Source organism: Clavibacter zhangzhiyongii, assembly GCF_014775655.1.
Taxonomy (GTDB): Bacteria; Actinomycetota; Actinomycetes; order Actinomycetales; family Microbacteriaceae; genus Clavibacter; species Clavibacter zhangzhiyongii.
The window spans coordinates 665,749-722,751 of record NZ_CP061274.1; the positions used below are offsets into that span (position 1 = coordinate 665,749).

Annotated in this window: 51 protein-coding genes (2 of these 51 cut by a window edge); 26 read left to right on the forward strand and 25 right to left on the reverse strand. The window is 74.2% G+C overall.

The window, feature by feature from the left end; all coding sequences use genetic code 11:
* Both H9X71_RS03375 and H9X71_RS03380 read right to left on the reverse strand, forming a co-directional pair.
* On the reverse strand, positions 1–1,030 hold the 5' portion of the coding sequence (locus H9X71_RS03375; RefSeq protein ID WP_191148324.1) for a hemolysin family protein. Its footprint begins 293 nt before the window's first position; the window shows 1,030 of its 1,323 coding nt (coding positions 1–1,030); its start codon is at positions 1,028–1,030; its stop codon lies off the left edge, out of view.
* Positions 1,027–1,170, reverse strand: coding sequence for a hypothetical protein (locus H9X71_RS03380; RefSeq protein ID WP_191148325.1), 144 nt, complete (start codon positions 1,168–1,170; stop codon positions 1,027–1,029). Before H9X71_RS03380 ends, H9X71_RS03375 begins: the two co-directional genes overlap by 4 nt.
* Before the next feature lie 67 nt (positions 1,171–1,237).
* Here H9X71_RS03380 and H9X71_RS03385 point away from each other — a divergent pair, with 67 nt between their 5' ends.
* Positions 1,238–1,636, forward strand: a complete 399-nt coding sequence (locus H9X71_RS03385; protein ID WP_191148326.1) for a hypothetical protein — start codon at positions 1,238–1,240, stop codon at positions 1,634–1,636.
* Between the two features lie 86 nt (positions 1,637–1,722).
* Here H9X71_RS03385 and H9X71_RS03390 read toward each other — a convergent pair whose 3' ends face one another.
* The gene (locus tag H9X71_RS03390; RefSeq protein WP_191148327.1) at positions 1,723–2,952 is read right to left on the reverse strand and encodes an FAD-dependent monooxygenase; all 1,230 of its coding nucleotides are present in this window, start codon (positions 2,950–2,952) and stop codon (positions 1,723–1,725) included.
* Positions 2,953–3,061: 109 nt separating this feature from the next.
* On the opposite strand from H9X71_RS03390, the gene H9X71_RS03395 reads away from it, so the two are divergent.
* Entirely contained in the window at positions 3,062–3,556 is a 495-nt protein-coding gene (locus H9X71_RS03395) for a MarR family winged helix-turn-helix transcriptional regulator (RefSeq protein WP_191148328.1), read from the forward strand.
* A gap of 15 nt (positions 3,557–3,571) precedes the next feature.
* Here H9X71_RS03395 and H9X71_RS03400 read toward each other — a convergent pair whose 3' ends face one another.
* Positions 3,572–4,351, reverse strand: a complete 780-nt coding sequence (locus H9X71_RS03400) for a glycosyltransferase family 2 protein (RefSeq protein WP_191148329.1) — start codon at positions 4,349–4,351, stop codon at positions 3,572–3,574.
* Complete coding sequence (locus H9X71_RS03405) at positions 4,348–6,993, reverse strand: PIG-L family deacetylase (protein WP_244961752.1); 2,646 nt, start codon at positions 6,991–6,993, stop codon at positions 4,348–4,350. Before H9X71_RS03405 ends, H9X71_RS03400 begins: the two co-directional genes overlap by 4 nt.
* Positions 6,994–7,233: 240 nt before the next feature.
* On the opposite strand from H9X71_RS03405, the gene H9X71_RS03410 reads away from it, so the two are divergent.
* Positions 7,234–7,506, forward strand: a complete 273-nt coding sequence (locus tag H9X71_RS03410) for a hypothetical protein (protein ID WP_191148331.1) — start codon at positions 7,234–7,236, stop codon at positions 7,504–7,506.
* 127 nt (positions 7,507–7,633) lie between these two features.
* Here the strand turns inward: H9X71_RS03410 and H9X71_RS03415 are convergent, their stop codons facing one another.
* Together H9X71_RS03415 and purD are read right to left on the reverse strand one after the other, a co-directional pair.
* Positions 7,634–8,566: a phosphoribosylaminoimidazolesuccinocarboxamide synthase gene (locus H9X71_RS03415; RefSeq protein ID WP_191148332.1), complete on the reverse strand. Its 933-nt coding sequence runs from the start codon at positions 8,564–8,566 to the stop codon at positions 7,634–7,636.
* Positions 8,563–9,813 carry a phosphoribosylamine--glycine ligase gene (purD, locus tag H9X71_RS03420; RefSeq protein ID WP_191148333.1) on the reverse strand — a complete coding sequence of 417 codons (1,251 nt, stop codon included), beginning with the start codon at positions 9,811–9,813 and terminating at the stop codon, positions 8,563–8,565. The genes H9X71_RS03415 and purD overlap by 4 nt, the downstream gene beginning before the upstream one ends.
* A gap of 379 nt (positions 9,814–10,192) precedes the next feature.
* Between purD and H9X71_RS03425 the strand changes: the two genes are divergently transcribed.
* Both H9X71_RS03425 and H9X71_RS03430 read left to right on the forward strand, forming a co-directional pair.
* Positions 10,193–10,573 carry a sterol carrier family protein gene (locus H9X71_RS03425; protein ID WP_191148334.1) on the forward strand — a complete coding sequence of 127 codons (381 nt, stop codon included), beginning with the start codon at positions 10,193–10,195 and terminating at the stop codon, positions 10,571–10,573.
* Between the two features lie 79 nt (positions 10,574–10,652).
* On the forward strand, positions 10,653–10,961 hold the full coding sequence (locus tag H9X71_RS03430) for a hypothetical protein (RefSeq protein ID WP_191148335.1): 309 nt from the start codon (positions 10,653–10,655) through the stop codon (positions 10,959–10,961).
* A 60-nt stretch (positions 10,962–11,021) separates the two neighbouring features.
* On the opposite strand, the gene purF is transcribed toward H9X71_RS03430, so the two are convergent.
* Positions 11,022–12,482: an amidophosphoribosyltransferase gene (gene purF, locus H9X71_RS03435; protein ID WP_191148336.1), complete on the reverse strand. Its 1,461-nt coding sequence runs from the start codon at positions 12,480–12,482 to the stop codon at positions 11,022–11,024.
* A gap of 89 nt (positions 12,483–12,571) precedes the next feature.
* Here purF and purM point away from each other — a divergent pair, with 89 nt between their 5' ends.
* Complete coding sequence (gene purM / locus H9X71_RS03440) at positions 12,572–13,681, forward strand: phosphoribosylformylglycinamidine cyclo-ligase (RefSeq protein ID WP_191148337.1); 1,110 nt, start codon at positions 12,572–12,574, stop codon at positions 13,679–13,681.
* Positions 13,682–13,818: 137 nt separating this feature from the next.
* On the opposite strand, the gene H9X71_RS03445 is transcribed toward purM, so the two are convergent.
* Positions 13,819–14,028, reverse strand: a complete 210-nt coding sequence (locus H9X71_RS03445; protein WP_012037444.1) for a DUF3073 domain-containing protein — start codon at positions 14,026–14,028, stop codon at positions 13,819–13,821.
* A gap of 207 nt (positions 14,029–14,235) precedes the next feature.
* Between H9X71_RS03445 and H9X71_RS03450 the strand changes: the two genes are divergently transcribed.
* The gene (locus tag H9X71_RS03450; protein WP_191148338.1) at positions 14,236–15,366 is read left to right on the forward strand and encodes an FAD-dependent oxidoreductase; all 1,131 of its coding nucleotides are present in this window, start codon (positions 14,236–14,238) and stop codon (positions 15,364–15,366) included.
* A gap of 296 nt (positions 15,367–15,662) precedes the next feature.
* On the opposite strand, the gene H9X71_RS03455 is transcribed toward H9X71_RS03450, so the two are convergent.
* The 5 genes from H9X71_RS03455 to yczE form a co-directional block, all read right to left on the reverse strand.
* A complete protein-coding gene (locus H9X71_RS03455) occupies positions 15,663–16,226 on the reverse strand; it encodes a DUF3618 domain-containing protein (protein WP_191148339.1) in 564 nt (187 codons plus the stop codon).
* The gene (locus tag H9X71_RS03460; RefSeq protein WP_119402485.1) at positions 16,223–16,642 is read right to left on the reverse strand and encodes a phage holin family protein; all 420 of its coding nucleotides are present in this window, start codon (positions 16,640–16,642) and stop codon (positions 16,223–16,225) included. The genes H9X71_RS03455 and H9X71_RS03460 overlap by 4 nt, the downstream gene beginning before the upstream one ends.
* The gene (locus H9X71_RS03465) at positions 16,639–17,514 is read right to left on the reverse strand and encodes a hypothetical protein (protein ID WP_191148340.1); all 876 of its coding nucleotides are present in this window, start codon (positions 17,512–17,514) and stop codon (positions 16,639–16,641) included. Before H9X71_RS03465 ends, H9X71_RS03460 begins: the two co-directional genes overlap by 4 nt.
* A 154-nt stretch (positions 17,515–17,668) precedes the next feature.
* On the reverse strand, positions 17,669–19,729 hold the full coding sequence (locus H9X71_RS03470; RefSeq protein WP_191148341.1) for an APC family permease: 2,061 nt from the start codon (positions 19,727–19,729) through the stop codon (positions 17,669–17,671).
* Between the two features lie 88 nt (positions 19,730–19,817).
* Positions 19,818–20,483, reverse strand: a complete 666-nt coding sequence (gene yczE / locus H9X71_RS03475) for a membrane protein YczE (RefSeq protein WP_191148342.1) — start codon at positions 20,481–20,483, stop codon at positions 19,818–19,820.
* Between the two features lie 62 nt (positions 20,484–20,545).
* Between yczE and yczR the strand changes: the two genes are divergently transcribed.
* The 4 genes from yczR to H9X71_RS03495 all read left to right on the forward strand — a co-directional run bounded on the left by yczR (position 20,546) and on the right by H9X71_RS03495 (position 26,538).
* Positions 20,546–21,991 (forward strand): MocR-like transcription factor YczR, encoded by a 1,446-nt coding sequence (gene yczR, locus H9X71_RS03480; RefSeq protein WP_191148343.1) that lies wholly within the window; start codon positions 20,546–20,548, stop codon positions 21,989–21,991.
* 169 nt (positions 21,992–22,160) lie between these two features.
* Positions 22,161–23,138 carry a trypsin-like serine peptidase gene (locus H9X71_RS03485; RefSeq protein ID WP_191148344.1) on the forward strand — a complete coding sequence of 326 codons (978 nt, stop codon included), beginning with the start codon at positions 22,161–22,163 and terminating at the stop codon, positions 23,136–23,138.
* A 123-nt stretch (positions 23,139–23,261) separates the two neighbouring features.
* Entirely contained in the window at positions 23,262–25,343 is a 2,082-nt protein-coding gene (gene glgX / locus H9X71_RS03490; protein ID WP_191148345.1) for a glycogen debranching protein GlgX, read from the forward strand.
* Positions 25,344–25,470: 127 nt separating this feature from the next.
* Positions 25,471–26,538, forward strand: coding sequence for an FUSC family protein (locus H9X71_RS03495; protein ID WP_191148346.1), 1,068 nt, complete (start codon positions 25,471–25,473; stop codon positions 26,536–26,538).
* On the opposite strand, the gene H9X71_RS03500 is transcribed toward H9X71_RS03495, so the two are convergent.
* From H9X71_RS03500 to H9X71_RS03510, 3 genes are read right to left on the reverse strand one after another with little or no spacing between them, the layout of a single operon-like run.
* On the reverse strand, positions 26,505–26,789 hold the full coding sequence (locus H9X71_RS03500) for a hypothetical protein (RefSeq protein WP_191148347.1): 285 nt from the start codon (positions 26,787–26,789) through the stop codon (positions 26,505–26,507). The genes H9X71_RS03495 and H9X71_RS03500 overlap by 34 nt on opposite strands.
* A gap of 21 nt (positions 26,790–26,810) precedes the next feature.
* On the reverse strand, positions 26,811–27,209 hold the full coding sequence (locus H9X71_RS03505) for a hypothetical protein (protein WP_191148348.1): 399 nt from the start codon (positions 27,207–27,209) through the stop codon (positions 26,811–26,813).
* A 17-nt stretch (positions 27,210–27,226) separates the two neighbouring features.
* Positions 27,227–27,625 (reverse strand): DUF2256 and DUF3253 domain-containing protein, encoded by a 399-nt coding sequence (locus H9X71_RS03510; protein WP_191148349.1) that lies wholly within the window; start codon positions 27,623–27,625, stop codon positions 27,227–27,229.
* Positions 27,626–27,813: 188 nt separating this feature from the next.
* Between H9X71_RS03510 and H9X71_RS03515 the strand changes: the two genes are divergently transcribed.
* The 3 genes from H9X71_RS03515 to H9X71_RS03525 all read left to right on the forward strand — a co-directional run bounded on the left by H9X71_RS03515 (position 27,814) and on the right by H9X71_RS03525 (position 34,295).
* Positions 27,814–31,095, forward strand: coding sequence for an efflux RND transporter permease subunit (locus H9X71_RS03515; RefSeq protein ID WP_191149067.1), 3,282 nt, complete (start codon positions 27,814–27,816; stop codon positions 31,093–31,095).
* A gap of 338 nt (positions 31,096–31,433) precedes the next feature.
* Positions 31,434–33,671, forward strand: coding sequence for a DEAD/DEAH box helicase (locus H9X71_RS03520; RefSeq protein WP_191148350.1), 2,238 nt, complete (start codon positions 31,434–31,436; stop codon positions 33,669–33,671).
* 93 nt (positions 33,672–33,764) lie between these two features.
* A complete protein-coding gene (locus H9X71_RS03525) occupies positions 33,765–34,295 on the forward strand; it encodes a GNAT family N-acetyltransferase (RefSeq protein WP_342355636.1) in 531 nt (176 codons plus the stop codon).
* Between the two features lie 6 nt (positions 34,296–34,301).
* On the opposite strand, the gene H9X71_RS03530 is transcribed toward H9X71_RS03525, so the two are convergent.
* Positions 34,302–35,024: an SDR family oxidoreductase gene (locus H9X71_RS03530; RefSeq protein ID WP_191148352.1), complete on the reverse strand. Its 723-nt coding sequence runs from the start codon at positions 35,022–35,024 to the stop codon at positions 34,302–34,304.
* Positions 35,025–35,114: 90 nt separating this feature from the next.
* On the opposite strand from H9X71_RS03530, the gene H9X71_RS03535 reads away from it, so the two are divergent.
* The 4 genes from H9X71_RS03535 (at position 35,115) to H9X71_RS03550 (ending at position 38,279) form a co-directional block, all read left to right on the forward strand.
* The gene (locus H9X71_RS03535) at positions 35,115–35,729 is read left to right on the forward strand and encodes a TetR/AcrR family transcriptional regulator (protein WP_191148353.1); all 615 of its coding nucleotides are present in this window, start codon (positions 35,115–35,117) and stop codon (positions 35,727–35,729) included.
* A gap of 37 nt (positions 35,730–35,766) precedes the next feature.
* On the forward strand, positions 35,767–36,258 hold the full coding sequence (locus H9X71_RS03540) for a GNAT family N-acetyltransferase (RefSeq protein ID WP_191148354.1): 492 nt from the start codon (positions 35,767–35,769) through the stop codon (positions 36,256–36,258).
* Positions 36,259–36,353: 95 nt separating this feature from the next.
* Positions 36,354–37,313, forward strand: a complete 960-nt coding sequence (locus H9X71_RS03545; protein WP_191148355.1) for a sugar phosphate isomerase/epimerase family protein — start codon at positions 36,354–36,356, stop codon at positions 37,311–37,313.
* A gap of 12 nt (positions 37,314–37,325) precedes the next feature.
* Positions 37,326–38,279 carry a 3-hydroxyacyl-CoA dehydrogenase family protein gene (locus H9X71_RS03550; RefSeq protein WP_191148356.1) on the forward strand — a complete coding sequence of 318 codons (954 nt, stop codon included), beginning with the start codon at positions 37,326–37,328 and terminating at the stop codon, positions 38,277–38,279.
* Positions 38,280–38,286: 7 nt separating this feature from the next.
* On the opposite strand, the gene H9X71_RS03555 is transcribed toward H9X71_RS03550, so the two are convergent.
* The 7 genes from H9X71_RS03555 to H9X71_RS03585 form a co-directional block, all read right to left on the reverse strand.
* Positions 38,287–39,018, reverse strand: a complete 732-nt coding sequence (locus tag H9X71_RS03555; RefSeq protein ID WP_244961753.1) for a GntR family transcriptional regulator — start codon at positions 39,016–39,018, stop codon at positions 38,287–38,289.
* 15 nt (positions 39,019–39,033) lie between these two features.
* Positions 39,034–39,867, reverse strand: coding sequence for a triose-phosphate isomerase family protein (locus H9X71_RS03560; protein ID WP_191148357.1), 834 nt, complete (start codon positions 39,865–39,867; stop codon positions 39,034–39,036).
* A 4-nt stretch (positions 39,868–39,871) separates the two neighbouring features.
* Entirely contained in the window at positions 39,872–40,333 is a 462-nt protein-coding gene (locus tag H9X71_RS03565) for a ribose-5-phosphate isomerase (protein WP_191148358.1), read from the reverse strand.
* Positions 40,334–40,379: 46 nt separating this feature from the next.
* Positions 40,380–42,116, reverse strand: a complete 1,737-nt coding sequence (locus H9X71_RS03570) for a dihydroxyacetone kinase family protein (protein ID WP_191148359.1) — start codon at positions 42,114–42,116, stop codon at positions 40,380–40,382.
* A gap of 107 nt (positions 42,117–42,223) precedes the next feature.
* Entirely contained in the window at positions 42,224–43,036 is an 813-nt protein-coding gene (locus H9X71_RS03575) for an ATP-binding cassette domain-containing protein (protein ID WP_191148360.1), read from the reverse strand.
* The gene (locus H9X71_RS03580) at positions 43,033–44,073 is read right to left on the reverse strand and encodes an ABC transporter permease (RefSeq protein ID WP_191148361.1); all 1,041 of its coding nucleotides are present in this window, start codon (positions 44,071–44,073) and stop codon (positions 43,033–43,035) included. The genes H9X71_RS03575 and H9X71_RS03580 overlap by 4 nt, the downstream gene beginning before the upstream one ends.
* A gap of 64 nt (positions 44,074–44,137) precedes the next feature.
* Positions 44,138–45,109 carry a sugar ABC transporter substrate-binding protein gene (locus tag H9X71_RS03585; protein ID WP_191148362.1) on the reverse strand — a complete coding sequence of 324 codons (972 nt, stop codon included), beginning with the start codon at positions 45,107–45,109 and terminating at the stop codon, positions 44,138–44,140.
* Between the two features lie 277 nt (positions 45,110–45,386).
* On the opposite strand from H9X71_RS03585, the gene H9X71_RS03590 reads away from it, so the two are divergent.
* The 8 genes from H9X71_RS03590 to H9X71_RS03625 all read left to right on the forward strand — a co-directional run.
* Positions 45,387–47,528, forward strand: a complete 2,142-nt coding sequence (locus H9X71_RS03590; RefSeq protein WP_191148363.1) for an ExeM/NucH family extracellular endonuclease — start codon at positions 45,387–45,389, stop codon at positions 47,526–47,528.
* Positions 47,529–47,623: 95 nt separating this feature from the next.
* Positions 47,624–48,025 (forward strand): thioredoxin, encoded by a 402-nt coding sequence (gene trxA, locus H9X71_RS03595; RefSeq protein ID WP_191148364.1) that lies wholly within the window; start codon positions 47,624–47,626, stop codon positions 48,023–48,025.
* 111 nt (positions 48,026–48,136) lie between these two features.
* Positions 48,137–50,023: a DNA helicase RecQ gene (recQ, locus tag H9X71_RS03600; protein WP_191148365.1), complete on the forward strand. Its 1,887-nt coding sequence runs from the start codon at positions 48,137–48,139 to the stop codon at positions 50,021–50,023.
* A gap of 386 nt (positions 50,024–50,409) precedes the next feature.
* A complete protein-coding gene (locus H9X71_RS03605) occupies positions 50,410–52,416 on the forward strand; it encodes a glycoside hydrolase family 127 protein (RefSeq protein ID WP_191148366.1) in 2,007 nt (668 codons plus the stop codon).
* Between the two features lie 139 nt (positions 52,417–52,555).
* Positions 52,556–54,238 carry an ABC transporter substrate-binding protein gene (locus H9X71_RS03610; RefSeq protein ID WP_191148367.1) on the forward strand — a complete coding sequence of 561 codons (1,683 nt, stop codon included), beginning with the start codon at positions 52,556–52,558 and terminating at the stop codon, positions 54,236–54,238.
* Between the two features lie 3 nt (positions 54,239–54,241).
* Positions 54,242–55,204: an ABC transporter permease gene (locus H9X71_RS03615; RefSeq protein WP_191148368.1), complete on the forward strand. Its 963-nt coding sequence runs from the start codon at positions 54,242–54,244 to the stop codon at positions 55,202–55,204.
* Entirely contained in the window at positions 55,201–56,193 is a 993-nt protein-coding gene (locus tag H9X71_RS03620; protein ID WP_191148369.1) for an ABC transporter permease, read from the forward strand. Before H9X71_RS03615 ends, H9X71_RS03620 begins: the two co-directional genes overlap by 4 nt.
* Positions 56,190–57,003: the 5' portion of an ABC transporter ATP-binding protein gene (locus H9X71_RS03625; RefSeq protein ID WP_191148370.1), read on the forward strand. The gene runs 53 nt beyond the window's last position; 814 of the gene's 867 nt are visible here — the first part of the coding sequence; its start codon is at positions 56,190–56,192; its stop codon lies beyond the right edge, outside the window. The genes H9X71_RS03620 and H9X71_RS03625 overlap by 4 nt, the downstream gene beginning before the upstream one ends.

The window sequence follows — 57,003 nt, forward strand, 5'->3', positions numbered from 1 at the left end:
TGTCGGTGTCGTACTCGTCGAAGATCTCGCCCACGACCTCCTCCACGAGGTCCTCGAGCGTGACGATGCCGTCGGTGCCGCCGTACTCGTCCACGATCACGGCGATCTGGTGGCCCTCGGCGCGCATCATCGTGAGCGTCGGAAGGACGCGCGCGGTCGCCGGGAGGTAGGGGATCGGGCGGAGGATCTCGGACACGGGCCGCTCCGGGTCCGCCGCGATGGCCTGGTACAGGTCGCGCACGTGGACGAAGCCGATGACGTCGTCGATGCTCTTGTCCATGACCGGGTAGCGCGAGTACGGCCGGTCCTGCACGTCGATGCCGGCGTCGCGGACGGTGCCGGTGCCGTCGAGCGCGGCGATCTCCGGCCGCGGCTTCATCACCTCGCTGAGCTGGCGGTGGCGGAGGGAGAGCACGTCGTCGAGGATCCGGCGCTCGTCGTCCGGGAGGCCCTCGTGGCTGGAGACGATGTCGCGGAGCTCCTCCTCGCTCATCTCCTCGCCGGTCTTGTGCGGGTCGCCGCCGAGGAGGCGCACGACGAGGTCGGTCGAGACGGAGAGCAGCCAGATGACGGGCCGCATGAGGATCGCGAAGCCGTTGAGCACGGGCGCGACGCCGTACGCGAAGCCGGCGTTCCGCTGGATGGCGAGGCGCTTGGGCGCGAGCTCGCCGAGCACGAGCGAGAGGTAGGCGATCATCAGCGTCAGCAGGAGCGTGGCGAGCGTGGAGGCGAAGCCGGACTCGAGGCCCCATGACTCCAGCAGCGGCACGACGGACGGCGCGATGGACGAGGCGCCGTAGGCGGCTGACGCGAACCCGGCGACGGTCACGCCGATCTGCACCGCCGCGAGGAAGGTGTTGGGGTTCCGGGCGAGGGCGGCGACCTTCTCGCCGCGGCGGCCGCGGGCGGCGAGGGCGTTGAGCTGGCCCTCGCGGAGCGTGACGAGCGCCATCTCCGTGGCGGCGAACACGCCGCCGACGAGGACGAAGACCACGACCAGGACGATGTTGAGGAGGAGGTCGCCGTTCACGAGCGGGTGCCGGACGTGCGGGCAGCGATGGGGCGGGCGGCCGGGAGGCGGGTGGCGCGGAGGGTGCGGGGCGTGCCCGGGGTCGTCCGGGCGCCGGGACTGTGGCTGTCGGGAGCGGGCTCCCGCGCGGTTCTGTGCATGGATCGAGGGTAGTGGAGCAGGTGGGGAGATAGCCGGGGCGGGTGCCCGTGCCCTAGCGTCGAGGCCATGGATCAGCAGTGGATCGGCTCCTGGGGCTGGCTCGCCCTCGCGCTCGTCAACGCCGGCCTCGCGGAGCAGAAGGGCCGGTCGAGGTGGACCTGGTTCCTCGTCTCGCTGTTCCTCGGGCCCATCGCGACCTTCTTCATCGTGACGTGGGAGCGGGCCCCGGCGCGTGCCGTCGGCGCCCCGCAGGAGGGCCCGACGAACGGGCTCCTCGCGGTGGGCGTCGGGCTGGCGGTCCTGGCGGTGGTCAGCGCGGTGGTCGCGGCGGTCGGCGGTGACGCCGGCATGTGGATCCTCGCGGGCGCCCTCGCGGTCGTGGCCGTGGTCTCGCTGGTGCTGCACGTGCTCGCGCACCGGCGTTGGGCGACGCTGCAGCGAGCGGGATCCGTCGGGTCGCGCTGACGACTCGGGCCGTGCGTCCCCCGGCGGACAGCAGGACGTCCGCCGGGGGACGCGGATGCTCCGGTCGTGGCGCCCGGCCCCGCCCCTCAGCCGCGCAGCCGCGGATAGGCGGCGAGCGTCGGCACGTGGCGCGCGCTCGTGAGGAGGAACCGGTCGGCGAGCCCGCGCACGGGCCGGGACGCCGCGACCCGCACGGCGCTGCGCATCGCCCGCTGCCCGAGCGCGGACGACGGGTGGCTGAGGCGGGCCCCGCCCGGCGGGAGCCCCTGCGCGCTGTCGGCGTATCGCCGCAGCTGCGCCTCATAGCGCGCGAAGGCGGCCGCGAAGGTGTCGGCCGGATCGGCGAGCGCGCGTCCCAGCTCGCCCGCCAGCACGTGGGCGGCGACGAGCGAGAGGGTCGTGCCCATGCCCGTGGGGCCGGATCCCCAGGCCGCGTCGCCGAGGAGCGCGATGCGTCCCTTCGACCACGTCGAGACGATCACCTGCTCCATGCGCTGCGTGTAGAACTCGTCCGGGCGCGCCTGGAAGCCGTCGAGGATCCGCTCGACCTGCCAGCCCGTGCCGCGGAAGCGCGCGCGGAGCACGGTCATCTGGGAGTCGAACGGCAGCTGCTCGAAGCCGGACGGCTCCGACTCGAACGACAGGCTCGCGCGGATCGTGCCCTCGTCGTCGGGTCGGATGGTGGCGTTCCGCGCGCCGCGTCCGGTGAGGAAGTCCCAGTAGCCGGTGTCGCCGGGGATCCGGTCGATCGTCCCGTAGGCGATGCTCACGCCGTGGTCGCGGAGCGTGGTCTCCTCGGCGAAGGCGAGCCGGCGCGTGCGCGAGCTGCGGCCCTCGGCCACGAGCAGGAGGTCGTAGCGCTCGTGGGATCCGCTCGCGAGCTCCACGTCGACCCCGGTCGCATCCTGGCGGACCCCCGTCACGAAGTCGCCGTAGCGGAGCTCGACGTCGTCCCGCACGAGGTCGACGAGGATCCCGGCGAACCGGCCCCGCAGGATCTCCACCTCCGCCGTCGGCCCGTCCTCGCCCTCCGCGCGCGGGAACGTGGCGAGGACGCGGCCCTCCTCGTCGACGAAGCGCGTGCCGTCCTCGCCCGTGAGGTTCGCCATGACGACGTCCTCGATCCCCATGCGCCGGAGGACGTCGCGGCCTAGACCGCGCACGTCGATGTTCTGCCCCGCCTGGCGCGGCTCGGCCGAGCGCTCGAGCAGGGTCACGTCGAAGCCCTCGCGGTGCAGGCCCCAGGCGAGCGCCGGTCCGGCGATGCTGGCTCCCGTCACGAGGACCCTCGGGCGGTGGTGGGTGGTGTCGGCCATGCGGTGATCTCCTCGGTCGTCCAGCGGACCCGGGATCCCGCGTCCGAGTAGACTCTATGGCGTAGATGCTTCACGGTGAAGCATTCGGATGAACTCAGAGGATCACGACATGTCCCCCACCATCGCCGTCCCGGGAGATCGCTCCGATGTGCTCGAGCGGCTCCGGGACTACACGACCGCTTTCGACGAGTCGGTGCGGCAGCTCGCCGCGGCGCTCGGGCTGCCGACGACGGACACGACGGCGCTCGCGGAGGTCATCTGGGCGGAGACCGCCGGCCGCGCGCTGTCCCCGGCCCGTCTGTCGGAACGGCTCCACCTGACCTCGGGCGCCACGACCGCGCTCATCAACCGGCTCGAGGGCGGCGGTCACCTCGAGCGGAGCCGGGAGAGCGCCGACCGGCGGGTGGTCACGCTGCGGCCGACCGCCGCCTCCCGGGCGCGGGTGACGGCCGTCCTGCAGGGCGCGCGGGCCGACGTCGACCGGTCGCTCGACGGCTTCACCTCCGAGCAGCTCCGCACGGCAGCGGAGGTCGTGCGGGCGATCACGGAGGGGACCGCGGCGGGGACGCGCGGGATGGCGGGGGAGGGCGCGACCCGGAGCTGACGGGCGGCGGTCCGGTCACCCCGCGGGGACGCAGGGGCTGTCGCAGCCCGCGCGCGCCGCCGCTCGCTCGAGCAGCGCGACGTGGAGGTAGCCCGCGTAGCCGCCGGGCGTCCGGCCGTCGCGGCGGCTCGAGGTGAGCACCTCGCCCGCGGCGGACGCCGTGATCCGCGCGCCGGCCTCCCGGAGCCGCGCGACCAGGTCGACGTCCTCGTGCTCGACCACCGCGGGGAAGCCGCCGGCCGCCGTGTACGCGTCCGCCCGCACGCCGAGGTTGGCGCCGTGCACGTGTCCGTTCGCGACGCCGGGCACGCGCGTCGCCTGCCACGCCGCGACCTGCGCGGGGCTGAGGCCGGCGAGCTCGGGCCGCACCGTGCCGACGACGACGTCGGTCCCGGCGTCCGCGAGCTGCAGCTGGCTGGTGATCCACGCGGGCGGCACCTCGGAGTCGGCGTCGGTGCACGCGATCCACAGCTCGGCCTCGGCGCCGTCCCAGCCCGCGAGCGCCGCGTCCACCCCTCGGGCGCGGGCCGCGCCGACCCGGCCGGCGGCGCTCTCGATGACCTCGACGCCCGCGGCGCGCGCGACCTCGGCGGTGCGGTCGCGGCAGTCGTCGGCGACGAGGATCACGCGCACCTCGACGCCCGCGGCCCGGGCGCGCTCCGCGGCGACCCCGACGGACGCGATGCAGCGGCCGACGAGCGCCTCCTCGTCGCGCGCGGGGATGACGATCGCGACCGCGCGGATCCGCGGCTCCGGCTGCTCCGCGCGACGGACCGCGGCCGACGCGCCCGTCACCGCAGCCCCGTCCGCACGGCGACCGAGCGCGGATCCGCGGACAGCACCTCGAGCACGAAGTCGTCCTCCTCGTGCCGCATGAGGCGGTGCAGCCCGGGCACGGCGGCGAGGCGCGCGTGCACCTCGTCGCCCGTCCGCCGGAAGTCGCCCTCGGGGTGCCGCCAGTGGCACGCGACGAGCGTGCCGGCGGCGCCGAGCGCGCCGGGCAGGGCGGCGATGACCCGGTCGAAGGCGGCGTCGTCGAGGTAGTAGCCGACCTCGCTCATCACGACGAGGTCGAAGGACCCGTCGGGCCAGTCGTCGCCGACGTCGCGGACCTCGACGTGCACGTGCGGCAGGTCCGCGAGCCGGGCGCCGGCCCGCTCGACGGCGGTGGGCGCGACGTCGACCGCGAGCAGCGCGTCGACGCGCTCGGCGAGGCCCGCGGTCGTCACGCCGATGGAGCAGCCGATCTCGAGCGCCCGGCCGTAGCGCTCGTCCGGCAGGGCGGCGAGGGTCGCGAGGCGCTTGCGGCGCTCGTACCACCGGGTCGTGACGCGCCACGGGTCCTCGGCGCGGGCGTACGCCGCGTCGAAGCGCTCGGCGGCGGTGGGGGCCGCGGTGGCGTCGACCGCGGGCGGGACCGGGCCGGCGTCCGCCATGATCAGGACCTCCCGGTCGCGGTCGGCGTGCTGCAGGAAGCCGGGCTGCAGCACGGCCCGGTCCTCGGGCGCGTCCGACAGCGCGACCACCTGGCTGGCGTGGGCCCGCACGGCGGAGGACTTGGCGGCCCGCATCGCCGGATCCAACGGCAGGGCGCGCAGCTCGGCCCACGGCACGCGCGGATCGCCGGGGGCGGCCCAGTGCCACATCCACACGGGGTACTCGACCAGCCGGATCCCGCGCTCGGCGGGCATCGCGCGCACCAGCTCGGCGACGACCTCGCCGGTGACGCGGTGGTCCCGGTGGCCGTCGCCGCGCCAGGGCGCGGCGACCCACGTGCCGGGCACGGCGTCGGCGAGGAGCGCGGCCAGGTCGTCCCGCACGGCGTCGCGCCGCTCGCGGATGCCGCCGTCGGGGTGGCCGAGGAGCACGAGCCGGGCGTCCGGGGCGACGGCGTCGAGCGCCGCGCGGGCCTCGTCCCGGCGGAGCGCGACGAGCTCGGCCGGCGTGCGCGTGGGGGACCCGGGGTGCGAGGCGGCGCCGTCCGTGACGATCCCGAGGGTCACGGGGACGCCGAGCGCGGCCGCCGTCGCCATGAGGCCGGCGGCGCCGATCGACTCGTCGTCGGCGTGCGCGGAGATGACGAGGAGAGCGGTCATCCCGGCGAGGTCGGGGGCGGGGAGCGCGTCCCAGCGCGGATCCGCGGGCCAGGCGTCCGCGTCGACCCCGGGCTCGCGCGCGTCGAAGGCGACGGCGCGCGCCGGGGACCCGGCCGGAGCGGTGACGGCCGCCGCCGCCGCTGCCGCTGCCGGTGCGACCGCCGCCGCGCTCGCGGCCTCCGCCGCCCGGCGCCTGGCATCCGCGAGCGCCCCGCCGAGCGACGCGTCGTCGCGCTCGGCGTGGTGCTGCCGCACGTACAGCTCGAGGTCGGCGACGCGCTTCGCGTGCTCGGCGTCCTGCGCGAGCGGCGCGGGCCCGAGCGCGTGGGCGACGTGCGTGAGCGTCTCCTCCACGGCCCGCGCGACGACGGCGCGCACGCGCTTGGCGAGCAGACGTCCCTCCTCGCCCTCGGCGCGTCCGCGGTCGACGAGGGCCGCCGCCTCCGCGAGGGAGGCGCGCGCGCCGTCGAGCGCCGCGTCCACGGCGCCGAGGTGCATGAGGACGAGGCGGTCGGCCCCCGCGCGGGACGCCGCGGCGAGCAGCGTGCGCGCGAGCCCGACGGCGCCGCCGTACCAGCAGGCCGCCACGCCGATCCCGCCCCAGTGGAAGCCCGCGCGCTCGAGGTACCAGCCGGGCTCTCCCACCCGCCGCGCCGGCACGTCCCGCAGGCGCAGGGGTCCGCTCGGGACCTCGGTCAGCCCGCGCGCGACCCAGGCGCCCGGCACGACCTCGATGCCCGGGTGACGGAGGTCCACGGCGAACAGCCCGCGTGTGCCGTCGGATCCGGCCGCGGTGATGAGCGCGTGCGTCAGCGACCCGGCGAGCGAGCACCACGGCTTCGTGCCCGAGAGCCGCACGCCGTCGGGCGTCGTGGGGTCGGGGACGGCCGTCAGCGGATCCCCGCCGCCCTCCGCCGCGAACACGCCCCAGGTCCCGGTCCCGGCACCGGTACCGGCGGCAGCGCCGTCGGCGTCCGCGCCGCCGGCCGCGCGCTCCTGCGCGAGGATCGCGATCGCGTCGAGGTGCGGCTCGACCGTGCGGGCGAGACCCAGGTCGGCCGCGGCGAGCGTCGCCAGCGCCTCCCAGAGGTCGGCCGTGCGGCCGCCGCCGGGGAGCGCCCCGGCGTCGCCCAGCGCGAGGCCGAGCGCCAGCGCGCGCTCCGTCGGCCAGCCGGGCGCGGCCTGCGGTGCGGCGAGCCCGGCCAGCGCGCGCGCCGTCGCAGGCCCGGGCGGATCCTCGCGGAGCGGCACCGCGGTCGGCGCCAGCCGCACGCGCGCCGGGGATGTCGGGTCGAGAGGAGAGGCGGGCAGGGTGCCGGAGTTCACGGTGAGGGGAGCCACTTCGTCAAGGGGGTTGACCGGACGATGTCCGGCCTGCTCCTCGAACCTACAAGCGCCGCGCCCCTCCGTCCTCCCCGGGACATGGGACGGTCCGGGCCCGTCCGCGGGTGCCCGCCTCCGACGGTGCGCGGGGATGTGGCAGCCTGTCGGCATTGGATCCCCCGGCCACGCGGGTGTGGGACCCTGGCGGCAGGGCCGGAGCGTGATCCGCACCGCCCACGCACGACCGGAGGGGACCCCATGCACGAGCACGACGACCACGCGGAGCACGCCGACCAGGCCGAGCCCGCCGACCACGCCGACGAGCCGACCACCACGACCGCGCCCGACGGCGCTGCCCCCGCGGACGACCAGCCGACCCCCGAGGCCGTCGAGGAGTTCGAGCGCCTCGCCGTCCTCCGCATGGGCGGCGAGGACATCGACGGGGCCCTCGACGCGCTGCCCGACGAGGACGCCCGCGAGGTCGCGGAGATCGCGATCGACCGCGTCGTCCGCGGCTACGACCACCTGTAGCCGTCATCCCGGGTGCGCCGCGCGGCGGCGTCGCGAGCATCGGCGCGCGCGGCGCACACCGGCCTCCGCACGATGACGCGGACGGCCGCCCGTGCCAGCCGCCGTCCGGGAACCGACGCGGCGCGCCCTACCGCCCGGTGAGGCGCGCGATGAGCTCGCGGTACCGCGCCGCCGTGCGCTCCACGATCTCGGGCGGGAGCACGGGCGGCGTGCCCGTGCGGTCCCAGTTCGCGGCGAGCCAGTCCCGCACGATCTGCTTGTCGAAGCTGTCCGTGCGGTTGCCGGTGGCGTACGCCTCGGCGTCCCAGTAGCGGGACGAGTCGCTCGTGAGCACCTCGTCCGCGAGCGTCGTGATGCCCGTGCGCGGGTCGATGCCGAACTCGAACTTCGTGTCCGCCAGGATCACGCCGCGCTCCTCGGCGATGGCCGACGCGCGCCGGTAGACGTCGAGCGACAGGTCGCGCAGGCGCGCCGCCTCCTCGTGCCCGACCAGCTCCTCGGTACGCGCGAACGTGATGTTCTCGTCGTGCTCGCCCTGCGGCGCCTTCCAGGCCGGCGTGTAGATGGGCTCGGGCAGGCGGTCGCCCTGTTGCAGGCCGGCGGGGAGCGGGATGCCGCACACCGTGCCGTGCTCCCGGTACTCCTCCCAGCCGGATCCGGCCAGGTACCCGCGCACGACGCACTCGATGGGCAGCATCTCGAGCACCTGGCAGAGCATCGCGCGCCCGCGCACCGGCTCGGGGATCCCGATGCGCTCGAGGGTCGCGCGGTCGACGAGGTGGTTCGGCACGTCGAGCCGGTCGAACCACCAGAGGCTCAGCTGCGTGAGCAGCTCGCCCTTGCCGGGGATCCCCGGCTCGAGCGCGAAGTCGTAGGCGCTCACGCGGTCGGTCGCGACGACGAGCACGTGCGGCTCGCCCTCGAGCGCCCGGTCGTCCGTGTCGTCGAGCGCGGGGCTGAAGAGCTCCCGCACCTTGCCCGAGTACGCGTGCTCCCAGCCCGGCAGCTCCCACTCCGAGGCGTGCCCGGCGGGGACGGCGCCCGTGCCCGAGGCGCTCATCGGATGACCTGCGCCGCGATGTCGGTGCGGTGCTGCGAGCCGTCGAGCGATATTCGCCCCACCGCCTCGTAGACGCGCGACCGCGCCTCCTCGAAGCCGGCCCCGGTCGCGACGACGCTCAGCACCCGGCCTCCCGTGGCGACGAGACCGTCCGCGGACTCGGCCGTGGCGGCGTGCGCGACGCTCGCGCCCGGGACCCGCTCGGCCTCCTCGACCCCGGTGATGACCCGTCCCGTGCGCGGCGACGCGGGGTAGCCCTCGCTCGCGACGACCACGGTGACGGCGACGTCGTCCGCGAACTCCGGCCGGGGGAGCCCGCCGAGCTCGCCGGAGGCGGCGGCCAGGAGCAGCCCCGAGAGCGGGGTGATGAGGCGGGGCAGCACGACCTGCGTCTCCGGATCCCCGAAGCGCGCGTTGAACTCGATGACCCGGATGCCGTCGGAGGTGAGGATGAGCCCGCAGTAGAGCAACCCGATGAACGGCGTCTGCTCCTCGGCGAGCTTCCGCACGGTGGGCAGCGCGATGGTGTCGATGACCTCGTCCACGAAGCCGGCCGGGAGCCACGGCAGCGGCGAGTACGCGCCCATGCCGCCCGTGTTCGGCCCCGCGTCCCCGTCGCCGAGGCGCTTGTAGTCCTGCGCGGGGGAGAGGGGGAGCACGTCGTGCCCGTCGGCCAGCAGGAACAGGGACACCTCCTGCCCGGCGAGGAACTCCTCGACGAGCACGGTCCCCTGGCCGAGGTAGTGGCGCGCGTGCTCGAGCGCGAGGCCCCGGTCGCCCGTGACGAGCACGCCCTTGCCGGCGGCGAGGCCGTCGGCCTTGATGACGTAGGGGGCGCCGTACTCGTCGAGCGCGGCCTCGACCTCGTCTACCGTGCCGGCCTGCGCCGCGCGGCCGGTGGGCACGCCCGCCTCCTCCATGATGCGCTTGGCGAAGGTCTTGGACCCCTCGAGGGCGGCGGCGGCGCGGCCCGGGCCGAAGACGGGGATGCCGCGGGTGCGGAGCGCGTCCGCCACCCCGGCGACGAGCGGCGCCTCGGGCCCGACGACGACGAGCTCGTAGCCCTCCGCGAGCGCGTGCTCGGCGACCACGACCGGGTCGTCGATGTCCATCCCCATCACCCGCACGACGCGCGCGATGCCGGCGTTGCCGGGCGCCGCGACGATCTCGTGACCCGCGTCCTCCCGGAGCAGGGCCGTGACGATGGCGTGCTCGCGCGCACCGGAACCGAGTACCAGGATCTTCACGCCCCCACCCTATCGACGCGCGCACCGCCGGCCCGGGCATCGGGGCGGCCCGGGGACGCGCCGCGTCCGCGCCCCTGGGGAGGGGTCGCGGACGCGGCGGGAGACCGACCCTCCGCGGGAACGGTGGGGGTCGGCTCCCTGCCTCGCTCGGAGTTCTTCGGGTCCGCCGGGAGGCGCGTCCCGCCTCGCTCCGCGATGCCCGGGGAGGCGGCGGGAGGAGACGGACTGCCATGCCAGGCGGGTCGTGTCACCGCCCGGCACTTCCATACACGGTAATGGATGTCCCCCTAATGACGGACACGGCGCGACGCCCCAGTAGGAGGGGTGCGGCGCGCGTCCGCCGACGTCGGGGCGCGCGTCGCTCTGGCATCCTGGGGGGATGGCCAAGGCGCGCATCCACCCCACCGTCGGACAGCCCGCCGTGCGCGCCGCGCTCGCCGAGGGGGTCGACGCCGACCGCGAGACGCGCGCCACCGCCGTGCGCTTCCTGCTGCAGTCGCTGGCGGACCTCGCGCCCGGCGGCACGGTCGAGGTGCGCGTGCCGCCGTTCGGCGCGGTGCAGTGCATCGAGGGGCCGGGCCACACCCGCGGCACGCCGCCCAACGTCATCGAGACGGATCCCTCCACCTGGATCGCGCTCGCCACCGGCCGCACCACGTGGGACGACGGGGTCGAGGCCGGCGCCGTCCGTGCGTCGGGCCTCCGCGCGGACCTCCGCGGCCTCCTGCCGGTGCCGTGGCAGCTCCCCCCCGAGCGCTAGGTCGACGACGACCTGACGCGCGGCTGTGCGCCGGGCTCCCGGTTCGCCGCCCGTCCGCGGCTCGCGAGAGGATGGACGCATGACCGACGCCCGCCCCCAGCCCGACGACGAGCGCCGCACCGAGGTCCTCGTGCGGCGGTCCCCCCGCTACTTCCGCTTCATGGGGGTCGGCGCCGTGCTCGGCCTGGTCCTGGCGATGGTCCTCACGCTCACCTTCCCGCCGAACCCCGAGTTCTCCGAGGCGCAGGTCCTCGCGTTCCTCGCGCTGTTCGCGGTCGTCCTCTTCGGCGCGCTGGCCGCGCTCCTGGCGCTCGCCCTCGACCGCGCGGCGTCGCGCCGCTCCCGTGTGCTCACGGCCGAGCGGGAGCCCGGCGAGCAGGGCGACTGATCCGCCGCGGCAGCCCGCACGACGCCGACGGCGCCGCAGCGCCGCCCGGCCCTCCGCCGCTCAGCTGAGCTGCGTGCGCTCCAGCCACGACAGGTACTCCGGCGTCACGTCGCCGGTGATGTACTCGCCGGTGAAGCAGCTCATCTCGAGGTCCTCCACGCCGGTCGAGCCCTCGAGGATCGCGTCGCGCATGTCGGCGACCTCCTGGTAGATGAGGTGGTCGGCGCCGAGCTCCCGGGCGATCTCGGGGATCTTCCGCCCGTGCGCGATGAGCTCCTGCCGCGACGGCATGTTGATGCCGTACACGTGCGGGTAGCGCACGGGCGGCGCGGCGGACGTGAACGTCACCTTGTTCGCGCCGGCCTGGCGCGCCATGTCCACGATCTCGCGGCTCGTCGTGCCCCGCACGATGGAGTCGTCGACGATGAGGATGTTCTTGCCCTTGAACTCGGAGCTCATCGCGTTGAGCTTCTGGCGCACCGACTTCTTGCGCTGCGCCTGCCCCGGCATGATGAAGGTCCGGCCGACGTAGCGGTTCTTGTAGAAGCCCTCGCGGTACTCGATGCCGAGCGTCTGCGCGACCTGCATGGCCGACGGCCGGGACGAGTCCGGGATCGGCATGACCACGTCGATGTCGCCCGCGGGGCTGTGCTCCGCGATGGTGGCCGCGAGCCGGTTGCCCATGCGCAGGCGGGCGTCGTAGACGCTGATGCCGGACATGACCGAGTCGGGACGCGCGAGGTAGACGAACTCGAAGGCGCACGGGATCAGGCGCGGCGTCGGGTGGCACTGGCGGGAGTGCATCTCGCCGTCCATCGTGATGAAGACGGCCTCGCCGGGCGCGACGTCGCGCACGATCTCGTAGCCGAGCGACTCCATGACGAGCGACTCGCTCGCCACGACCCACTCCATGCGGCCGCCCTCGAGCTCGCGGCGGCCGAGGGTGAGGGGACGGATCCCGAACGGGTCGCGGAACGCGAGCATCCCGTGCCCGGCGATCATGGCGATGGAGGCGTAGGACCCCTCGACCCGCTCGTGGACGCGCTCGACCGCGGTGAACACCTGGTCGGGATCCAGCGCCATGCCGGACACCTGCGACTGCAGCTCGTGCGCGAGGACGTTGACGAGCAGCTCCGTGTCGGAGCTCGTGTTGGTGTGGCGGCGATCCACGTGGAAGAGCTCCTGCGCGAGCTCCCGCGTGTTGGTGAGGTTGCCGTTGTGCACGAGGACGATGCCGTAGGGCGCGTTCACGTAGAACGGCTGCGCCTCGTCCTCGTCGGCGGCGCTGCCGCGCGTCGCGTAGCGCACGTGGCCGAGGCCCATGGTGCCGAGGAGCGAGCGCATGTCGCGGGTGCGGAACGCCTCGCGGACCTGCCCGCTGAGCTTCTTCACGTGGAAGGTGTTGCCCTCGGCGGTGGCGATGCCGGTGGAGTCCTGACCGCGGTGCTGCAGGAGCAGGAGGCTGTCGTAGACGAGTTGGTTGACGGGTTCGGACGATACGACGCCGACGATGCCGCACATGCTTCGGCTGACTCCTGAAGAGTAGAAGAGGTGGGGGAGCGGCCAGTCTCCCACACGGGAGCGGCGCGCCCGGCCGGTACTCTGTCCCGGTGACCACCAAGAGCTCGTATGCAGAGGCCGGCGTCGACACGGAGGCCGGCGATCTCGCGGTCCAGCTGATGAAGGATGCGGTCTCCCGCACCCACGGCCCCGAGGTGATCGGCGGCTTCGGCGGATTCGCGGGCCTGTTCGACGCGAGCGCCCTCACGCGCTTCCGCCACCCGCTGCTCGCCACGTCGACGGACGGCGTCGGCACCAAGGTCGCCATCGCGCAGGCCGTCGACAAGCACGACACGATCGGCCAGGACCTCGTGGGCATGGTCGTCGACGACATCGTCGTGGTCGGCGCGCGTCCCCTCTTCATGACCGACTACATCGCCTGCGGCAAGGTCGTGCCCGCGCGCATCGCCGACATCGTCGCCGGCATCGCGCGCGCCTGCTCCGACACCGGCACCGCCCTCGTCGGCGGCGAGACCGCCGAGCACCCGGGCCTCCTCGGGCCGGACGACTACGACGTGGCGGGGGCCGCGGTCGGCGCGGTCGAGGCCGACTCCGTGCTCGGCGCGGAGCGCGTGCGCGACGGCGACGTCGTGCTGGCCCTCGCCTCCAGCGGCCTGCACAGCAACGGCTTCTCGCTCGTGCGCCACATCCTCAGCGTCGCCGGCATCGGCTTCGGCGACACCTCGGCGGAGCTCGGCGGCCGGGTGGGCGAGGTGCTCCTCGAGCCGACGCGCCTCTACACGACCCCGCTGCTCGACGTGCTCGGGCAGCCCGAGCTCGGCCCCGGGGTGCACTCCATCAGCCACGTCACGGGCGGCGGCATCGCGGCGAACCTCGCGCGCGTCCTGCCCCGCGGGTCCTTCAGCGAGGTCGAGCGGTCCACGTGGTCGCCGCCCGCGGTGTTCCGGGCGCTGGCCGGGATCGCCGGCTCGACGCTCGAGAGCGCCGAGGGCACCTGGAACCTCGGCATCGGCATGATCGCCGTGGTCGACGCCGCGGCGGCCGACGGGATCGCGCGCGCGCTCACGACGGCGGGCATCCCCACATGGGAGGCCGGTCGCGTGACGGTCGGCGAGGCGCCCGCGGGCGCCGGGTTCGAGCAGGGCGCCAAGGGCGTCGACGGCGGGGCCGTGCGCCTCACGGGCCGCTACCGCGACTGATCGGGCACGCGCCCGACGCGTCGGCCCGTGGGGCGGCGTCGAGCGCCGACCCGCGCGCAGGATGCGGGCGCACATGAGCGGACCCGCCTCGCGAGGAGACGGGTCCGACGCTCATCCGGCCGGAGCCGGTCGCGGGATCAGGCGCGCTTCTGCTCGTCGCCCGGGACGTAGGCGTCCGGCTCGTCCGCGTACTCGTCCCACTTGGCGGCCTCGGCCGCGTACTGCTCGTCGACCGCCCCGTGGGTGGTCAGCTCGCGCTCCAGCTGGGTGTAGTCCACATTCGGACTGAACGACTTCAGCTCTCGCGCGATCTTGGTGTGCTTAGCTTTTTGACGGCCGCGCCCCATGCGAGACCCCCTCACGACTCAGGCCCCGATGGGCGGTGTAACGCTGGATGCAGCGGGCAGGGATTGGAGAAAACCTAGGGGCTACCCTAACATGTGGCCTTCGACGTCCCGGGCGTGTCCTCCCCGTCGGGGAGCGCGCACGAGCATCGTACGGTCTCGTCCTCCGCAGGGGATCCACGCGGGGTCGGGCACTAGCCTGGTCGTCCCATGACCCGCGCACCCGCTGAGACCCAGGTCGTGGTCATCGGTGCCGGACAGGCCGGCCTCTCCGTGGCGTACCACCTGCGGCGGCTCGGCCTCCGCATGGGCACGGACGCCGTCGTCGTCGACCGCGGTCCCTCCACCGGCGGCGCCTGGCAGCACCGGTGGGCCGCGCTCCGCCTGGGATCCGCGCATCGCGTCGCCGACCTCCCCGGCATGGCCGAGCTCGGCATCTCGTTCGCGACGGCCGACCGCCGGCTCCCCGCGCGCGACGTCGTGCGCGACCTCTACGCCCGGTACGAGGAGGCCTTCGACCTGCAGGTCGCCCGGCCGGTCGAGGTCCGGGCCGTGCTCGACGCCGACGTGCCCCCGCCGCCCGCGTCCCGGCGCCGGGCGGCGCACCCGTCCGACGCCGCCCGCCCGCTCCTCGTGCGCGCCACGGACGGCGACCGCATCGCGCGCCTCGTGGTCAACGCGACCGGCACGTGGGGGTCGCCCTTCATCCCGTCCCTCCCCGGGCTCGCCTCGTACCGCGGCCGCCAGCTGCACACCTCGGGCTACCGCGACGCCGCCGACCTCCGGGGCCTCCGGGTGCTCGTCGTGGGCGGCGGGACGTCGGCCATCGGCTTCCTGCTGGAGCTGGAGGGCGTCGCCGCGCGCACGCTCTGGTCCACGCGGCGCCCCGTCGACTTCCTCGAGGCGGGCCAGCTCGACGTCGAGGCGGCCGTTCGGGCGGTCGAGATCCAGGATCGGGCGGCCCGCGCGGGGGAGGCCCTGCCGAGCATCGTGAGCGGGACGGGCGTGCCGCGCACCCGGCGCATCGTCGCGGGGATCCGCCGCGGAGTGCTCGACAGCCGCGGCCCCGTCGCGCGCTTCGAGGAGGACGGCGTCGTCTGGGCCGACGGGAGCCGGGACCAGGTCGACGCGGTGATCTGGGCGACGGGCTTCCGGCCGGAGATCCGCCACCTGGCGCCGCTCGGGCTGCGGGAGAAGGAGGGCGGCGTGCGCGTCGAGTCCGGCGTCTCCGCGCGCGACCCGCGGGTGCTCCTCGCGGGCTACGGCCCGCAGGCGTCGACCATCGGCGCGAACCGCGCGGGTCGACGCATCGCTCGGCAGGTCGTCGCGGCGCTCGGCTGACAGCCGGGGCGCGGGGACGGGAACGCGAGGGCCCGGCGTCCTTCGCGGGAACTCACGACGCGGACCCCCGCATCGATCCGGACCATTCGGGTGGGTCCGGACGCCGTCCGCCGGACCGCGTGCTCCGTCGTCGGGGCGCCCGGTCCGGGCGGTCGCACGAACTCCCGGGGGAAAGAGTTCGTGCACAAACAACTCTACAGCGCGGTCCTCCTTTTCGGGGACCCGCGTGCCGTGCGGCGTGGGACGACGGAGGGGGAGCCGGCCATGCGGCCGACTCCCCCTCCTCGTGCGCGGGATCAGCCGCGTGCGTCGTCCTGCACGGCCTGCTTCGCGTCCTGGGCGCTGCCCTTGACGTCGTCCGCGGTCGACTGCGCCTCGGCCTTGACGGTGCCGGCGGAGTCGGTCGCGGTGTCCTTGACGGCCGCGGCGGCCTGCTGCGCGGGCTCCTTCAGCTCGGACGCGACGTCCTTCGCGGCGTCGGTCGCCTTCTCGACGAGGGGCTGCGCCTTGTCCTTGACGGTCGTGGCGAGCTCCTTCTCCTTGTCGCTCGCCGGGATCAGCGAGGCGATGAGGAGACCGGCGCCGAACGCGACGAGGCCGAGGCCGACGGGGTTGCCCTTCGCCTTGGCCTTCGCGCCGCCGGCGGTGCCGGAGACGGCGTCGCCCACGTTCGCGCGGGCGTCGCTCGCGGAGCCGAGGACGCTGTCCTTGACGTTCGAGAGGGCGCCGCGCACCTTGTCGGTCTGGCGCTGGGCCACCTTGGCGGGCGTGACCTTGTCGGCCACCGCATCCACGTCGATGCTCAGCTCGTTGCGCGTGCGCTCGATCTCCGCACGGATCTGCTCGGGGTTGTCGCTCATCGGTCTGCCTCGTTCCTCTTCATCGCTTCGGGGATCTTCTTGACGCTCTCGGCCGTGCGGGGCGCGCCCTGCACGGTCTTGAGCTGCTTGCGGCCCTGCAGGTACATGACCAGGCCGATGACGGCCCAGATGACGGCCACGACGACCGCGCCCCAGGCCTGGTTGTCGAACAGGTAGCCCAGTCCGACCATGAGGGCGACGGAGAGGAAGAACACGGCCATGAGGCCCGCGTATCCCGCGCCGCCCAAGAGGCCCGCGCCCTTCCCGGCCTTCTTGGCCGAGTCGCTGATCTCCGCCTTGGCGAGGGCGATCTCCTGGCGCATCAGCGTGGAGACGTCCCGCGTGACGTTGCCGAGGAGGTCGCCGAGGCTCGTCGTCGCGGCCTTCTCCTCGGAGGGGGTGCGTCCGTCGGTCATGCGCGCGATCCGTCGGTGCGGTCGCCCGCGCCGAAGGTGTCGGTCAGCGGGTCGACGGGGCGCGTCTGGTCGTAGAGCGGGGTGGACGCGTCCGTCGCCGGGGCGTCGTACGGTCCGACGCCGATGGGCTCGTCGGCGCTGAGCTCGGTCGGCGCGTGCGCGCTCGCGGTCGGGACCGCGGGCGTGACGTAGCCGGCGGAGGTGCCCGCGGTGCCGGTGCCGGTGCTCGAGGCGCCCGCGGCGGGGGCCTGCTCGGCCTCCTTGCGGTCGTGCGCCTCGCTCGTCAGCGAGCGGGTGAGGCGGCCGGCGGCGACGCCCGCGACGACCGCGAGGCCGACGAACAGGCCCGGGCGGCGGCGCGCGAAGTCGGTCACGTCCTGGAGGAGCGTGCCCGGGTCGCGGCCCTCGAGGTACGAGGCCGCGCTGCCGGCGCGGTGGGCGACCTGCGAGACGAGCTCGCTGGCGAGGCCCGTGCTCTCGGACTTGTCGCCCATGTCCCGCAGCTCGTCGCTGAGCGTGCGGAGGCTGCCGGCGGCGCGCTCCTGCTGGACGCCCGTCTGCTCGCGGAGCTGGTCGCGCGTCTGCGCGAGGAGGTCCTGCGCCTGCGACTTGGCCTCGGACGCGACCTTGGAGGCCTCGTCCTTCGTGACGCCGGCGACGTGCTGGGTGCCGGCCTTCGCGTCGCCGGCGACGCTGGCCGCCTGCTCCTTCGCGGTGTCCGTGGTGCTGCTTCCGGTGCTGTCGGTGCTCGCGGAGCCGGTGCCCGCGCCCCCGGTCGTGCCCAGGGTGGACGCCGGGACGACGGCCGCGTACGCGTCGTCGGAGGCGTAGCCGCCGTTCGCGGGCGACGCCGGTGTGAGGTCGTTCGACATGTGGTTCCCTCTCGGTGCTCGTGGTGTTCGAGTTGCCGCAGGGCTCGGGCCCTGCTCACCACACGCAACTCCGAGAGGAGCGCCATGCCTAGCCCCCCGGCGAAAAAGGGGGCCCCCTAACCATTAGTACGCAGATGCGCTATGCGCGCGGGCGCTACGGGGTCTCGCGGCCGCTCGTGTGCTTGACCGGCGTGGTCGGAGGAGGGCCGGGTCGGCGCACGGCGGGGCGCACGGGCTCGCCACGGCGGTCCTGGCCGGGGACGGGTCGCGACCGGCGGCCGTAGATGAGCTCCGACGAGTCGAGCAGCCACGGCACCAGGGCGAGCGTGACGCCGTGCACGAGCAGGAGCTTCTGGCGGATCCGCCTGGCCTTGTGGTTGTGCAGCAGCGTCTCCCACCAGTGCCCGACGATGTAGACGGGCGTGTAGACCGTGATGATCTCGCTGCCGTGCTCCTCGCGCCGCGACTTCAGGTACCTGATGAGCGGGAAGCTGATGTCGCGGTACGGCGAGGCGACGATGCGCAGCGGCATGTCGATCTCCATCTCGACCCACTGGCGCTCCAGCAGCCTCGTGGCCTCGTCGTCGATGGAGACGTGCACCGCCTCGATGCTGTCGTGGTTCGCCGCGATCGCGTAGTCGAGGGCCTTGAGCACCGGCTTCTGCATCCGGCCGACGAGCACGACCGCGTGGTCGCCCGTGGAGCCGAAGACCGTGACGGGGTCGACCTCGATCTCCTTCTCCACGTCGCGGTAGTAGCGGTTCACGCCGAGCATGAGGAGGAACAGCACCGGCATGATCGCGAAGACGAGCCAGGCGCCGTGCGTGAACTTGGTGATCGTCACGACGATGAGGACGAGCGCGGTGAGCAGCGCGCCGAACGCGTTGATGGCGAGGCCGCGGATCACCTCCCCGCGGTTCGCGCAGCCGGCGCGGAGCATGCGGGTCCAGTGCACGACCATGCCCGTCTGCCCGAGGGTGAACGAGACGAAGACGCCGATGATGTAGAGCTGGATGAGCTGCGTGAGGTTGGCCTGGTAGACGATGAGGATGAGCGTCGCGCCGAGCGCCAGCAGCAGCATGCCGTTGCTGTAGACGAGGCGGTCGCCGCGCGTGAGCAGCGACTTGGGCGCGTAGGCGTCCTTGGCGAGCACGGAGCCGAGCAGGGGGAAGCCGTTGAAGGCGGTGTTGGCCGCGAGGAGGAGCACCGCGGCGGTGGTCGCCTGCAGCAGGTAGAACATCACGCTGCCGTCGCCGAAGGTGGCCGCCGCGACCTGCGCCATGAGGCTCTTCTGCGGCTCGGTGGCGCACTCGGCCCAGCCCTGGAGGTCGCACGGGTGCTCGCCGTAGTGCACGCGGGCGATGAGCGCGAGGGTCGTGAGGCCGACGAACAGGACGATGGCGGTGCCGCCCATGATGACGAGGGTCGACTGGGCGTTCTTGACCTTGGGCGTGCGGAACGCGGGCACGCCGTTGGAGATGGCCTCGACGCCCGTGAGCGCGGAGCAGCCGCTCGAGAACGCACGCAGCAGCAGGAGGATGAAGGCCACCTGCGACAGGCTCGGGGTGTCGACCGTGTAGGCGGCGGACTCGGCGACGGGCGGGTCGCCGAGCGCGGTGCGGGCGAGGCCGACCGCGATCATCACGCCCACGCTGGCGATGAAGAGGTAGGTCGGCACCGCGAAGGCCTTGCTCGACTCGCGCACGCCGCGCAGGTTGACGGCGGCGAGGAGCGCGACGAACAGCACGGCGATCTCGACGCGGAACGGCGCGATCTCGGGGATCGCGCTGATGATGTTGTCGACGCCGGAGGCGACCGACACGGCCACCGTGAGGATGTAGTCGACGAGGAGCGCGGACGCGACGACGAGGCCGGCCTTCTCGCCGAGGTTCCGGTGGGCGACCTCGTAGTCGCCGCCGCCGGACGGGTAGGCCTTGATGAGCTGGCGGTAGCTGAGCACCACCACGACCAGGAGGATCACGACGCAGGCCGCGACCCAGGGCGCGAAGCTCAGGAAGGCGAGCCCGCCGAGCGTGAGGATCAGCAGCAGCTCCTGCGGCGCGTAGGCCACCGAGCTGAGCGGGTCGCTCGCGAAGATGGGGAGGGCCAGGTGCTTGGGGAGGAGCTGGCCCTCGAGCTTGTCGCTGGCGAGCTTCTCGCCGATGAGCAGCCGCTTGGCGGGACTGCTCTCGGGAGCCTGGGGGTCCGGAGTCACGAGCGGCAACGATACCCCGCGACATGCCCGGGCCGCGACGGTGCGGGGCGCCGACCGCGAGCCGGCCGGATGCCCGTCGTGCAGCGGACTAGCCGACGGTGGCGACCGGTCCCGTCGGGAGGGTGCCCGCCGGGTCGGCGGGGGCGTCGCCGCCGCGGCGCCCGGGCCGCTCGCGGACGGGCGCGGGCAGGTCGAACAGGGGGAGCGTGCGCTGGACGATCGGGCCGATCAGGAGGGCGAACGCGAGCGTGCCCACACCCACGTTCCCGCCGAGCGCCCAGCCGATCGCGAGCACCACCAGCTCGATGCCGACGCGCACGCGCCACACCGGCCAGCCCGTGCGGCGGTGGATGCCCGTCATGAGCCCGTCGCGCGGGCCCGGCCCGAAGTGCGCGCCGATGTAGAGACCCGTCGCGACGCCGAGGAGGACGAGGCCGGCGGCGAACAGGGGGATGCGGATCCAGAGGCTGTCGACGGCCGGCACCACCACGAGCGCGACCTGCGCGCTGTAGCCGACGAAGAGCACGTTGAGGACGGTGCCCCAGCCCGGACGCTGGCGGATGGGGATCCAGAGCAGGAGCACGAGCGCGCCGATGATGTTCGTGACCAGCCCGAAGGGGAGGCCCGTCCGCAGGGTGACGCCCTGGCTGAGCACGTCCCACGGGGAGACGCCGACGGCGGCCTGCAGCATCATCCCGATGGCGAAGCCGTAGAGGAAGATGCCGACGGCGAACTGGACTGAGCGACGGAGCATGGGGGAGATCCAATCGCGTCGCGCCTTGCGGGACAAGGTGCCAATCGACACACTGTGGCCTCATGACCCTCTCCGGCTCCGCTCCCTCCGCCGTGCTCGGACCCGTCGCGCTGGTCGCGATGCTCGGCGACCGGCCGCGGGGCGGGCCGGCGTACCAGGCGCTCGCGGAGGGGATCCGCCGGCTCGTCGTCGACGGGCGCGTGCCGGTCGGCGCGCGCCTGCCGGCCGAGCGCGAGCTGGCCGCGGCGCTCGGGCTCAGCCGCACCACGGTCGCCGCGGCCTACGCGGCGCTGCGGGCGACCGGCCACCTCGCGAGCCGCCGCGGCTCGGGCAGCGTCACCCGGATCCCGACGCCGGGGCGCGACGTCGAGGGGGAGGGGCACGGGATCGCCGACATGAGCCGCGCCGCGATCCCGGCGGCGCCCGCGCTCGCCGACGCCGCGACGCGGGCCGCCGCCCGGCTGCCCGCGCACCTCGACGGCGCCGGCTACGACATCGAGGGCCTGCCGGTGCTGCGCGAGGCCGTCGCCGCCCGGTACCGGGCGCGCGGCCTGCCGACGGAGGCCGACGACATCATGGTGACGGTGGGCGCGCAGCACGCGATCGGCCTCCTCGCCTCCGTGCTCGTGCACCGCGGCGACCGGGCGCTCGTGGAGCAGCCGAGCTACCCGCACGCGATCCAGGCCCTCCGCGACGCCGGGGCGCGGCTCGTCGGGGCGGGCGTCGGCGCCGACGGCTGGGACGAGGACGTGCTGGCGCAGACGATCCGCCGCACCCGGCCCGCCGTCGCGTACCTCATGCCCGACTTCCACAACCCGACCGGGCGGACCATGCCGGAGGACCAGCGCGCGCGGATCGTGGCGCTCGCCGAGGCGGAGGGCGTGACCGTGATCGCCGACGAGACGACCGCCGAGCTCGACATCGACCGGGCGGGATCGCATCCGCCGCTCGCCGTGCACGGGTCGCCGGGTGCGGTCGTGCTCGTCGGGTCGGTGGGCAAGACGGTGTGGGGCGGGCTCCGCGTCGGCTGGATCCGCGCGGGCCGGGCGCTGCTGCGCGATCTCGCCCGCGCTCGCTCGGCCCGCGACCTCGGCACGCCCGTCCTCGAGCAGCTCGTCGTCACGGAGGCGCTCGGCGGCATGGACGCGATCCTCGCCGAGCGCCGCGCCCGCCTCCGCGAGACGCGCGACCACGTCGAGGCGGAGCTCGCCCGCCGCTTCCCCGGGTGGGAGGTGCCGCACGTGGACGGCGGGCTCGCCGTGTGGGTCGGCATCGGCGCGCCCGTGAGCACCGAGCTCGCCCTGGCGGCGCGATCCCGGGGGCTGATGATCTCGGGCGGCAGCCGCTTCGGGCACGACGGCGCGTTCGAGCGCTTCCTGCGGATCCCCATCACGGCGCCGCCCGCCGCCACCGACCGCGCGCTCGACATCCTGGAGGAGGCGTGGCGCGGCCTCGCGCCCGACGCCGGACGGGAGCACGACGTGGTCGACCGGTCGCTCCTGGTCTGAGCCGGGCCCGGGCCCGCGTGGGGACAGGGCGCGCGGCGGCGGGCCGGATGCCGCTACCGTCCGGGGATCCGCGCGTCCCCTCCCGGTGGCCGCCCGTCTCGATGCCACCCGTCGGCGAGCGCCGCTCCGGCGGAGGGGCGCGAGCCGCACGAGCCTGGAGGACACCACCATGCGCATCCGCCCGAGATCCACCCCCGCCGCCCCGGCCCGTCCCCGCCGCGCGGTCGCGGCGCTCGCCGTCGCGGGCGGCCTCGCCGCCGCCGTGCTCGGCGCGCCCGTCGCCGCGTCGGCCGCTCCCGCCGGGCAGGGCAGCACCAGCGCCACCGGCGCGTCCGTCGTGGTCGCCGCCGCCGATCCCGCCTCCGCCGCCGCGCACTGGACGGCGGAGCGTCGCCGGGCGGCGCTCGCGACCGACCCCGTGTCGCCCGCAGCGGACCCGTCGTCGGCCTCGGCCTCGGCGCTCCGCGCGCAGGCCACCGGCGACGCGCCCGCGGCCGCCCCGGTCGCGCATCCGGACCAGCCGTTCGTCGGCGTCCTCTACTACGTGGCCGACGGACGCGACCGCGCGTGCACGGCGAGCGTGGTCGACACCCCCGACGGCGACGCCGTCGCGACCGCAGCGCACTGCCTGGTCGACCGCCGCACGGGCGCGCCCGTCGCGTCCGCGGTCTTCGTCCCCGGCGCCCAGGGCGCGGCCGCGCCGCACGGCCTGTGGCCCGTGCGGGTCTCCGCCGTCTCCCCGGCGTGGACGACGACCGGCCGCGCCGCGGACGACGCCGGGTTCGCCCGCGTGAGCGGCCCCGCGGGCGAGGTCCTCGCCGCGTCGGTGGGCGCCGCGGAGCCCGTCTTCGGATCCGCGCTCGTCCCGGCGACCGGTCCCGCGCCGCGCCTCGCGATCCTCGGCTACCCGGCCGCCGGATCGGCCGCCGCGACGCTCGAGGCGTGCGCGGGTCGTCCACAGCACGCCGCGGGCGGGCAGATCGCCATCCCCTGCACCCTCGGCACGGGCGCGGCCGGATCCCCGGTCCTCACCGCCGCGGGCGAGCAGCGCTCCGTCGTCGCCCGGCCGTCCGCGGGCCACGGCGTGCTCCTCGCGACCTGGGGCGGCGAAGCGCAGCGCGCGCTCGCCTCGCTGCACGGCTGGTAGCCGGATGCCCGCGGGGCGGGCCGGGACGGGCATCGGTAGCCGCCGAGCGCCGGTCTCGGACCGCTCCCTGGGGAATCCGCTTCGTGCACGAACGGGTCGGACGGGCGCGAGCATACTGAACCGGTGACCATCGATCTCCCTCCCATCAGCCGCTCCTACATCAGCCGCCCGTACCCGCTCGGCGCGACCGTCGTCGCCCGCGACGGGGGCCTGCCCAGCGGGCTCAACGTCGCCGTGTACTCCGAGACCGCGGAGGCCGTCGAGGTCTGCGTGTTCGACGACGCCGGCACCGAGACCCGCACGCGGCTCTCCGAGCGCACCGGCCACGTCTTCCACGGCCTCGTCGAGGGCGCCGGCATCGGCACCCGCTACGGCCTCCGCGTGCACGGCGAGTGGGACCCGTCCCGCGGCCTCCGCCACAACCCCGCCAAGCTCCTGCTCGACCCCTACGCCATCGCCATCGAGGGCCACCCCACCTGGGGCGAGGACGTCTTCGCGCACACCTTCGACGACCCGAACGCGATCAACGAGGCCGACTCCGCCGCCTCCATGCCCCGCTCGGTCGTCGCGGACCGCCGCTTCGACTGGGAGGACGACGAGGCCCCGCGCACGCCGCTGGACGAGACCGTCGTCTACGAGGTCCACGTGAAGGGCTTCACCGAGAAGCTGGAGTCGGTGCCCGAGGAGATCCGCGGTACGTACGCGGGCCTCGCGCACCCGTCGGCCATCGAGTACCTCACCGACCTCGGCGTCACGAGCGTCGAGCTGCTCCCGGTGCACCACTTCATGCAGGACTCGCACCTCGAGGAGAAGGGCCTCCGCAACTACTGGGGCTACAACTCCATCGGCTTCCTCGCCCCGTACTCCGACTACAGCTCCGCGGGCGACGGCGGCCAGCAGGTCGCCGAGTTCAAGGAGATGGTGAAGGCGCTGCACGCGGCCGGCCTCGAGGTCATCCTCGACGTGGTCTACAACCACACCGCCGAGGGCAACCACATGGGCCCGTCGCTGTCGCTGAAGGGCATCGACAACGCCTCCTACTACCGGCTCGTGGAGGGCGACGAGGCGTCGTACTTCGACACCACCGGCACCGGCAACAGCCTCAACGTCGGGCACCCGGCCGCGCTCGCGCTCATCATGGACTCGCTCCGCTACTGGGTTGAGGAGATGCACGTCGACGGCTTCCGCTTCGACCTCGCCACGACGCTCACGCGCCAGGACGGCGACGCCGAGCTGCACAGCGCGTTCCTCACCCTCATCCACCAGGACCCGGTGCTCGCGCCGGTGAAGATGATCGCGGAGCCCTGGGACACCCAGGGCTACCAGGTCGGCGGCTTCCCCGCCGACTGGTCGGAGTGGAACGGGAAGTTCCGCGACGACGTGCGCGACTTCTGGCACAGCGGGCAGAACGTGCTCGGCGCGCTCGCCCAGCGGATCACCGGCAGCCCGGACGTGTACGAGTCCGACCGCCGCTCGCCCCTGTGCAGCGTCAACTTCATCACGGCGCACGACGGCTTCACGCTCGCGGACCTCACCGCCTACGACGAGAAGCACAACGAGGCCAACGGCGAGGACAACAACGACGGCGAGAGCGACAACCGCTCCTCCAACGCCGGCGTCGAGGGTCCGACGGACGACGCCGAGGTGAACGCGATCCGCGACCGCCAGCGCCGCAACATGCTCGGCACGCTGCTGCTCTCCTCGGGCGTCCCGATGGTGCTCGGCGGCGACGAGATCGCCCGCACGCAGGGCGGCAACAACAACGCGTACTGCCAGGACAACGAGATCTCGTGGTTCGACTGGGAGAACGCGGACCGCGACCTGCAGGACTTCACGCGGAAGCTGATCCGCCTGCGTCGCGGCAACCGGGCCCTCCGCCCCATCTGGTTCCGCGGCGACGACGTCGAGGGCGCCGAGGAGGCCGTGCGCTTCATCCGCGCCGACGGCCAGACGCTGAACCCGGAGGACTGGGAGGACCCGAACGCCTTCAGCATCGGCGTCATCATGAAGGGCAAGGACAGCGACGCGTTCTTCGTCGCGTTCAACGCCGCCGAGGGCCCCGTCGAGTTCCAGCTGCCCGAGGGCCTCGGCGTCTCGTGGCACCTCGCCATCTCGTCCGACTCCGAGCAGAACACGGACGAGGACGCGACGAGCATCCTCGTGCGCGACCGCTCCTTCACGGTGCTGCGGGCCGCGCGCTCCTAGCCGCACCCGCACGACCGGCCGACGCGCCCCCGGGAGACCGGGGGCGCGTCGGCGCGTCCGGGGGAGGCGACGACCGGGCGTAGCGTGGGGAGGCCCGGTTTCCACCTCCGGGGAGATCGGATCCCGTGTGACGTCATCGCCCGCCCCGCGACCGCCGTCGACCCGGACGCTCGACCTCGAGGCCGCGATGCGCGCGAGCGTCGGCCTCCTGGTGCCGCTCCTGGTGCTCCTCGCGATCGACCGGCTCGACCTCGCGCTGTACGCGTCCTTCGGCGCGTTCACCGGGCTGTACGGCCGGAACGAGCGGTACCGGCTGCGGCTCGCGAGCGTCGGCGCGGGGGCCGCGATGATGCTCGTCGCCATCTCCACGGGCGTCCTCCTGTCGCTCGCCGACGCGCCGCTCGCGCTGGAGGCGGTCGGGCTCGCCGTCGTCCTCGGCGGGGCGTCGCTCGTGTCGACCGCGATGAGCCTGGTGCCGCCGCATCCGCTGTTCCCCGTGTTCGGGCTGGTGGTCTGCGCGGCCGTGCCCGTGGATCCGGCGCAGGCGCGCGACGCGCTCGTGACGGCTGTCGCCGCCATCGCGTTCTCCGCCGGCGTCTGCATGTCCGGCTGGCTGCTGCGCCGCTGGACGCCCGACGCGCACGCGCACCGCTTCCGCGCGCTGCCGCGGATCCCCGTGCGCGACGCCGCCGTGCACCGCGACCCCGCCGCGTGGACGGCGGTGGTCGCCAACGTGGTCGGCGCGCTCGTCGCGGGCGCGATCGCCGTGGCGCTCGGGCTCGGGCACCACTACTGGGCCGTCGTGACGCTCGTCGCGGTGCTGCCGGTGGTGCGCGGGCCGCTGTCGTTCACGCGCGTGGCGCACCGGGTGCTCGGGACGCTCGCCGGGTCGGTGGTGGCCGCGGGGATCCTCGCGCTGCACCTCCCGGCGCCCGCCGTGATCGCGGTCGCCGTGGCCTGCCAGTTCGCGGCCGAGCTCGCGGTGGGGCGGCACTACGGGCTGGCGCTCGTCTTCATCACGCCGCTCGCGCTCGTGATGGGCGGGCTCGGCCGGACGCTGCCGGTGCTGCCGCTCGTGGCCGACCGCGTGGTCGACACGGTCGTGGGCGCGGCCGTCGGCGTGGTCGTGATCCTCGTGCTGCGAGCGCTCGCGTCCCGCCGTCAGCGTCGGGTCGGGGCCGCGGGCCCCGCCTGACGGAGGACCGCGCAGGCGACGGCGCCGACCAGCGCGAGCACGGCCACCGCACCGCAGGCGAGCGCCTGCCGGCCCAGCGCCTCGTGCTCGGGCGAGCTGGCGATGCCGAACTCGGGCGGGGGCAGCTCGTCGATGAGGATCGCGCCCTGCACGAGCGCGACCGCGCACAGCACCGCGGCCGGCAGGAGGACCGCGACGCAGACGACGGCGCCGACGAGGAGCCGGCGGTCGCGTGCGCGGGGATCGGTCATCGGCTCGTCGCGGCGACCGGGCTAGCCGAGGGCCGCGCTGCTCCAGCCGTAGATGCGGCCGCTGGCGCCGAACAGGGCCCAGCCGTCGGCGCACGAGACCTGGGCGGGGTCGATCTCCGGCGGCCACCAGGTGTCCTCGATGGTGGGCAGCTCCAGGTCGGTGCAGCCGCCGGGCGCCGGGGCGGCCTGCCCGGTCTGCACGGCCACGATGGTGCCGGCCTTCTTGTCGACCTTGGTGCGGATGAGGGTGCCGTCCTCGGGGATCCACGCCGGCGTCGACGCGCCGAGCGCCGTGCGGGCATCCGCGGTGGTGGCGTAGATGGCGGTCGAGGGTGCGTCGAACTGGGACTGGACCCCGCATCCGGACAGGAGCGCCGCGCTCGCGACGGCGGCCAGGACGGTGAGGGTCGGTCGATGCATCCCCCTAGTGTGCCTGGTCAGCGACGACGGCGGATCCGGATGGGCCCCTTGGCCGTGGAGGGATCGACGACCGACCCCTTCTGCGTGATCTCGACCTCGCCCGCGTCGACCAGCCGCCGGGCCGCGCGGCGGGCCGGCTCCATGAGCTCGCGCCAGTCGTCGGGCGACTCGGCGCGGGCCGCCTCGGACGGGCAGATGGTGGCGCCGCCGGCGCGGTGGGCGAGGAGGTCGAGGATCCGCCGCTCGAGCGACGCGTCGACGTCGGTGACGCCGCGGCGCCGGCACGCGTCGCTGCAGTAGCGCACCTCGTCCCAGTCGCGCTCCCACTTCCTCCGCCACTCGATGGTGCGGCCGCATGAGGCGCAGGTCTTGGGCTCCGGGACGCGGTCCGTCGTCGTCGATGCCCGGTGCGCCATCCCTCCAGCATGCTCCGCGGCGACGGGCATCGGGTGGACGCACGGCGAGCCGTTCGAAAACCCGGCGCGAGCGGGGATTTCCCGGCCACGGGTGCGATACTGCCCGCACGGGGCGGGTTCCCGGTGCGGGCGATCAGCGGTCCGAGCGACCGCCGCACCCGCGGCCCGCATCGCACAAGGAGCACCCCCTGCATCTCCTCTCCGTCTTCAGCCTCCGCAACCGGGCGCTGATCGCGCTCATCACGATCGTCATCGGGGTGTTCGGCGGCATCGCGCTGACGACCCTCAAGCAGGAGCTCATCCCGTCGGTGTCGTTCCCGCAGCTCGCTGTCGTCACGGCGTACCCGGGCGCCTCGCCGGCGGTCGTCGACTCCGACGTGTCGACGCCCATCGAGCGCGCGATCCAGGCGGTGCCGGGCCTCGAGTCCTCCACCGCGACCTCGCGCACCGACTCGTCCGTCATCTCCGCGTCGTTCACCTACGGCACCGACCTCGCGACGGCCGAGCAGAAGATCGACCAGGCCATCAACCGCATCCGCACCACGCTGCCCGACGGCATCGACCCCGTGGTCATCGCGGGCAGCATCGACGACCTGCCGGTGATCCAGATCGCGGTCACGAGCGACCTCAGCCCGCAGGACCTCACGGCCGCGCTCGAGCGCTCGACGCTGGCGGACATCCGCAAGCTCGAGGGCGTGCGCGACGCGAGCCTGCTCGGCACGGTGGGGCAGCGCGTGGTCATCACGCCGGATCCCGCCGAGGTGCAGGCCGCCGGGCTCACGAACCAGGCCATCCGCGACGCGCTCGACGCCAACGGCTCGCTGCTCCCCGCGGGCGCGGTGACCGAGGACGGCACCACGCTGTCGGTGCAGTCGGGCACGCGCCTCGGATCCACGGAGGACCTGTCCTCCCTGCCGCTCCTCGGCGCCGCGAACGGGCGCCAGCTCACGATCGGCGACGTCGCGACGGTGGAGCTCGGCCAGGACCCGACCACCGGCATCTCGCGCGTCGACGGCGAGCCGTCGCTCACCATCGCCGTGACGAAGACGCCCGCGGGCAACACGGTCGACGTCTCGCACCTCGTGACCGAGCTCCTGCCGCAGCTCGCCGACGACCTCGGGAACGGCACGGAGTTCACGGTCGTGTTCGACCAGGCGCCGTTCATCGAGCAGTCGATCTCGAGCCTCACGACCGAGGGCCTGCTCGGCCTCGTGTTCGCGGTGCTCGTGATCCTCGTGTTCCTCATGTCGATCCGGTCGACCATCGTCACCGCGATCTCGATCCCGGCCTCGGTGCTCATCACCTTCATCGGGATGCTCGCCTCCGGCTACACGCTCAACATCATCACGCTCGGCGCGCTGACGATCGCGGTCGGGCGCGTGGTGGACGACTCGATCGTGGTGATCGAGAACATCAAGCGGCACCTCTCCTTCACGCCCGACCGGCTCGAGGCGATCCGCGCCGCCGTGCGCGAGGTCGCGGGCGCCGTCACGGCGTCGACCGCCACGACCGTCGCCGTGTTCCTGCCGATCGCGCTCGTCGGCGACATCACGGGCGAGCTGTTCCGGCCGTTCGCGCTGACGGTGACCATCGCGCTCGCCGCGTCGCTGTTCGTCTCGCTGACGATCGTGCCGGTGCTCGCGTACTGGTTCCTGCGGCCGGAGGGGGAGTCGCGGCGCGCGCGCCGGAAGGCCGCTGCCGCTGCCGCCGCAGCCGCTCCCGCGGCCGACGGCGCCGTCCGCACGGGCGCCCACGCCGCGGTCGCCGGCCCGATCGACGACCGCGAGCTCGCCGACCGGCCCGCCCGCGGATCGCACGCCGCCCACGACGAGGGCGAGGGGATGGGGAAGCCCACGCGCCTGCAGCGCGGCTACCTGCCGATCCTCGCCTGGACGCTCAAGCACTCCGCGGTCACGCTCGTGCTCGCGATCCTCGTGCTCGGCGGCACGGTCGCGCTCATCCCGAGCATGAAGACGAACTTCCTCGGCGACAGCGGGCAGAACACGCTCACCGTCTCGCAGGAGCTGCCGAGCGACACCAGCCTGGAGGCCCAGGACACGGCCGCCACGCAGGTGGAGCAGGCGCTCATCGGCGTCGAGGGCGTCGACACCGTGCAGACCTCCATCGGCTCGGACAGCACGTCGCTCACGGCCGCGTTCAGCGGCGGCGGCGGGATCACGTTCTCGCTGACGACCGATCCCGACGCCGACCAGGAGGCGATCCGCGACCGCGTGCGCGACGCCGTGGACGGCCTCTCCGACGTGGGCGACGTGTCGCTCGCGGCCGCATCCGGCGGGTTCTCCTCGAGCGACATCGAGGTGGGCATCACGGCGAACGACTCCGACGACCTCAAGGCCTCGGCCGACGCGGTGCTCGCCGCGGTGCAGGACATCCCGTCCATCGAGCAGGCCACGAGCAACCTCTCGGAGACGCAGCCGTACATCGCGGTGACCGTCGACCGGGCCAAGGCCGCGGCGGCCGGGCTCAGCGAGCAGGCCGTGGGCGGCATCGTGACCGCGAGCCGGCTGCCGGCCGCGGTCGGGCAGGTGGTCATCGACGAGAAGACGCTGTCCATCTACATCCAGGACCCGGACGCCGCGCAGAGCCTGCAGGGGCTGCGCGACTTCCGGATCCCCACCGCGCGCGGCCTCGTGCCGCTCAGCGACCTCGCGACCGTCGAGGTGGCCGACGGCCCCGCGACCGTCACGACCACGGGCGGCTTCCGCAGCGCCACCGTGAGCGCGACGCCGGGCAGCGACGACGTGGGCTTCGCCTCGGCGGAGGTGACGCAGGCCATCGCGGACGTGCAGCTGCCCGCCGGGGCGCAGGCCTCGATCGGCGGCGTGGCCTCGCAGCAGTCGAACGCGTTCGGCCAGCTCGGGCTCGCGGTGCTCGCGGCGATCCTGATCGTGTACATCATCATGGTGGCGACGTTCCGGAGCCTCGTGCAGCCGCTCGTGCTGCTCGTCTCGGTGCCCTTCGCGGCGACGGGCGCGGTGCTCCTGCAGGTGGTGACGGGCGTGCCGCTCGGCGTCGCCTCGATCATCGGCCTGCTGATGCTCGTGGGCATCGTGGTGACCAACGCCATCGTGCTCGTCGACCTCGTGAACCAGTACCGGACGCGCGGGATGGAGCTCCGCGAGGCGATCCTGCAGGGTGCCGGGCGGAGGCTCCGGCCCATCCTCATGACGGCGCTCGCGACGATCTTCGCGCTGCTGCCGCTCGCGATCGGCCTCACCGGGCACGGCGGGTTCATCTCGCAGCCGCTCGCGATCGTCGTGATCGGCGGCCTGCTGTCCTCGACCGTGCTGACGCTCGTCGTGCTGCCGTCGCTGTACTCGCTCGTCGAGCGCGGCGGGCTGCGGATCCGGGCGCGCGGCGAGCGGCGTCGGGCCGAGCGCGGGCTGCCGGTCGCGGGTTCCGCGACGTCGTCGGCCGCGACGCCGTCGGGGGAGGGTGCGGCGCGCTGATCCGCCGGCGCTACCCCGCGTGACCCCGCCCGGGGGCGCCCTCCGCACCATGCGGGGCGCGCCCGGGCGGAGCGGTGCCCTGGTGCGGGGTGGCCGGATCGGGTAGTGTCGTCCAGTCGGCTCTTGACACCGCTACCGGACCATCCATCCGGGCGGATGGATTTGTCAGTCAGGTGGGCCGGTTTCCCCCTCTCGTTCCGCAGAGGGGTACGTCACGCGATGACACGGCCCCCGGTCGACGACTGCCCGGGTTGAGAGCAGCTCTGCGCACCCTGATCCTGTAGCGCGCTGCTTCGAATGAGCATTGTCATGCACTCGAGCAGAACGAGGAATCCCTCATGCCCTACAACAACGACTCCCCGCGCGGCGCCAAGCGCGCCCCGGCCGGATCCCGCAGCCCGAACCACCGCGGCTACAACTCCGATCCCGCGCCCAAGAAGCAGCGCTGGAACGCCGACGAGCGCGCCCAGCGCTCCGGCCAGGACGACCGCCCCCAGCGCGGCGGCGCAGTCCGCCCCGCGCGCGGCGGCGACCGCCCCAACTGGGAGCCCCGCTCCGAGCGTCCCGCCGGCCGCGGCGAGCGTCCCGCGTACGGCGACCGCCCCAACCGCGCCGGCCAGCGCCCCGAGCGCGGTGACGCCCGCCCGCAGCGCGGCGAGCGTCCCTCCTACGGCGGCGGGAACGACCGCGGCCAGCGCAGCGAGCGTCCCTCCTACGGCGCCGAGCGCGGCCAGCGCTCCGAGCGTCCGTCGTACGGGAACGACCGGCCCGCCCGCGGTGGCGAGCGCTCCGAGCGTCCCGCGTACAACGACCGCGCGCCGCGCAACGACCGTCCCTCCTACGGGAACGACCGGCCGCAGCGGTCGGAGCGTCCCGCGTACAACGACCGGAACGAGCGCCCCTCGTACGGCGACCGCGCCCAGCGCTCCGAGCGTCCGGCGTACAATGACCGCGCCGCTCGCACGGAGCGCCCGTCGTACAACGACCGCAACGACCGCAACGCCCGCACGGAGCGCCCCGCGTACAACGACCGCGCCCCGCGCACCGAGCGTCCGGCTTACAACGACCGTCCCGCCCGCACCGAGCGCCCGTCGTACAACGACTCGCGCCCGGCCCGCACGGAGCGCCCGTCCTACGGCGACCGCGCCGAGCGATCCGAGCGTCCCTCCTACAACGACCGTCCGGCCCGCACCGAGCGCCCGTCGTACGGCAACGACCGCCCGCAGCGCTCCGAGCGTCCGTCCTACGCCGACCGCCCCCAGCGCAGCGAGCGCCCGTCCTACGACGACGCGCGCCCGAAGCGCGACAGCGACTACTACCCGAGCAAGGAGGGCGCCCCGCGCCACGCGCCGTCCGAGGACGTCGTGCTCGAGCGCCTCGAGGCCCAGGCCACCACGGCCAAGGACGTCGACGGCGTGACCTTCGCGGCGCTCGGCCTCGGCCAGAACATCGTCCGCGTGCTCGAGGAGCTGGGCGCGTCCAGCCCGTTCCCGATCCAGGCCGCCACCATCCCCGACGTGCTCGCGGGTCGCGACGTGCTCGGCCGCGGCCGCACCGGATCCGGCAAGACCATCGCGTTCGGCGCGCCCCTCGTGGAGCGCCTGCTCGAGAACGACGGCGCGAAGAACCGCAAGATGGGCCGCAAGCCCCGCGCGCTGATCCTCGCCCCCACGCGCGAGCTCGCCATGCAGATCGACCGCACGGTGCAGCCCATCGCCCGCTCGGTCGGCCTGTTCACCACCACGATCTTCGGCGGCGTGCCGCAGTTCAAGCAGGTCGGTGCGCTGCAGCGCGGCGTCGACATCCTCATCGCGACCCCCGGCCGCCTCGAGGACCTCATCGACCAGGGCCGCCTCGACCTCTCCGAGATCGTGGTCACGGTCCTCGACGAGGCCGACCACATGTGCGACCTCGGCTTCCTCGAGCCCGTGCAGCGGATCCTCCGTCAGGTGAAGAAGGACGGCCAGCGCCTGCTCTTCTCCGCCACGCTCGACAAGGGCGTCGCGACGCTCGTCAACGAGTTCCTGCCGTCGCCCAGCGTCCACGAGGTCGCGGGCGAGGACCAGGCGTCGTCGACCATCGACCACCGCGTGCTCCTCATCGAGCAGCGCGACAAGGCCGCGATCATCGAGCAGCTCAGCTCCGGCGAGGGCAAGACGCTGATCTTCGCCCGCACCCGCGCGTTCGCCGAGCAGCTCGCCGACCAGCTCGAGGACGCCGGCATCCCGGCCACGTCGCTGCACGGCGACCTCAACCAGGCGCGCCGCACGCGCAACCTGCAGCTCCTCACGAGCGGCAAGGTCCGCGTCCTCGTGGCGACCGACGTGGCCGCCCGCGGCATCCACGTGGACGACATCGGGCTGGTCATCCAGGCCGACGCGCCGGACGAGTACAAGAGCTACCTCCACCGCGCCGGCCGCACGGGCCGCGCGGGCAAGCAGGGCACCGTCGTGACGCTGATCACGAAGGCCCGCCGCCGTCGCATGGACGAGCTCCTCGAGCGCGCCGAGATCTCCGCGAAGACGGTCATGGCCGCCGCCGGGGACCGCGTCATCGCGGACCTCGCGCGCGCCTAGCGCTCACGCACGACCCGACGGCCGTCCCATCCCTCGCGGGTGGGGCGGCCGTCGTCGTGCGCGGGCTGCGGGCGGTCTGGCATCCTCGATGCCGTGCCCGACCGGATCCGCCTGCTGACGCACGACGACGCCCCCGCCCTCTCGGAGCTGCGCCTCCGGAGCCGCGCGTCCCTCGCACCCTGGGAGCCGATCCGGCATCCCGACCACGACACCCCCGCCGGCCAGCGCGCCGACCTCGACGCGGCGCTCGCGCAGCACGCGCGCGGGCAGGGCGTGCCGCTCGCGATCCTCGACGACGACGGATCCGTGGCCGGCCGGCTCGACCTCAACGCCATCGTGCGCGGCGCGTTCGAGTCGTGCGCGATGGGGTACTGGCTCGCGGCGGATCGCACCGGCCGCGGGCTGGCGACCGCGGCGGTGCGCGCTGCCGTGTCGCTCGCGTTCGACGACCTCGGGCTGCACCGGGTCGAGGCCGGCACGCTCCTCCGCAACCACGCCTCGCAGGCGGTGCTCGCGCGCGCGGGCTTCACGCGGTACGGGCTGGCGCCGCGCTACCTCCGCATCGCGGGGGAGTGGCAGGACCACGTGCTGTTCCAGCGGCTGGCGGACGACCCGCCGAGCTGATCCCGATCAGCGCGACCCGCCGTACGCCGCCGGCACCAGGTCCATGCGGGCGTCCCCGCTCGCGATGAGCGCGAGCACCGCGTCGGCCACCGTCTCCGGGGTGTCGAAGGTCGCGCCCGCCGTCATCGCCTCGGCCTCGGCGCGGCCCGCGCGGATCGAGGTCATGAACTCGGTCGCCGTGGCGAAGGGGATGAGCGTCGAGACGACCACGCCCGAGCCCTCCAGCTCCGCGCGGGCGATCGCCGACAGGCGCTCCAGCGCGATCTTCGACGCGACGTAGCCGCCCGTGCCCGGCACGTCGGCGAACGTGGTGCCCGAGCTCACGTTGACGATCGCGCCGGCGCCCTGCGCGCGCATCGTCGGCAGCACGGCCTGCATCGCGGCGAGCGGCGCCACGAGGTTCAGCTCGAGGACGGCGCGGAGGTCGTCGAGCGCGAGGTCCTCGGCGGTCGCCTGCAGGCCCTGGCCCGCGTTGTTGACGAGCACGTCGATGCGGCAGAAGGCGTCGAGGGCGGCCCGCGCGAGCGCCTCCACCTGCGCGCGGTCGGTCACGTCGCAGCGCACCGCGATCGCGCCGCCGCCGATCTCGGCGGCCATCTCCCGGATCCGCTCCTCCCGCCGCGCCGCGAGCACGACGCGCGCGCCCGCCCGCGCCGCCGCCCGGGCGGTGGCCGCCCCGATGCCCGACGACGCCCCGGTGATGACGACGACCGCGTCCTGGATCCGCATGGCTCCTCCTCCTGCGACCGCGACGCGGCCTGCGAGGAGTAACGCTACCGCAGAGTAGCGGAATGGGGCGACGGGCCTATCCTGGACCGGATGGACACCCCGGACGCCGCCCCCCGACCCCGCGTCGGCCGTCCCGTCGACCGCTCGAGCGACACCGCGATCCTCTCCGCCGCCCTCGACCTCGTCGCCGAGCGCGACTACGAGCGCATGACGCTCGACGAGGTCGCCGCCCGCACGGGCAAGGCCAAGACCACGATCTACCGGCGCTGGGCGACGAAGGAGGACCTCGTGCTCGCGGCGATCCGCGCGGCCGGCGGCCCACCCGAGGCCGCGGCGCTCCCCGACACCGGGTCCCTCCGCGGCGACCTCGTCGCCGTCGTCGACTCGGCGTGGCTCGGCGGCCCGGACCGCCGCACGGCCCTCTTCGCCGGGCTCGCCCCCGCGATGCGCGGCTCGGAGCGGCTGGCGGCGGCGATCCGCGCGGAGGTCACGGAGCCGTACGTCGCCGTCTACGGGCGCCTCCTCGCGCGCGCGATCGAGCGGGGCGAGGTGGCCGCGCGGCCGGCCGAGGCCGTCGCCGTGCTCGCGGAGGTCGTCCCCGCGATGAGCACGCACCTCCTCGCCGCCGGCCGCGGGCCCGTGCGGCGCGACGACTTCCTCGCGGTGATCGACCACGTGCTGCTGCCGGCGCTCGGGGTCGGCTGACCCGACGTCCGCCGCGCCGCCGGATACCCTCGACCGCATGCAGATCCGCCCCGCCGTCGACGCCGACTGGCCCCTGATCCACCCCTTCTACCGCCGGATCGTCGACGCCGGCCGCACCTACGCGCTCCCCGCCGGGCAGTCGCTCGAGGAGGCCCGGCCGAACTGGATGGCGGAGGCGCCGGCCCGCACCTCCGTGGCGGTCGACGACGACGGCACGGTCCTCGGATCGGCCAAGGCCGGCCCGAACCGGCCCGGCCGCGGGGCGCACGTCGCCACCGGGTCCTTCCTCGTGGATCCCGCGCACGCCGGCCGAGGCGTCGGCCGTGCGCTCGGCGAGTCCGTGATCGCGTGGGCGCGCGCGGAGGGCTACCGCGCGATCCAGTTCAACGCGGTCGTCGAGACCAACCGGGCCGCCGTGCACCTGTGGGAGTCGCTGGGGTTCCGGATCATCGGCACGGTGCCCGAGGCGTTCGACGACGCGGAGGAGGGGCTCGTCGGCCTGCACGTGATGCACCTGCCGCTGCGCTGACCCGCGGCCGTCGCTCCGCTCTCGCGGCCCAGACCCTATTTCCTATAGGATCTGGATCCCGAGTGCTCGGGACCCGACGACCGCGATGGAGCAGCATGCCGGAGACGCCCGCGACGACCCCGCCCCCCTACGACGCGGAGTCGTGGCCGATCGCCACGTGCCTCCACTCGTTCGCCACCGTCGGCCGCGACGGCACCGCGCTCCACGACGCGGACACCGCGGTCTGGGATCGCATGTTCGCCGACATCGCGCGCGAGGGCTTCACCCTCGCCGAGCTCGCTGACAGCCACGTGCGGCCCGCGGACCTCGAGCCGTCCCGCCGCGAGGAGCTCGTCTCCGTCGCCCGCGCGCACGGCGTCGGCATCCCGTCGGTGCACCTGCAGCGGCAGAGCGTGATCATGCCGGGGCACGAGGAGCGGAACCTCGCCTACGCGCACCGCACCATCGACGCCATCGCCGAGATGGGGATGGACGTCTTCTCCACCGGGCTGCATCAGCCGTTCAGCGAGGCGCAGCGGAAGGCGCTGTGGTTCTGGACCGCCGAGGGCCCGAAGGACCCCGACGACCCCGAGGTGCGGGCCGCCGCCGTCACGCGCCTCCGCGAGCTCGGCCGGCACGCCGCCGACCTCGGCCTCCGCATGGCGCTCGAGATGTACGAGGACACCTACCTCGGCACGGCCGACAGCGCCGTGCGGCTCGTGGAGGAGATCGGCCTCGACAACGTCGGCCTCAACCCCGACGTCGCGAACCTCATCCGCCTGCACCGCCCGGTCGAGAGCTGGCGCGAGCTGTACGCGAAGACGCTTCCGTACGCGAACTACTGGCACGTGAAGAACTACATGCGCGACGAGGCCGCCGACGGGAGCTGGGCCACCTCGGTGCCCACCACCATGCGCTCGGGCCTCATCGACTACCGGCAGGTGATCCGCGACGCGGTCGAGCTCGGCTTCGACGGGATCATCCTCGTCGAGCAGTACGGCGGGGACAGCCTCGGCGTCTGCGCGGAGAACCGGGACTACATCCGCACGCTGCTGCCGCAGACGCGCGACGCTTAGGGAGAGGGCACCATGACCGCACGCAACATCGCCATCGTCGGATCCGGCTACATGGGCGGCGGCATCGCGCAGGTGCTCGCGCTCGCGGGCGCGACGGTGCGCATCGCCGACATCTCGGAGGAGATCGCCGTCGCGAACCACGCCCGCCTCATCGCCGAGGCGGAGCGCTTCGTCGCGGACGGGCTGTTCCCGGCCGACGCCGTGGAGCGGATCCGCGCGGCCGTGACGCCCGCCGCGTCCATCGAGGAGGCCGTCGCCGACGCCGACTTCATCGAGGAGGCCGTGCCGGAGAAGCTCGAGATCAAGCACGCGACGCTCGCGCGGATCTCGGCGGCGGCGCGGCCCGACGCCGTCATCGGATCCAACACCTCCACCATCCTCATCGGCTCGCTCGCCGAGGCCGTCACGAACCCGGAGCGGTTCCTCGGCGTGCACTTCTCGAACCCCGCGCCCTTCATCCCCGGCGTCGAGCTGATCCCGCACGCGGGCACCGAGGAGTCGGCCATCCAGGCCGCGGAGGCGCTCGTCGCGTCGACCGGCAAGGAGACCGCGCGCGTCACGGACTCCACGGGCTTCGTGCTCAACCGCCTGCAGTACGCGCTCTTCCACGAGGCGACGCAGATCGTCGAGGAGGGCATCGCGACCCCCGAGGACATCGACACGATCGTCCGCACCACGTTCGGCTTCCGCCTGCCGGTGTTCGGCCCGTTCGCGATCGCCGACATGGCCGGGCTCGACGTGTACGCGTTCTGCTACGCGTCGCTGCAGACCCGCTGGCCCGAGCGCTTCGCGACCCCGGCGTCGCTGCAGGCGCACGTGGACGCGGGGGAGTACGGCACCAAGACGGGCGCCGGCTACCTCGACGTGCCCGCCGAGCGCACCGAGGCGCTGGTGGCGTACCGGAACAAGGCGTACGTCGCGATCAAGGAGCTGATGGACGAGCTGGGGCCGGCGCCGATCGGGTAGGCGGACGTCAGCCCGCGGGCGCGTCGGGCGCGTCGTCCGCGTCCCGCCGCGACCGCTCCCGCACGCGCTCGATGTGCTCCCGCATCGCGGCGGCCGCGGCGTCCGGGCCCTCCGCGACCGCGTCGATGATCGCGCGGTGCTCGTGCACGGCGTCGTCGGCGTCGTGGACGCCTGTGCGCATCGTCTGGCGCATGCGGTGGACGCGGGTGGAGATCGCCTCGGACATGTCGAGGAGGAACGGGTTGCCGGTCGCCTCGAAGATGCGGTGGTGGAAGTCCCAGTCGACGACGAAGTACTCGCGGATGAGGCCCACCGGCATGTCGGCGCCGTCGCCGGACGCGCGGATCCGCCGGGTCGTCTCCTCGTGCGCGGCGAGCGCGTCCTCGAGCGCGGGCACGAGGCGCGCGGGATCCGCCGCCGCCAGCGCCGTCGCCCCGCCCTCGAGCACGACGCGCGCGTCGAAGAGCGCCTCGAGCTGCTCACCCGCGATGGGTGGCGCCACCCGGTAGCCCTTGTGCGCCTCGCGGGCGACGAGCCCGGTGCGCTCGAGCTGCACGAGCGCCTCCCGCACGGGCGTGGGGGAGACGTGCAGGTCGCGCGCGATCTGGTCGATGGCGAGGCGGGAGCCGGGCTCCATCGCGGATCCCATGAGCATGTCGAGCACGAGGTCGTAGACGCGGTCGCGCAGCCCCTGCCGGGCGGGCAGCGAGGTCGCGTCGAGCGGGAGGCCGGAGGTCACCAGGACAGTCTGCCGTCAGCGGGCGGGGTCGGGCGCCGGGCGGGCCGCGGCGCGCGCGTGCACCTCGTCGAGGATCGCCGCGACGGCCCGCGGGTCGTGGGCGAACCGGCCGAGGAACAGGCCGTCGACGTCGTCGCCGATGCGCGTGAGGAGGCCGGGGCCGGCGCTGCCGCCGTAGATGACGGCGGATCCCGGGTGGGCGTCGAGCGCGCGCACGCGGGCGCGGAGGTCCCGGCAGACGGCGCGGATGTGCGCGTCCGAGGCGGGCGCGTCCGCGCCGATCGCCCACTGCGGCTCGTAGGCGACGACGATCCGGCCGCCGTGCCCGGACTCCCGCGCGAGCGCCAGCGCGTCCTCGAGCTGGCGGCCGCACTCCCGGGCCGCGTCGGCCGGATCCTGCTCCGCCTCCTCGCCGAGGCAGAGGATCGGCACGAGCCCGGCCCGCAGCGCGGCGTCGGCCTTCCGCCGCACGACCTCGTCCGTCTCGCCGTAGAGCCGCCGCCGCTCCGCGTGGCCGACCTCGACGAACGCGCCGCCGAGCTCCCGCACCTGCCCGCCGGACACCTCGCCCGTGAAGGCGCCGGAGTCCTCGGTCGCGAGGTCCTGGGCGCCGACCGCGGCGATCCCGTCGAGGATCCCGACCGCGGCCGGCACCGACAGGTACGACGGCAGCACCACGAGCTCGGCCTCGCCGCCCGCGGTCGCCGGGTGCGTGCGGGCGATCCCCGCCACGGCCTCGCACCAGGCGACGGTCTCCGCGTGCCCCAGGTACATCTTCAGGCTCACGCCGACGATCGCCGGACGCGCGACCCGCCCCGCGTCCTGCCGCACGTCCGCCGGCGCGGGCACGGCCCTACTTCGCCTCGTACGCGCGGATCTCGTCGACCTTGTCGGCCGACGCGCTCGACGTGTCGAACTCGTAGGTCAGCCACTCGCGCACGTTCCGCCGCGCGAGCTCCAGCCCGATGACGCGCTGGCCCATGCAGAGCACCTGCGCGTCGTTGGAGAGCACGCTGCGCTCGACCGAGTAGGAGTCGTGGGCCGTGACGGCGCGGATCCCCGCGACCTTGTTCGCCGCGATCGCGACGCCGAGCCCGGTGCCGCACACCAGCAGCGCCCGGTCGGCCTCGCCGCGGGCGACCATCTCGGCCGCCGTGGTGGCGACGGTCGGGTAGGCCGTGTGCCCGTCCGCGTCGACGCCCACGTCGACCACGGAGACCACGAGGTCGCTCGCCTCGAGGTCGGCCTTGAGCGCCTCCTTGTGCTGGTAGCCCGCGTCGTCCGAGCCGACGACGATGCGCCATGTCCTGGTCATGCTGTCCTCCTCCTGGCCGTGCTGATGGTGCCGATGCCGGTGGACGTCACCGGTCGGCGAGGGTGCGGCCGACGGCCGCCGTGATGAGCGCGAGCGAGACGGCGCCGGGGTCGGGCGTGCCGACCGAGCGCTCGCCGTGCGAGCGGGCCCGGCCCATGCCGGGCTTCAGGGCCGCGGTCGCGTCCGCCGCCTCCTGCGCGGCCGCGCTCGCGTCGGCCCACGCCTCGGCGAGCGGGGCGCCGGATCCGACCCGCTCGGCGAGCGCCTCGGCGAACGGCACGAGCGCGTCGACCATGGTCTTGTCGCCGACGGACGCCTTGCCGTGGCCCATCACGGCGTCGCGCGCGTCGCCGACGCCGCGGGCCACCGCATCGGCGGTGTCGGGATCCGCGTCCTCGTCGTCGAGCGCGTCGCCCAGCGCCTGCAGGATGAGCCCCCAGAGCGCGCCCGAGGTGCCGCCGCCCTTGTCCGACCAGGCGTCGCCCGCGAGCCGGAGCGCGGTGCGGGCGCCGGCGCCCTGCTCCACGGCCGCGGCGGCGCGCTCGGCGGCGGCCCGGGATCCGCGGAGCATGCCGATGCCGTGGTCGCCGTCGCCCGCGATCGCGTCGAGCCGGCCGAGCTCGTCGGCGTGCTCGGCGACGGTCGCGTGCACGGCGTCGAGGGCGTCGGAGATGCGCGCGGCGGCTTCCCGCGACGCCTCGCTCGCGTCCGGGATCGCGGCCTCGACCTCGTCGTCCTCGCGCGCGTCCACGGCCTGGAGCCCGGATCCGTCGACGGCGCCGCTGCGGAACGCCGGGGTGTCGGCGGGCGCGGTCCACAGCCGCTCCAGCTCCTCGTTGAGCCAGAACAGGGTGAGGGAGGCGCCGGCCATGTCGAAGCTCGTGCAGAACTCGCCGACCTGCGGGTCCACGATCGTGATCCCGGCCTCCTCCAGGAGGTCCGCGACGCGCGTGAACACGACGAACAGCTCCTCGTTCTTCACGGAGCCGAGGCCGTTGAGCACGGGCACGACGCGGGCGCCGCGCACCTCCACGCCGTCGGGGACCTCGGCCTCCGCGAGCAGGTGCGTCACGAAGAGCTCCGCCAGGCCGTCGGCCGAGGGGATGTCGGTCTCGTCGATGCCGGGCTCGCCGTGGATCCCGAGCCCGATCGCCATCCGCCCCTCGGGGACGGAGAACAGCGGCTCATCCGCGCCCGGCAGCGTGCACCCAGTGAAGGCGACGCCCATCGAGCGGGTGCGGGCGTTCGCGAGGGCCGCGACGCGCTCGGTGCCGTCGAGGTCGTAGCCGGCCGCCGCCGCGGCGCCCGCGGCCTTGAACACGGTGAGGTCGCCCGCGATCCCGCGGCGCTTGGCCTGCTCCTCGGGCCCGGCGCTGAAGATGTCGTCGGTGACGACGACCGTGCGGCAGTCGATCCCGTCGCGGCGCACGCGCTCCTGCGCGTCGTCGAAGTGCAGCACGTCGCCCGCGTAGTTGCCGTAGAGGAGGAGCGCGCCGCGGCCCTGCTCGCTCGTGCGGATCACCGACTCGACCTGGTGCGCCGACGGCGAGGCGAAGAGGTTGCCCATCGCGGCGCCGTGGGCGAGGCCGGGGCCGACCAGGCCGCCGAACGCGGGGTAGTGGCCGGATCCGCCGCCGATGACCACCGCCACCTCCGGCTCGGCCGCGCGGGTGGAGCGGGAGACCCCGCCGTGCACCCGCCGGACCCACCGGGCGTTGGCGCGGACGAAGCCCGCCGTCATGTCGTCCGCGAAGTCAGCGGGGTCGTTCCAGAGCCGGGTCATCCGTCGTGTCCTCCTCGTCGAGCACGTGAGGAGATCCTATAGGATATTGGATCCGTCGCGGGAGGGTGCTGCGCGCCGACGCCGACGCCGACGCCGGCGACGGCGGATCAGCGGGCGGCCCGGCCGCCTCCGTCCGCGTCCGGGTCCCGCGCCAACTCGTGCGCGAGCGCGTCGAGCTCGGCGCCGCCGGCCATCAGGCGGGTGAGCTCGTCGAGCGTGATCCCGTCCTTCTCGAACGTGCCGAGGGCGGATCCGCGGCTGAGCACGAGGAACCGGTCGCCCACCGGGTACGCGTGGTGCGGGTTGTGCGTGATGAACACCACCCCGAGCCCCCGGTCGCGCGCGCGGGCGATGTACCGCAGCACGACGCCGGACTGCTTGACGCCGAGCGCGGCGGTCGGCTCGTCGAGGATCAGGACGCGGGCGCCGAGGTGCACGGCCCGCGCGATGGCAACGGACTGGCGCTCGCCGCCGGAGAGCGTGCCGATGGGCTGGTCGACGTCGCGCAGGTCGATGCCCATCCGCCCGAGCTGCTCGCGCGTGATCGCCCTCATGGCCCGCACGTCGAGCCGGCGGAGCGGCCCCCGGCCCGTGGTCAGCTCGGAGCCGAGGAAGAAGTTCCGCCACACGGGCATGAGTGGGACGACCGCGAGGTCCTGGTGCACGGTGGCGATGCCCGCCTGCAGGGCGTCCCGCGGCGAGGCGAACGTCACGGGCTCGCCGTCGAGGAGCATCGTGCCGGAGGTCGGCGCGTGCACGCCCGCGAGCACCTTGATGAAGGTCGACTTGCCCGCGCCGTTGTCGCCGAGCACGCACGTGACCTCGCCGGCCGCGACCGCGGTCGAGATGCCGGAGAGCGCCTCCACGGCGCCGTACGACCTGCCGATTCCGCGGACCTCGAGGACGGGCGCGCCGGTCATCGCGCGCCTCCCGCCCGGGTGCGCACCCAGTGGTTGAGGAGCACGGCCGCGAGCAGCATCACGCCGAGGATCGTGCGCAGCCAGTTCGTGTCCCACTGCGCGAAGGTGATGCCCTGGAAGACCATCCCGTAGACGAGCGCGCCGAGGGCCGCGCCGACGGCCGAGCCGAAGCCGCCCGTGAGCAGGCACCCGCCGACAACCGCGCAGATGATGTAGATGAACTCCTGGCCGACGCCCGTGTTCGCCTGCACCGTCGAGGTGCGGAACAGCGAGATCATGCCGACGAGCCAGGCCGCGCCCGCGGTGCCCATGAAGAGGCCGACCTTGGTCCGGAGGACCGGCACGCCCACCTGGCGGGCGGACTCCTTCGCGCCGCCGACCGCGAAGATCCAGTTGCCGGCGCGGGTGCGCAGCAGGATCCACGTCGCCGCGGCCGTGACGATCGCCCACCACAGCACCGAGACGTAGAACGTGCCGCCGCCCAGCTGCAGCGACGAGCCGAAGACCGGCTGGATCTGGTCGTAGGACGGCACCTTCGTCATGCCCTGGATCGCGACCTGGCCCGTGATGGCCTTCGTGACGGCGAGGTCGACGCCCGCCAGCGCGAAGAACGTGCCGAGCGTCACGATGAAGCTGGGCAGCCCGGTGCGCATGACGAGGAACCCGTTGAGCGCGCCGATCGCGAGGGCCGCCGCGAGCGACACGAGCACGGCCACCCAGATGCTGAGGCCGTAGTGCGAGGTGAGGATGCCGACCACGAGCGCCGAGAAGCCCGTCATGACGCCGGCGGAGAGGTCGAACTCGCCGCCGATCATGAGCATCGCGACGGCGACCGCCATGATCCCGAAGGTCGAGGCCGACTCGAGCCACACGCCGGCGCCCGCGAGGGTGAGGAACTGCGGCGTGTAGACGGAGAAGAAGACGAGCACCGCGAGGGCGGCCGCGAGGGCCCCGACCTCCGGGCGGGCGAGGAGGCCGCGGAGGCGTCGGGGCGCGGGGCGCGGCCTCGCGGGCGTCGTCGTGGCGGGGGTCGTCATCGGCGGTGCTCCTGGTCTGGGCGGATGCGGACGGGCGGGGACGGGCGGGTCGGGCGGGCGCGGGTCAGCGCGTGCCGTCGGCCGCGTGCTCGGCGACCTCGGCCGCGTTCTCGCGGGTCACGAACGCCGGGCCGGAGTACACGGGCTGGCCGCCGCCGATCACGGTGCCGTTCGTCGCGTTCAGCTGCAGCGCGGTGATCCCGAGGAACCCCTGCACGTACGGCTGCTGGTCGACGGCGAACAGGATCGAGCCCGCCTGGACGTCCGCCACGACGTCCTCGCTGAGGTCGAAGGTCGCCACCTGGGCCCGGCTGCCGGACTCGGCGACGGCGCCGACCGCGTCGATCGCGTACTGGCCGCCGAGCGTCAGCACGCCGTCGAGCGAGGGATCCGCCTGCAGCTTCGACTTGACGGTGGCCTTCACCTCGGCGTCGTTCGTGCCGTCGACCTGGAGGTTCGTCATGCGGCCCCCGAAGGCGCCGGCGGCCGCGCGGCAGCGCTCCTCGTGGCCGACGTTGCCGGCCTCGTGGATCACGCACAGCACGTTCCCGAGGCCGGCCTGGCCGAGGCGCTCGCCGACGGCCTCGCCCGCGACGGTCTCGCTCTGGCCGATGTGCGCGAGGGCGCCGAACTCGGCGGAGCGCTCCATCCCCGAGTTGATGGTGACGACGGGGATGCCCGCGGCGACGGCCTTCTCGACGCTGTCGCGCAGGCCGTCGGGGTTCGCCATCGACACGACGATGCCGTCGGTGCCCTGGGCGACGGCGCTGTCGATCAGCTGCGACTGGCGCGCGGGATCCGGGTCGCCCGTGTAGGAGACGCTCGCGCCGTAGTCCGCGCCCGCCGCCTCCGCGCCCGACTTCACGCGGTCCCAGAACGTGTCGCCCGGGCCCGAGTGGGTGACCACCGCGAAGGAGAGGTCGCCGTCGCCGGACGCCGCCGAGGGGGCGGGATCCTGGCCCGTGCCCGCGCAGGAGGTGAGGAGGAGGCCGGCCGCGATCACGAGGCCGAGCGGGGCGAGGGAACTGGTCTTCATCGAGCGCTCCTTGTCGGGCGGGCACCCGCACGGCCGCGCGCATGCCGCGCATCGCCGTCGGGGGAGCCGGTCGACCGACCCGAAGGACAAGTCTGCGCCCTCCGCGGGCCGTCGCGCGCCGCGGGCGTGCCCGGAGGGCCTCGCGCCGGCACCGGGACGGCCGATGACGACCCGATGACGATCCGGTGACGAGCCCCCGTCCGGGGCGCGGCCCGGCCTACGCTCGACCGGAGATCCCCCGCGTGGGGGAACCCGCGACGCCGAGGGGGACGACGCCATGATCGACACCGAGACCGCACCTGCATCCGCCGACGGGGAGCGCCGGCCGGCCCGCGTCCGCCGCGCCGCCCGCCCGCTCGCCGTCGCGACGGCCCTGGCCCTCGGCCTCTCGGCGCTCGTCGCGTCGCCGGCCCAGGCCGCGACCGTCGCCATCGCCGACGTGCAGGGCACCGGCAGCGCGACCCCGTACGCCGGCCAGGTCGTCACGGTCGAGGGCGTCGTCACCGCCGACCACCGCGGCGCCAGCGGGTACGCCGGCATCGTGATCCAGACCCCGGGCTCCGGCGGCACGGCGGACGCCACCCCGGGCGCCTCCGACGGGATCTTCGTCTACCTCGCGAGCGCCGACCCCGCCGTCGCGATCGGCGACCTCGTGCGCGTCACGGGCACCGCCTCCGAGCGCCAGGGCCAGACCCAGGTCGCCGCGACCGCGACCGACCTGGTGCAGGCCGCCGTCGGCGCGCCCGCCGCCACGCCGCTGCCCGACACGCTCCGCGGCGCCGACCGCGAGTCGCTCGAGAGCATGCTCGTGACGCCCACGGGCGACTACCTGGTCGGATCCGCGCACCAGCTGGAGAACTTCGGCACCCTCTGGCTGAGCGCCGGCGCCGAGCTCCCGGTCAAGTCCACGGACGAGGTGCGCCCCGGCCCCGAGGCCGACCGGATCGCTGCCGACAACCGCGCGCGCCGGCTCCTGCTCGACGACGGCTACAACATCCAGCTCACCAACGGCGCGTACCCGGCGGGTGCGACGCAGCCGTACTACACGGCCGACCGCGTCGTGCGGAACGGCGACGTCCCCGTCTTCCCGACCACGCCGTACGTGCTCGGCTACGGCTTCGACGACTGGCGCCTCCAGCCCACGACGCCGCTCACGTCGCTCGACGCGGCCGGCCGCGTGCCGACCTTCACGAGCGGGAACCCGCGCCCCGCGTCCTCGCCCGAGGTCGGCGGCGACGTCCGCATCGCGGGCTTCAACGTCCTCAACTACTTCACGACGCTCGGCGAGCGCGGCGCGCAGGACGCCGCGGCGTTCCAGCGGCAGCGCGCCAAGATCGTGACCGCCATCACCGGCCTCGACGCCGAGGTCGTGACCCTGATGGAGATCGAGAACTCGTCCCGCTTCGGCGAGCCGGCCGACACCGCGACGGCCGACCTGGTGCGCGGCCTCAACGACGCCGCCGGCTCCACGGTGTGGGACTACGTGCGCACCCCGGCCGCGCTGCAGTCGACGCCGACGGACGAGATCCAGAACGCGATCATCTACCGCACCGACGCCGTCACGCCCGTCGGCGCCGCCGCGACGCAGATCGACGAGACCGTGTGGGGCAACGCCCGCGAGCCGATCGCGCAGTCCTTCCGCGGCGACGACCGCACCTTCACGGTGGTCGCGAACCACTTCAAGTCGAAGTCCGGCTCGGGCACGCAGCCGGCCGACGGCCAGGGCTTCTTCAACGCCGACCGCGTCGCGCAGGCGAAGGCCGTGGCGCGCTTCGCGACCGAGCTGCGGGCCTCGAGCGGCTCCGACCTCCTCTACCTGCTCGGCGACTTCAACGCCTACGCGCAGGAGGACCCCATCCAGGTGCTCCGCGACGCCGGGTTCGTCGACCTCGTGCCCGCGAAGGCGCCGGGGGAGCGCACGTACTCGTTCGACGGCGAGGTCGGATCCCTCGACCACGTCCTCGCGACGGGCGCGGGCGCCGCGGCCGTGACGGGGGTAGGGGTCTGGGACCTCAACGCCCCCGAGTGGGCGGCGCGCGAGTACGACGGCACCGCGACCGACGGATCCAGCGCCTTCCGGTCGAGCGACCACGACCCCGTCAAGGTCGGCCTCGACACCGTCCGCGACGCGTCGACCCTCGTCGGGTACGCCGACCGCCTGCTCGCCCGCAGCGGCCAGCCCGTGCGCTACACGGTGCGGCTCGCCGCGGGGGCCAGCGCCCCCACGGGCCGCGTGCAGGTCCTCGACCGGGGCCGCGCCATCGCCTCCGTCGACCTGACCGCCGCCGACGCGGGCCGCGCGACCGTCACGCTGCCGGCGCTCTCCCGCGGGATCCACCTGCTCACCGCCTCCTACGCGGGCGGCGACGCCGCGAAGGGCTCGAGCACGGTCTGGCCGTCGATCGTCCTCGTCTGGTAGCCACGACCGGCCGGCGGTCCCGCGCGGAATGCGCGGGGCCGCCTCCGGGTTGCACCCCGTGACCGCATGACCTGAGGACGAGAAGAGGACGCACCATGGCCACCACCGAGCTCACGCAAGAGAACTTCGAGAGCATCGTCGACTCCAACGGCATCGTCGTCGTCGACTTCTGGGCCGACTGGTGCGGCCCCTGCAAGCAGTTCGCCCCCGTCTTCGACAAGTCGAGCGAGAAGCACGCCGACATCGTCCACGGCAAGGTCGACACCGAGGCGCAGCAGTTCCTCGCGCAGCAGGCGAACATCTCCGCCATCCCGACGCTCATGATCTTCAAGGACCAGACGCTGATCTTCAGCCAGGCCGGCGCCCTGCCCGCCCCGGCGCTCGAGTCCCTCATCGAGGAGGTGCGCGCCGTCGACGTGGCCGCCCTCAAGGAGCAGGCCGCCGCCGAGGCCGCGCAGGCGACCCCCGGCGCGAGCGCCGACCCGACCGCGATCTGACCCGCGCCTGATCCGTGCCGACGGCCCCTCCCCATGCGGGAGGGGCCGTCCGCGTCCACACCGCTCGCACCGCCCGCATCGCGTCCGCGGGCCCCGGATACGATGGCCCCGATGACCTCCACCCCTCCCGCTCCCGCCGGCACGGCGCCCTCCGCCGACGTGCTCGCCCCCGCCCTCGAGCGCCTCGGCACGGTCTTCGGGTACGACGCCTTCCGCGGCGACCAGCAGGAGATCGTCGAGCACGTCATCGGCGGCGGCGACGCTCTCGTGCTCATGCCCACCGGCGGCGGCAAGTCGCTCTGCTACCAGATCCCGAGCCTCGTCCGCGAGGGCACCGGCGTCGTCATCTCGCCGCTCATCGCGCTCATGCAGGACCAGGTCGACGCGCTCCGGGCCGTCGGCGTGAAGGCCGCGTTCCTCAACTCCACGCAGGACCTCGAGACCAGCCGCGAGGTGGAGCGCGCGCTCCTCGACGGCGACCTCGACCTCCTCTACCTCGCCCCCGAGCGCCTCATCCTCGACCGGATGGGGCGCCTCCTCGACGAGGCGCGCATCGCCCTCTTCGCCATCGACGAGGCGCACTGCGTCTCCCAGTGGGGCCATGACTTCCGCAAGGACTACCTCGCGCTGTCCATGCTCCAGGAGCGCTGGCCCGAGGTGCCGCGCATCGCCCTCACGGCCACGGCCAACGAGGCCACGCACGCCGACATCACGGCGCGCCTCGGCCTGCAGGACGCGCGCCACTTCGTCTCCTCGTTCGACCGCCCGAACATCCGGTACCGCATCGTGCCCAAGGCCGAGCCGCGCAAGCAGCTCATCGACCTCATCCGGAACGAGCACGCGGGCGATGCGGGCATCGTCTACTGCCTGAGCCGCAAGACCGTCGAGCAGACGGCGGAGGCGCTGAACAAGCAGGGCATCACGGCGCTCCCGTACCACGCGGGCCTCGACGCCGCCGTGCGCCAGCGCAACCAGGCGCGCTTCCTCCGCGAGGACGGCATCGTCATGTGCGCCACCATCGCGTTCGGCATGGGCATCGACAAGCCCGACGTGCGCTTCGTCGCGCACGTCGACCTGCCCAAGTCCATCGAGGGCTACTACCAGGAGACCGGCCGCGCGGGCCGCGACGGCCTGCCCTCCACCGCGTGGCTCGCCTACGGCCTGCAGGACGTGGTGCAGCAGCGCCGCATGATCGACCAGTCCGAGGGCGACGCGCAGCACCGCCGCCGGCTCTCGCAGCACCTCGACGCGATGCTCGCCCTCTGCGAGACCGTCGGCTGCCGGCGCGTGCAGCTCCTCCGCTACTTCGGCGAGGAGACGGGCCCCTGCGGCAACTGCGACACGTGCCTCGAGCCCGTCGCCACGTGGGATGCGACGGTGCCGTCGCAGAAGCTGCTGTCCACCGTCGTGCGCCTCCAGCGCGAGCGCGGCCAGCGCTTCGGCGCCGCGCACCTCATCGACATCCTGCTCGGCAACGAGACCGACCGCGTCCGGCAGCAGGGCCACGACCAGCTCGCCACCTTCGGCATCGGCGGCGAGCTCACCGACGTGCAGTGGCGCGGCGTCGTCCGCCAGCTGCTCGCGCAGGGCCTCCTCGGCGTGAGCGACGACGGCTACGGCACGCTCGTCATCACCCCGGGCAGCGGCGACGTGCTCACGGGCGCGCGCCAGGTGCCCATGCGGCAGGAGCCCGAGCGCATCGTGCGCGGCCGCGGCACCCGCACCACGCGCGCCAAGGGCGGCCAGGTCGTCGACCTCCCCGAGGAGGCGCAGGGCCTGTTCGAGGCGCTGCGCGCGTGGCGCTCGGAGCAGGCGAAGGAGCAGGGCGTGCCGGCCTACGTGGTGTTCGCGGACGTCACCCTGCGCGAGGTCGCCACGGTGCGCCCGCAGGACCTCGGCCAGCTCGCCGGCGTCACGGGCGTCGGCCAGAAGAAGCTCGACACGTACGGCGAGGGGCTCCTCACGGTGGTCCGGGAAGCCGGCGGCGCGGCCGTCTGAGACGCCCGGATCCGCGCCCGCGCGCAGGCCCACGGCCGACGGCGGGGGAGAGGGACCCGGCCCCGAGCCTCGAGGGCTGCGGGACCGGGCCGCGCACACGACCGACTTTTACCCGAAGACCGGTCCGGCGCTGGCGGGACAGCTCACCCGAAGAGCTGTCGCCGTTGCCCACGATCGTACTGGTCCCTCCGCGGCCCCCGACGCGGGTTGTGGGGAGTCGACGCGCGACCGCCGCGAGCCCCGCCTGCCTCCCGCGGGCTGGCCGGTCGGATGTAAACACCGTGTAACGAGAGGGCTCCGACGCCTCATCGCCATTGCCAACACGGCATGGAGTATTTGTAATATGTCACCTACCACCGACCACCCGAGGTCGGCGAGGGAGCGGGGTGGCTGTGACACGAGCGGATGCGGACGCCGCGGACCGGACGGCACGACGTGCCGCGGTCCTCCCCGGCACCGGCTCCCGACGCCCGCTGGGCAGCGGCGCCGTCACCCTCGAACCCGGCCTCCTCGCCGCGTGGCAGGAGCGCAACCGCGCGCGCACCATCCCGCACGCCATCGCGTCCATGACCGCCGCCGGCAACCTCGACGACCTCCGCGCGGCGGTCGACGGCGCGGGCGAGCGCCCCATGCCGCGGTACCCGTTCCTCGACACCGACGTCTACAAGACGCTCGAGGGGATCGCCTACGAGGTGGGCCGCGGCAGCGCGACCGCGGACATGCGCGCCTTCCTCGCCGAGGCCACCGACGTGCTCGAGCGGGTGCAGGCCGACGACGGCTACATCGGCTCCTTCGTGCAGCGGCCCGGATCCGACCGCGAGCCCTGGTCCGACCTCGCCTGGGGCCACGAGCTCTACAACCTCGGCCACCTGATCCAGGCCGCCGTCGCCGACTCCCGCCAGGGCGGCGACAGCCGGCTCCTCGCCGTCGCGCGCCGCTTCGCCGACGCCGCCGTCCGCGCGTTCGGCCCGGGCGGCCGCGAGGAGGTCTGCGGGCACCCCGAGGTGGAGATGGCGCTCGTGGAGCTCGCCCGCGAGACGGGGGAGCGCGCGTACCTCGACCTCGCCTCCGTGTTCGTCGACCGGCGCGGCCACGGCACGGTGGCGACGCGGATCTTCCCGGCCGAGTACTTCCAGGACGCGCACCCCTTCCGCGACATGCCCTCCGTCACGGGCCACGCCGTCCGCATGGCGTACCTCGCCGCGGGCGCCACCGACGTCGCCGTGGAGACGGGCGACGCGGATCTGCTCGCCGCCTCCGTCCGCCTCTTCGACGACGCGGTGCGCACGCGCCTCTACGTGACGGGCGGGCTCGGCAGCCGCCACTCCGACGAGGCGATCGGCGACGCGTACGAGCTGCCCAGCGAGCGCTCCTACAGCGAGACGTGCGCGGCCATCGCCGTGATGCAGTGGGCCTGGCGCCTCTTCCTCGCGACCGGCGAGCCGCGCTTCCTCGACGTGCACGAGACCGTGCTGCTGAACGCCTACGCGGTGGGCCTCTCCGCCGACGGCACGGGCTTCTTCTACGACAACCCGCTCCAGCGGCGGCCCGACCACCACGCGCAGTCGGGCGCCGAGACGGAGGGCGAGCTCCTGCGCCGCCCGTGGTTCACCTGCCCGTGCTGCCCGCCGAACATCGTGCGCTGGATGAGCGAGCTGCAGGACCACGTCGCCGTGCAGGACGGCGACGACCTCGTGATCGCGCACCCGACCGCCTGCCTCATCCGCACCGTCGCGCTCGACGTGCGCGTGACGACCGCGTACCCGTGGGACGGATCCGTCCGCGTGGAGGTGCTGCGCGCATCCGGCGCGACCACCGGCCTCATCCTCCGCCGCCCCGGGTGGTGCCGGTCCGCGTCCGCCTCCGTGCTGGGCGCCGACGGCGCCAGCGCGGCGGTCGACGCGACGGCGGACGACCGGTGGATCCGCGTCACCCGCGCCTGGGCGCCCGGCGACGCGCTCGTGGTCGAGCTCGACATGCCCGTGCGCGCGCTCGGGTCCCACCCCCACCTCGACGCGACGCGCGGCGCCCTCGCGGTCGCCCGCGGCCCGGTCGTCTACGCGGTCGAGCAGCAGGACGTCGGCGCGCCCGTCGACGACCTGCTCCTCGATCCGCGCGACCTGGCGGCGGCGCACCCCGTGCCGCTGCCCGTCGACGCGCCGTGGGGTCCCGCGTCCGCCGCGACGGATCCCGCGTCCGGCGTCGCCCTCGCCCTCCGCCTCCGCCGCGCGGTGCCCGCGCCCGACGAGCTCTACCCCGAGGTCGTCCCCGGCACCGCCGCCCCCGCCCCGTCGGCCGACCCCGTCGACGCGGTCCTCGTCCCGTACGCCCTGTGGGGCAACCGGGACGCGGGGGCCATGCGCGTCTGGATCCGCGCGGCCGACCCCGGCTGACCTGCCTCCCGCGCGCGCCGCCCGGGCCCACCCGGCCCGGGCGGCACGCGCGCACCCTCCTCCCTCCGATCCCCCTCATGAACCGTCCGTCACTCCCCACCCGGTGCGCCTCGGCCGCCCTCCACGAAACGAGAGTCCGATGAACAGACGAATCCCCGCACTCGGGCTGGCCCTCGCGGCCAGCCTCGCCCTCACGTCCTGCGCCGGAGCGGGAGGGGGCGGCGCGAGCGGCGACGTCACCGGCCCGGCCGACACGGGCGGCACCATGCAGGTGCTGCAGAGCACCGACTTCTCGCACCTGGATCCGGAGATGGGCTACGACACCGGCGTCCAGAACCTCTACCGGCTCATCTACCGCACCCTGACGACGTCGTCGGGGAAGGACGGCGCGACCATCGCCCCCGACCTCGCCACCGACACCGGCACGCCGAACGAGGACGCGACGGTCTGGACCTTCACGCTCAAGGACGGGCTGAAGTTCGAGGACGGCTCGCCCATCACGAGCCAGTCCGTCAAGTTCGGCGTCGAGCGCTCGTTCGCCCCCGCGCTCGCCATCGGCACGCCGTACACGCGCCTCTACCTCGCCGGCGGTGACACCTACAAGGGCCCGTACGAGTCGGGCGACCTCGCCTCCATCGAGACGCCGGACGAGCGGACCATCGTCTTCCACCTCAACCGCTCCGTCCCGGAGTTCGCGAGCGTCGCCGCGCAGAGCACGTTCACGCCGTTCCCCGTGGACAAGGACAAGGTGACGGTCACGAGCATGGACCAGCAGCCCATCGCCTCCGGCCCGTACCGCGTCACGGCCCGCACCGCCGGATCCTCCCTCACCCTCGCGCGGAACCCCGAGTGGGACCCGGCGACCGACGAGGTGCGCACGGCGAAGCCCGACGGCTGGCAGTTCACCATCGGCCTCGACCAGGCCACCATCGACGAGCGCATGCTCGCCGGACAGGGCGACGACAAGGACGCGATCGCCGGCGCCATCACCGCCGCCTCGGTCTCCCGGATCCAGACGCCCGCGATCAAGGCGCGCACCGTCTCCGGCGACTTCGGCTGCACCACCTACCTCGGCCTCAACACCACCAAGCCGCACCTCGACGACCTCCGCGTCCGCCAGGCGATCGCGTACGCGGTCGACAAGAAGTCCCTCGCCGACGTCGCCGGCGGCCCCATGCTCGCGTCGCCGGCCTCGACGATGCTCACCCCGACCATCCCGGGCCACAAGGACTTCGACCTCTACGCGAGCACCGACAGCGCCGGCGACGTGGACAAGGCCAAGGCGCTGCTCGCCGAGGCCGGGCTCCCCGACGGCTTCACCATGACGCTCGACGTGCGCAACCTGCCGACGGCCCAGAAGCAGGCCGAGGCGCTGCAGCAGTCGCTCGCGAAGGCCGGCATCACGCTCGAGCTCAACATCATCGACACCGCCACGTACTACGAGACCATCGGGACGCCCTCGCAGCAGCACGACGCGGCCGTCACCGGCTGGTGCCCGGACTGGCGCTCGGCCAGCACGGTCCTGCCGACGCTGTTCGACGGGCGTCAGATCAGCGAGAAGGGCAACAACGACATCGCCCAGCTGAACGACCCCGCGGTGAACGCGAAGATCGACGAGGTCTCCGCGATGACCGACCTCGAGGCCGCCAAGACCGCGTGGGGCGAGCTCGACGAGCAGATCCAGGAGCTCGCGCCGACCGTCCCGCTGCTCTTCGGGCAGACCGTCATGGTGGTCGGGCAGGACGTGCGGAACGCGTACTCGAACCCGCTCTGGGCGGGCGGCATCGACTTCGCCACCATCGGCCTGCACACGGGGAAGTAGGCGGTGACCGCCGCACTGCAGGGCGCCCAGGCGCCCGACTCGGCCCCCGCCTACCCGACGGGACGGCCGCCCGCCGTCACGCCGGCCAAGCGGGTGGTCACGGCCCTCCGGTCGACGCCGTCCGTCATCGCCAGCGTCGCGTTCGTGGTGCTGGTCATGGTGCTCGCGATCTTCGCGCCGCTCCTGTCCGGGATCACCGGCTGGGGCCCGACGACCTTCGACGCGACGGCCGTCGACCCCGTCCTCGGCGGCCTGCCCATCGGCCCGTTCGGCGGCGTCAGCGCCTCGCACTGGTTCGGCGTCGAGCCGCAGAACGGGCGCGACGTCTTCGCCCGGATCGCGTACGGCGCCCGGGTGTCGATGCTCATCGCGGTCTCCGCGACGGTCGTCACCACCACGGTCGGCGTCGTGCTCGGCATGGTCGCGGGCTACTTCGGCGGCATCGTCGACCAGGTCGTGTCGCGGGTCATGGACTTCCTCATGGCCTTCCCGGCGCTCATCTTCATGATCGCGATCCTGTCGGCGCTGCCCGCGGGCAACCGGCCGGCGCTGCTCGTCGTGGTGCTCAGCATCTTCGGCTGGCCGTACACGGCGCGCATCGTGCGCGGCCAGACCATGACGATCCGCACGCGCGACTTCGTGGAGGCGGCCCGGGCGTCCGGCGCCTCGTCGATGCGCGTGATCTTCCGGGAGGTGCTGCCGAACCTGCGCGGCACGATCATCGTGCTCGCCACGCTCGCGGTGCCCGGCTACATCGGCACGGAGGCGGGCCTGTCCTTCCTCGGGGTCGGCGTGCAGCCGCCGACGCCGTCGTGGGGCCAGATGATCGCCGACTCGGTGGCCTGGTACACGGTCGACCCCGCGTACTTCATCGTGCCGGGCTCGTTCCTCTTCCTCACGGTGCTGTCGTTCACGGTCTTCGGCGACCACCTCCGCACCGCGCTCGAGCAGGGGGAGGCGGCATGATCGGCTACCTCGTGCGCCGTGCCGGATCCGCGCTGATCGTGCTCGCGCTCATCAGCCTGTTCACCTACATGATCTTCTTCCTGCTCCAGCCGGACCCCGCGGTCACCATCTGCGGCAAGACCTGCACGCCGGACAAGATCGACTCCATCCGCCAGCTCCTCGGCCTCGACCGGCCGTTCTGGGCGCAGTACGGCGACTTCATCGCCGGCATCTTCACGGGCCGCTCCTACGGCGACGGCGCCACCGCGATCCGGTGCGCGGCGCCCTGCCTCGGCTTCAGCTTCCAGACGCAGCAGTCGGTGCTCGACATGATCGTGTCCCGCCTTCCCGTGAGCATCACGCTCGCGGTCGGCGCGGCGATCCTCTGGGTGGTCCTCGGCGTCGCCGGGGGCCTGGTCAGCGCGATCAAGCAGGGCACCGTGTGGGACCGGGCGGCCATGGCCGCGGCGCTCACCGGGATCAGCGTGCCGGTGTACTTCGCGGCGCTGCTCCTCCAGTACGTGCTCGTGGTGCAGCTGCAGGTCCTGCCGTTCCCGCAGTCGGTGGCGTTCGGCGACGACCCCGTCGCCTGGCTGCAGTCGTACGTCATGCCGTGGCTCGTGCTCGCGCTCGGCTACGCGTCGGTCTACGCGCGCATCGTGCGGGCCAACGTCATCGACACGCTGCAGGAGGACTACCTGCGGACCGCGCGCGCCAAGGGCCTGTCGTCGGCCCTCGTGATCCGCCGCCACGCCCTCCGGCCGTCGCTCACCCCCGTCGTCACGCTGTTCGGCATGGACTTCGCCGGGCTGCTCGGCGGGGCCGTGATCACCGAGACCGTCTTCGGCCTCAACGGCGTCGGCAAGCTCGCCGCCGACTCCATCGCCAAGAACGACCAGCCCGTCATCATGGGCGTCACGCTCCTCGCCGCGGCCTTCGTGGTCGTCGGGAACGTGGTCGTCGACGTGCTGTACACCGTGCTCGACCCCCGAGTGAGGATCACCGCGTGACCGCCGCCGCACCGCACCAGCCGCCCGCCCGGGCCGTCCCCGGGACCCCGCTCCTCGAGGTGGAGCACCTCACGATCGCGTTCCCCACCTCGCGGGGGCCGGTCGAGGTCGTGACCGACCTCTCCTTCCGCGTGGAGCCCGACAGCACCCTCGGCATCGTGGGGGAGTCGGGGTCGGGCAAGTCGATGACCTCGCTCGCCGTGATGGGCCTCGTGCCCCGCGGCGGCACGGTCACCGGCAGCATCCGGCTCGCGGGCGAGGAGCTCGTCGGCCGCTCCGACCGGGAGCTGCGCGCGATGCGTGGCGACCGGATGGCGATGGTCTTCCAGGATCCGCTCTCCTCGCTCAACCCGTACTACACGGTGGGGCTGCAGGTCGAGGAGGCGTACCGGGCGCACCGCACGGGCTCGCGCCGGGCCGTGCGGACCGTGGTGCAGGACGCGCTCGAGCGCGTCGGCATCAAGGAGGCCGGCACGCGCATCGACCACTACCCGCACCAGTTCTCGGGCGGCATGCGGCAGCGCATCATGATCGCGATGGCCCTGTGCCTCGAGCCCGAGCTGCTCATCGCGGACGAGCCGACCACCGCGCTCGACGTGACGGTGCAGGCGCAGATCCTCGACCTGCTGCGATCCATCCGCGCCGAGACGGGGATGGGGATGCTCGTCATCACTCACGACCTCGCCGTCGTGTCCTCCCTCGCCGACGAGGTGCTCGTCATGCAGGGCGGGTACCGGGTCGAGAGCGGCACCACCGAGCGCGTCTTCACCGCGCCCGAGGACCCCTACACGCACGCCCTGCTCGAGGCGA

Coding starts and splice junctions, on each gene's coding strand:
- H9X71_RS03535 (WP_191148353.1), top strand. CDS start 35,115: ATGGACACCCCGGACGCCGCCCCCCGACCCCGCGTCGGCCGTCCCGTC.
- yczE (WP_191148342.1), bottom strand. CDS start 20,483: ATGCTCCGTCGCTCAGTCCAGTTCGCCGTCGGCATCTTCCTCTACGGC.
- H9X71_RS03385 (WP_191148326.1), top strand. CDS start 1,238: ATGGATCAGCAGTGGATCGGCTCCTGGGGCTGGCTCGCCCTCGCGCTC.
- H9X71_RS03520 (WP_191148350.1), top strand. CDS start 31,434: ATGCCCTACAACAACGACTCCCCGCGCGGCGCCAAGCGCGCCCCGGCC.
- H9X71_RS03575 (WP_191148360.1), bottom strand. CDS start 43,036: ATGACCGGCGCGCCCGTCCTCGAGGTCCGCGGAATCGGCAGGTCGTAC.
- H9X71_RS03415 (WP_191148332.1), bottom strand. CDS start 8,566: ATGAGCGCCTCGGGCACGGGCGCCGTCCCCGCCGGGCACGCCTCGGAG.
- H9X71_RS03485 (WP_191148344.1), top strand. CDS start 22,161: ATGCGCATCCGCCCGAGATCCACCCCCGCCGCCCCGGCCCGTCCCCGC.
- H9X71_RS03455 (WP_191148339.1), bottom strand. CDS start 16,226: ATGAGCGACAACCCCGAGCAGATCCGTGCGGAGATCGAGCGCACGCGC.
- H9X71_RS03510 (WP_191148349.1), bottom strand. CDS start 27,625: ATGGCGCACCGGGCATCGACGACGACGGACCGCGTCCCGGAGCCCAAG.
- H9X71_RS03590 (WP_191148363.1), top strand. CDS start 45,387: ATGATCGACACCGAGACCGCACCTGCATCCGCCGACGGGGAGCGCCGG.
- H9X71_RS03410 (WP_191148331.1), top strand. CDS start 7,234: ATGCACGAGCACGACGACCACGCGGAGCACGCCGACCAGGCCGAGCCC.
- trxA (WP_191148364.1), top strand. CDS start 47,624: ATGGCCACCACCGAGCTCACGCAAGAGAACTTCGAGAGCATCGTCGAC.
- H9X71_RS03445 (WP_012037444.1), bottom strand. CDS start 14,028: ATGGGGCGCGGCCGTCAAAAAGCTAAGCACACCAAGATCGCGCGAGAG.
- H9X71_RS03620 (WP_191148369.1), top strand. CDS start 55,201: ATGATCGGCTACCTCGTGCGCCGTGCCGGATCCGCGCTGATCGTGCTC.
- H9X71_RS03500 (WP_191148347.1), bottom strand. CDS start 26,789: ATGACCGATCCCCGCGCACGCGACCGCCGGCTCCTCGTCGGCGCCGTC.
- yczR (WP_191148343.1), top strand. CDS start 20,546: ATGACCCTCTCCGGCTCCGCTCCCTCCGCCGTGCTCGGACCCGTCGCG.
- H9X71_RS03570 (WP_191148359.1), bottom strand. CDS start 42,116: ATGACCCGGCTCTGGAACGACCCCGCTGACTTCGCGGACGACATGACG.
- H9X71_RS03580 (WP_191148361.1), bottom strand. CDS start 44,073: ATGACGACCCCCGCCACGACGACGCCCGCGAGGCCGCGCCCCGCGCCC.
- H9X71_RS03430 (WP_191148335.1), top strand. CDS start 10,653: ATGACCGACGCCCGCCCCCAGCCCGACGACGAGCGCCGCACCGAGGTC.
- H9X71_RS03585 (WP_191148362.1), bottom strand. CDS start 45,109: ATGAAGACCAGTTCCCTCGCCCCGCTCGGCCTCGTGATCGCGGCCGGC.
- H9X71_RS03565 (WP_191148358.1), bottom strand. CDS start 40,333: ATGACCAGGACATGGCGCATCGTCGTCGGCTCGGACGACGCGGGCTAC.
- H9X71_RS03465 (WP_191148340.1), bottom strand. CDS start 17,514: ATGTCGAACGACCTCACACCGGCGTCGCCCGCGAACGGCGGCTACGCC.
- H9X71_RS03545 (WP_191148355.1), top strand. CDS start 36,354: ATGCCGGAGACGCCCGCGACGACCCCGCCCCCCTACGACGCGGAGTCG.
- recQ (WP_191148365.1), top strand. CDS start 48,137: ATGACCTCCACCCCTCCCGCTCCCGCCGGCACGGCGCCCTCCGCCGAC.
- H9X71_RS03450 (WP_191148338.1), top strand. CDS start 14,236: ATGACCCGCGCACCCGCTGAGACCCAGGTCGTGGTCATCGGTGCCGGA.
- H9X71_RS03610 (WP_191148367.1), top strand. CDS start 52,556: ATGAACAGACGAATCCCCGCACTCGGGCTGGCCCTCGCGGCCAGCCTC.
- H9X71_RS03505 (WP_191148348.1), bottom strand. CDS start 27,209: ATGCATCGACCGACCCTCACCGTCCTGGCCGCCGTCGCGAGCGCGGCG.
- H9X71_RS03530 (WP_191148352.1), bottom strand. CDS start 35,024: ATGCGGATCCAGGACGCGGTCGTCGTCATCACCGGGGCGTCGTCGGGC.
- H9X71_RS03395 (WP_191148328.1), top strand. CDS start 3,062: ATGTCCCCCACCATCGCCGTCCCGGGAGATCGCTCCGATGTGCTCGAG.
- H9X71_RS03460 (WP_119402485.1), bottom strand. CDS start 16,642: ATGACCGACGGACGCACCCCCTCCGAGGAGAAGGCCGCGACGACGAGC.
- H9X71_RS03380 (WP_191148325.1), bottom strand. CDS start 1,170: ATGCACAGAACCGCGCGGGAGCCCGCTCCCGACAGCCACAGTCCCGGC.
- H9X71_RS03390 (WP_191148327.1), bottom strand. CDS start 2,952: ATGGCCGACACCACCCACCACCGCCCGAGGGTCCTCGTGACGGGAGCC.
- H9X71_RS03425 (WP_191148334.1), top strand. CDS start 10,193: ATGGCCAAGGCGCGCATCCACCCCACCGTCGGACAGCCCGCCGTGCGC.
- H9X71_RS03550 (WP_191148356.1), top strand. CDS start 37,326: ATGACCGCACGCAACATCGCCATCGTCGGATCCGGCTACATGGGCGGC.
- purF (WP_191148336.1), bottom strand. CDS start 12,482: ATGTGCGGCATCGTCGGCGTCGTATCGTCCGAACCCGTCAACCAACTC.
- H9X71_RS03540 (WP_191148354.1), top strand. CDS start 35,767: ATGCAGATCCGCCCCGCCGTCGACGCCGACTGGCCCCTGATCCACCCC.